Source organism: Raineyella antarctica (assembly GCF_900092135.1).
In the GTDB taxonomy this organism is placed as follows: domain Bacteria; phylum Actinomycetota; class Actinomycetes; order Propionibacteriales; family Propionibacteriaceae; genus Raineyella; species Raineyella antarctica.
Window position 1 is genome coordinate 1 of record NZ_FMYF01000008.1, and the last position, 57,671, is coordinate 57,671.

The following is a 57,671-nucleotide window of genomic DNA, read 5'->3' on the forward strand; positions in this document are numbered from 1 at the left end:
CTGACTGTGAGGATGGCGGTACAGCTCGTCTGGTGATGGGCTGTGGGGAAGCCACCTGGTGACGTGACCCTTGGCCTGACTGGCCTGTGTGCCTTTCAGTGGACTTGTCCGTCACGGGTGGCCGACCCCGGCCCGGTCGGAGCCTTGTTGGCCTGATCAGGAGCTTGACCCTCAGGTGTTCACAGCACCTGAGGTGTCCCGTCACAGTCCTGCCGTGACTCCTCCCGGACCGGAACCACGTCCATTCCGGAGCAAGGGAGAACGCATGACCAGTCTGGCCGAAGTCGTCGACTTCGTCATCGGGGTCGACACCCACGTCGAGACCCACACAGCCGCAGTGATCGATGCCCACACCGGTGCCGCGCTGGCCGACCTGAGCGTCCCGACCACCCCCGAGGGTTACCGCGCACTGATCGACTTCGCTGATGAGCACGGCGCGCTGCGCGCGTGGGCGATCGAGGGCACCGGCGGCCACGGCGCCGGACTGACCCGTTTGCTGGCGGCCGGCGAGGAGTACGTGGTGGAGCTGGACCGGCCCGAACGCACCCAGCGCCGCCACGGGGCGAAGTCCGACAAGATCGACGCGGTCCGCGCCGCCCGTGAAGCCCTGGCCCGGCCCGTGCTGGGCACACCCCGGGCGGCCGGGGACCGACAAGCCCTCTCCGTGCTGCTCGCCGCGCGTGGCTCCGCGGTCGATGCCTACACCGTGACCATGCGCCAACTGTTCAGCCTGACCATCGCCGCCCCTGAGGTCCTGCGCGCCAAGCTGCGCGGCCACCGGCCGGTCGAGCAGGTCCGTATCGCCGCCAAGCTACGCATCCAGCCCAGCTGGGACACCGAGACCAGCACCACGGCGCGCGTGCTGCGCCAGCTCGCGCGCCGCTGCCAGGGCCTGCAGACCGAGGCTGCCGGCCACGAAACAGCGATCCTGGCCATCGTGAAGCGCTGGCGACCCGACCTGCTCGACCAACTCGGCGTCGGCCCGATCGTCGCCGCCGTGGTGTTGTGCGCCTGGTCCCACCCTGGCCGGATCCACTCCGAAGCAGCGTTCGCGATGCTGGCCGGCGTCGCCCCGATCCCCGCCAACAGCGGCCAGACCACCACCCGCTACCGACTCAACCGCCATGGGGACCGACAACTCAACCGGGCACTGCACACCATCGTCCTGTCCCGTCAGCGCTACCACCAGCCGACCAAGGACTACACCGCCCGCCGCACCGCCCAGGGCAAGACCCCACGCGAGATCAAACGCTGCCTCAAGCGCTACATCGCCCGCGACCTCTACCGCCTCCTCGAACACCCACCAGTCCTTGACAGACCATAGGAGCGTCCACAGCTGCGGGACGGCCCCACCGGAGACCGGCGGGTCCGCTCCTGGGCCCTCCTCGGTTCCCGGTCGAGCCGGGACGCGCTGCTACCATGGCCGGCACGACGGAGACGAAGGGGAGCGGGATGGTACCGAGTACCAAGGGATCACGCATCACCGGTGAGGAGCGCGAGCGACTCAAGCTCTCGTACGTACGTCGCTACCAGGCAGGGGAGGCGATCCGGTCCCTGGCGACAGACACCGGACGCAGCTACGGCTTCGTCCAGGGCCTGCTCAAGGAGGCCGGTGTGCCGCTGCGTGCCCGGGGGGGTGCGACACGCGGGAGCCAGGCGGAGTCCGAGCGCGCCGAGCGGATGACCCGGGTCGACGCGGTTCGCGAGGCCGAGCAGGCCCGTGACTTCTTCGGCACCGAGGGGTTCGCGGGCCCCGCCACCCATCGGGACGCAGGACAGCGCGACCTGGACCGTTCGCCCTCGCCGACGCCGACTCTGGCGGAGTGGAGCCTGCCGACCCCGCCGCTGGGCGTGCTGGTCAAGCAGGACCCCGATCGCGCCGGTGCCAAGGGCAAGAAGGCGGGCAAGGGCAAGAAGGCGGGCAAGGACAAGAAGGCGGGCAAGGACAAGTCCAGTGGCAAGGACAAGTCCAGTGGCAAGGACAAGAAGGCGGGCAAGGACAGGTCCGGCCACGGGTCGACGTCCGACGAGGGGACCGGCGCCGAGGGCAAGAAGCACAAGGGCAAGTCCGGCTCGGCCGCCACGAAGAAGGGCGGCAAGGCCCACGGCAAGAAGAAGGCGGCCAAGGCGAAGGCGGCCGAAGAGGCGAAGGACCGGCCGTGACCCGCCGCACCGGGCGGCCAGTCAGGAATCCGGTACGCCGATGAGCATGTCCTCCCCGTTCCACGTGATGCGGATGATGTCCAAGGGGGACGAGGCCGGGAGCCAGCGGCTCGCCCGCGGAACCGTCCGGCGCGTCCTGGCGTACGCCCGTCCGTTCTGGGGCCTGATCACGCTCTTCGTCGCGGTGGTGATCGTCCAGGCCGGCCTCGCGATCGCCCCGCCGCTGCTGTTCCGGGAGATCATCGACCGGGGCGTCCTGGCCGGCGACAGTCGCGTCGTGGTACGGATGGCGCTCGTGGTGGCGGCCGTCGCGTTCGCCAATGCCGGGCTCGGCCTGCTGCAGCGCTGGTGCTCCTCCAGGATCGGGGAGGGCCTGATCTACGACCTGCGCACCGCGGTGTTCGACCACGTCTCGGCGATGCCGCTGGCGTTCTTCACCCGTACGCAGACCGGCAAGCTGGTCTCGCGCCTGAACTCCGACGTGATCGGCGCCCAGCGCGCCTTCACCTCCACGCTGTCCGGCGTCGTCTCCAACGTCTTCGGGTTGCTGCTGACCCTCGGCGCGATGCTGGCCCTGAGCTGGCAGCTCACCGTGGCGGCGCTGGTGCTGCTGCCGCTGTTCGTGTTCCCGGCCCGGCTGGTCGGGCGCAGGCTGGCCGACCTGACCCGGCGCCAGATGAGTGACAACGCCGAGATGTCGGCCACCATGACCGAACGGTTCTCGGTCTCCGGGGCGCTGCTGGTCAAGCTCTTCGGTCGTCCCGAGCAGGAGCACGACAGTTTCGCCGCGCGTGCCGGCGACGTACGGGACGTGTCGGTCCAGATCGCCATGAACGGCCGGTTCTTCATCACCTCGCTTACCCTGGTGGCCGCCCTCGCCACCGCGATGGTCTACGGCGGCGGCGGACTGATGGCGATCGGGGGGACTCTCACCGTCGGTACCCTGACCGCGCTGGCAGGGCTGCTGGGCCAGCTGTACGGTCCGCTGACCGCGCTGACCAACGTGCGGATCGACGTGATGGGGGCACTGGTCTCCTTCGAGCGCGTCTTCGAGATCCTGGACCTGCCTCCGGCGATCCAGGAGAAGCCGGATGCGGTCGAGCCCGGGCCGGACGCATCGGTCGAGTTCGATGACGTCTGGTTCGCCTACCCCCGGGCGGAGGACGTCTCCCTGGCATCGCTGGAGGCGGTCGCCCTGCCCGACCACCTGCCGGGCGAGCCGGTGCTGCGCGGGATCAGCTTCCGGATCGATCCGGGCAGTACCACTGCCGTCGTCGGGCACTCAGGATCGGGCAAGACGACCCTGACGCACCTGGTCGCCCGGCTCTACGACGTGACCGGCGGGGCGGTCCGAGTCGCGGGCGTCGACGTCCGCGACCTGCGGACGACCTCGCTGCAGTCGCTGGTCGGCTACGTGACCCAGGACGCGCACATGTTCCACGACACGGTCGGGGCCAACCTGCGCTACGCCCGTCCGGACGCGAGCGACGAGCAGCTGTGGCAGGCCCTGGCTGCCGCGCACATCGACGACCTGGTCCGCAGCCTGCCCGACGGCCTGGACACCCTGGTGGGGGAGCGCGGCTACCGGCTCTCGGGTGGCGAACGCCAGCGACTGGCGATCGCCCGGCTGCTGCTGAAGGCGCCTCCGATCGTGGTGCTCGACGAGGCCACCGCGCACCTGGACTCAGAATCCGAGGCGGCGGTCCAGCGGGCGTTGGACGGTGCCATGGAGCATCGCACCAGTCTGGTCGTCGCCCATCGGCTCTCGACGGTCCGCAATGCCGACGAGATCCTGGTGGTCGAGCAGGGGCGGATCATCGAGCGCGGCACGCACATCCAGCTGCTGGCCCGGCGGGGGGCGTACGCCGAGCTGTACCGCACCCAGTTCGCCGGCACGCCGGACCTCTGAGCCGCTGCCCCCTGCGGCCGGCGCTTCAGGAGCGGGTGAACGCGCGGATCCGGACGGCCACGGTGACGGTCCTCGGACCCGCCTCGACATCATCCGCTCCGGAGTCACGCTTTCGTCCGTGGAAGGCGTTGGGCCCCATCGCGACCAGGTCCTGGGCGGCAGGGGCGGACAGCGTGAGCTCGAACCGGACGTCGACGTGGCCCGCGGGTTGCAGGTGGCCGGCGAACTGGGCGAGCAGCCGGGACTCCTTGTCTGCCTCGATGTCGAGCAGACCGAGCTCGGCACGCAACTCGGCCAGGTGGTCCGGCAGTGGCAGCGCGACCAGCACGCGACCCTGTGGGGCGAGGACACGGGCGAACTCGGCCGGGTTGCGTGGCGCGAAGACCGCCAGCAGCACGTCGACACTGCCGGAGCGTACGGGCAGGCCGGCCCAGGTGTCCGCGACCACCGCGCCGATCCGCGGGTGGGCGCGAGCCGCGCGACGAGCGGCGGCGGGGGAGATGTCCAGGGCCAGCCCACGGCCACCCGCGGCTGTGGCCGGGCCCAGGCATCCGGCCAGGTAGTACCCGGTCCCCGCACCGACCTCCAGGACGGTACGGACCGTTCCGACCCGGCGCGCCAGCTCGTCCCTGATCGGCGCATAGGCACCCGAGGACAGGAAGCGGTCCCGGGCTGCCACCATGTCGGCGGTGTCGGCATTCGCCGGCGCGGCGTGGGTGAGCAGGTTCACGTAGCCCTGCCGGGCCAGGTCGAAACTGTGGCCCCGGGGGCAGTGCAACGTACGTCCCTCGAGGGTCAGCGGGGAGCCGGCCTCGCTGCCGCACTGCGGACACGTGAGCAGGTCGGCCACATCGGCGAGCATCACCGACCTCAGCCGACGGAGGAGTCCACCGACCGCGACGCCTCCGCGCCGGAGCCGGAATCCTCGGGGGAGTCGGTGCCCGCGGCCCGGCGGCGCCGGCGCCCGGTGATGATCTCGCGGGCGTCCTTGCCGATCAGGATGAAGGTCCCGACGACGCCGATCAGCGCGAAGCTGAACCACTGGATGGCATAGGACATGTGCGGGCCCTCGGTGAGCTCGGGGAGCGCTACCGGTACCAGCCCACTGCCGTCGGCGGGGGTGGTGGAGGTGGTGTTCAGGTAGCCGTCGACCAGGGGAAGCCCGGACCAGGCCGCGATCGCCGGGGGATTGACCAGCCGGACCGAGCCATCGGCCGGAGCGGTGGCGTTCGCCGGCCCGGTCTCGTCAGCCATGACGTAGCCCTCGACGGTGACCACACCGCTCGGCGGGGGCGGGATGCTGCCGGCGTCGGGCAGCGGGCCGCTCGCGGGGCGCGGTGTGAATCCGCGGTCCACCAGCAGCCAGTCGCCCGAGGTGGTCCGGAGCGGGGCCACGACCTCGTACCCGGACCGACCGTCGCTGGTCCGGTAGCGGACCTGGAGCTGGTGGGCCGGGTCGAAGGTGCCCTGTACGGAGACCCGGCGGTACTGCTTGTCCGGTGTGATCGAGCCTTGGAAGGCCTCGGCGAAAGATGCCACCGGAGCCTTCTGCTGGGCGACCACGGTGGCATTGCGCTCGCGCTTGGTCTCCAGCCGGTTCAGCTGCCACTCGCCCAGCCGGACGAAGGCTGTCACCAACACCACGGCGAAGATGACCAGCCCTACCCAGCGCTTCCAGTACGTGCCCACCTGCAAGAGCCTAGCCGGGCCGTCACAGCAGCCGCCGATCGTCCCGACCCACGTGGACCGGGACCAGGTCCCCGCCCAGGGAGGCTCTCCCTGTGCCGGAACACCGGGGCGCTACTGTACGTCGGCGTCGATGTCGGGTTCCGCGTCGATGTCGGCGTCGATGTCGACGTCCTCGGACTCCGGGTCGGCGGTGTGGTCATCGAGGCTGAGCACCAGGGCGGTGGCCTGCGCCGCGACCTTGCCGAGACTGCCGCCACGTCCCACAGCCACGCCGACCAGGAACATGGTCAGCGGCGAGGCCGCCCGCTCCACCTGGTGGGAAGCATCCCTGGCCAGGTCGAGGAGGGTCAGGATGTCATCCTTGCTCAGCTCGAAGTCGTCGGTGTCGATGTGATGGGCAAGGATGCCAATCCAGTCGGTGAGACTCGCCCACTCCTCCGTCATCGTTCTCCTCCCGGGTCGACGTGCCTCGATCATGGCATGGGGCCCGAGGCTCCCGTGCAGTGGGGTCTGGACCGCCTTCAGGGTGCCTGGCCTACACTGCGATGCATGTCACAGGTAGGGACCACGCGAACGATGTCACGACTGGCCGACCGCCATGGCCGTGTCGCGACCGACCTGCGCGTGTCCCTGACCGATCGCTGCAACCTGCGCTGCACGTACTGCATGCCGCCCGAGGGACTGGACTGGACCCCGGACGAGGAGCTGCTGACCAACGAGGAACTGGTCCGCCTGGTCCGGATCGGGGTCGAGCGGCTCGGCATCCGGACCGTCCGGCTGACCGGCGGTGAGCCGCTGCTGCGGGCGGACCTCACCGAGATCATCGCCGCGATCGCCGATCTTGCGCCCCGCCCCGTGATCGCGCTGACCACCAACGGGATCGGGCTGGCCCAGCGGGCGCAGCGCCTCCGCGACGCCGGACTGGACCGGATCAACGTCTCGCTCGACACCCTCGACCCCGAGCGCTTCCGGCAGATCACCCGGCGCAAGCGCCACGCCGACGTCCTCGCCGGGATCCGCGCGGCCACGCAGGCAGGACTGGCGCCGGTCAAGGTCAACAGCGTGCTGATGCGCGGGATCAACGACGACGAGGCACCGGCCCTGGTCGAGTGGGCAGGCAGGGAGGGTGTCGAGCTGAGGTTCATCGAGCAGATGCCCCTCGATGCCCAGCACGGCTGGCGCCGCGACACGATGGTGACCGCCGACGAGGTGATGGCGGCCCTCGCCGGCCACCGGCTGACCCCGGTGAGCCGAGAGGGGATCGCCCGCGGCAGCGCGCCCTCGGAGATGTTCCGGGTCGGCGGGACCGAGCAGGTCATCGGGATCATCGCCTCGGTGTCCCGGCCGTTCTGTGGTGCCTGCGACCGGGTCCGGCTGACCGCTGACGGCCAGCTGCGCAACTGCCTGTTCTCCCGCGGCGAGGACGACCTGCGGGCCGCCCTGCGCAGCGGTGCCGACGACGAGACGGTGGCCGAGCAGTGGATCCGGTCGGTGGCGGTCAAGCGGGCCGGACACGGCATCGACGACCCGAGCTTCCTGCAGCCCGACCGGCCGATGTCAGCGATCGGCGGCTGATCCCGGGTCGGCTCGCCGTCTGTCCCTCGGGTCGTCCGGTCCGGGGCGGAGCTCGTCCGGCTCCGCTTCCCCCGGGATGATGATCGGCGGTTCGGGCGTCGTGGAGCCCTCGATCATGGCCTGGTCCGAAGCAGGCTGGGTCACCTGCGGTACCTCGCCGCCCTTCTTGGCACGCAGGTCGATCGCATTGGCGATCACCACGGCGATCGCCGGGAGGAACGCGGCGCCGCCGACCGCCACCCAGCGCCAGGCGCCGTGCAGGAAGATCGCCGCGACGAAGCAGATCACCCGCAGCGACATCAGGGCCAAGTACTTCGTCTGCCGACGGCTGAGGTCCTCCTCGGCGGACACGGGCGCACTCGTGATCAGGACCGGCCGCGTACGCGACCTGCGCGGGCCCCTGCCTGACGATGCCACGCCGCCACTATAGGTTCAGCGGCCCGCTGTGGCACGGACAACCAGGACCCCCCGGGGCCGGGCGGCCCGTGCCGAGCGCCGGCGGTCGACGGTGCCACCGGGTCGTGGCCTGCTAGCGTGACCCGGTGAGTACTGCACCAGAGACCCCCAGCGGCGGCCGGGTCGCCCTCGTCACCGGCGGCAACCGCGGGATCGGCCGCGCCATCGCGGCCCGACTCCTGGCCGACGGCTACCGCGTCGCGGCCACCTCCCGAAACGGAGACGTACCCGAAGGCGTCCTGGGCGTGCCCTGCGACATCACCGACCAGGAGCAGGTCGAGGCGGCCTTCGCGACCATCGAGAAGGAACTCGGCCCGGTCGAGGTGCTGGTGGCCAACGCCGGCATCACCCGCGACACCCTCCTGATGCGGATGAAGGACGATGACTGGGACGCCGTCATCGACACCAACCTGACGGGTACCTTCCGGGTCGTCCGCCGGGCCAGCCGCGGCATGATGAAGGCCCGCTTCGGGCGGATCGTGCTGATCTCCTCCGTCGTCGGCCTGCTCGGCAGCGCCGGCCAGGTCAACTACGCCGCCTCCAAGTCCGGCCTGGTCGGCATGGCCCGCTCGGTCGCCCGTGAGCTCGGGTCACGCGGCGTGACCGCCAATGTGGTCGCCCCCGGCTTCATCAGCACCGACATGACCGACTCGCTCAGTGATGACCTGGTCGCCAAGTACAACGCGCAGATCCCGGTCGGCCACCTCGGCGCCGTGGACGACATCGCCAACGCCGTCGCGTTCCTCGCCGGTGACGGCGCGGGCTACATCTCCGGCGCCGTGCTGCCCGTCGACGGCGGCCTCGGCATGGGTCACTGAGAGCAGGACAGGAGCAGATATGGGAATCCTCGAGGGCAAGAACATCCTCGTCACCGGCGTGACGATGAACACCTCCATCGCGTTCCGCGTCGCCGAACTGGCGCAGGCCGAGGGGGCGAACGTCGTGGTGTCGAACTTCGGCCGCGCGATGGGCCTGACCCGACGGGTGGTCAAGAAGCTCGACCCGGTGCCGCCGGTACTCGAGCTCAATGCCACCGACGCCGAGCAGCTCGCCGCCCTGGCCGACCAGTTGCGCGAGGCCGGCTTCGACCGCCTCGACGGCATCGTGCACGCCATCGCCTACGCGAATCCCGAGACCGCCCTGGGCGGGAACTTCATGACGACCGAGTGGGAGGACGTGGCGACTGCGCTGCACACCTCGGCGTACTCGCTGGTCTCACTGGTCCGCGCCTGCAAGCCGCTGATGACGGGGCCCGGCAGCGTCGTCGGACTGACCTTCGACGGCTCGGTCGCCTGGCCGACGTACGACTGGATGGGCGTCGCCAAGGCCGCGCTCGAGGGCGCCAGCCGCTACATGGCCCGCTACGTCGGTCCCGACGGCATCCGGACCAACATGGTCTCCGCCGGCCCGATCGATACCCTGGCCAAGAAGGCCATCCCGGGCGGGTCGGAGTTCAACGACGTCTGGGCCACCCGTGCCCCGCTGGGCTGGGACCCCACCGATGCCACCGCCACGGCGAAGGCCGTGGTCGCCCTGCTGTCGGACTGGTTCCCGATGACGACCGGCGAGGTCATCCACGTCGATGGTGGTCTGCACGCCACCGGCGCCTGATCGGACACCCCTTCGAGGCCGTCCCGTCCGTCGGGGCGGCCTCGCTGCACGTCCGGCCGCGTACGGACGAGCCGGCCGTGTCGTCGAAGAGCCGGATCGGCGCGGTCCCGGGTCGTTGAGGTGTTCAGTCGTTGCGGTGTTCAGTCGTCGAGGTCATCGGGGGGCCAGGCGCAGGAGGCCTCGAGGCTGTCGAGCGCGGCGTTCAGCAGCGTACGCAACGTCCGGGCGCGGACATCGACCGCTTGGGCATGCAACAGGCCCGACTCGTCGGCCAGCCCGGCCTCGCACGCCTCGACGAGGCGGAGCGCCCGGTCGGCGGAGTGTCGCTGGCGCGCCGGGTAGGCCGCCGGCAGCAGGAGCCCGGTCGTGCCGGGACGTCTCCCCGATACCATCCCCAGCCGGTCCAGCTCGGAGGTCGCCGCGACGATCGCGAGCGAGAGGGCATGTTCGGCCTCTGCGGCGGAGACCGGCGGGAACGGGCGGTCGGCGCGCACCAGTACCCACTGGACGGCCGGACCGACCCGGGTCGGCACCCAGGCCGGGCCGCCCTCGCGGGGGATCACCGCGGCGCCGGCGTCCAGGGCCGCCCGGGTCAATTCGGCGGGGCCGCGCAGCGGACCCAGCTTGCCGGGCCGGGGCAGGGCCAGCACCCAGTCCGACGAGTCGTACGCCAGGGCCGCCTCCATCGCCTCCTCCAGCGTGCTGGCATGCTCGGGCGGCAACCCGAGCAGTGCGTCGGGGCTGGTCACGTGGTGCGCCGCATCCTGGCCCTGGACCGTACGGGCCGCGACGTCGATGCTGGGGACGCCCGTGCCGGGGCCCGTGGCCGGGGCGCCGTGGCGGAGCACGTTCAGGTGGGTCACCAACCGGATAGTGGCGAGCAGGGTCACGATCTCCACGCTACGTCACCACCGCAGGAGGCGGCCCGGCTTCGGCCGGCACCGGGCCCGCGGAGGGTCACGGCTCGGCCACAGCTGGGGGACCCGCCCGGCCCCGTGTACGCCTGCGAGGTCGCGAGCATGTAGGTTCGGACCATGGTCGCAGTGGTGGATCTGGTCGATGTAAGTGTCCGGCGTGGCAGCACGATGCTGCTGGACGGCATCAACTGGCAGGTGGGTGAATCCGATCGGTGGGTGGTGCTCGGTGCCAACGGTGCCGGCAAGACGACATTGCTACGGCTGCTGACCGGCGACCTCTATCCCACCACCGGTATGGCCGGCGTGCTCGACGAGGTGCTGGGTGCCGTCAACATCTTCGACCTGCGGCCCCGCATCGGCCTGGTCTCCCAGACCTTCCAGGAGCGGGTCCCCCGCGGGGAGACGGTGCACGACCTCGTCGTCTCCGCGGCGTACGCCGTCGTCGGACGCTGGCGCGAGGAGTACGAGGGCTTCGACCATGAGCGGGCCGACGCCCTGCTCGAGCGGTTCGGCATGCTCGAGCTGCGGGACCGTACGTTCGGGACCCTGAGCTCGGGGGAGCGCAAGCGCGTCGAGATCGCCCGGGCACTGATGGTCGATCCGGAACTGTTGCTGCTCGACGAGCCCGCCTCCGGCCTCGACCTCGGCGGACGGGAGAACCTCGTCCGGCTCCTGGGGCACCTCGCCGCGGACGCCGCTGCCCCGGCCAGTGTGATGGTGACCCACCACGTCGAGGAGATCCCGCCGGGCATCACCCATGCGCTGCTGCTGAAGAAGGGCAGGATCGTCGCATCCGGGCCGGCGCGCGAGGTGCTGACCGAACCGCTGATGAGCGAGACGTTCGACATGCCGCTGCGGCTGGTCATGAGCCAGGGCCGCTTCACCGCGAGGGCCCGCTAGATGTCGATGCACCTGCAGGACTGGTTCTACCTCAACCCCTGGGGGTTGTGGCTGACAGCTGTCGTCCTGGCGTTGGTGATCGAGCTGCTGCAGCGGGACCGCCGGGGCTTGGCCTGCGCCGGCGCGTGCGCCGTCGGGGCGGTCGTCGCCGCCCTGGCCCCTGGCGTGTGGTGGCTGCCCGTGGTGGCCGCCCTCGTCGCGCTCGGGACCGCCTGGGCGTTGCTGCGTCCGGTCCACGCCTGAATCGCTGTCCGCGGCTCCGGGTCCGCGGCGGGGGTCCTGCTCGCTCGCTGGGCGGCGGGGGACGGGAGAGCCGGGCTCGGCGGTGCACACTGGGGGACGATGTCCACCGATGACCTGAACCTCGTCCCGATCACCGACCCGCATGACGAGCGGGTCGCCGACTACGTCCGCCTCCGCGACGTGTCGCTGCGTCGTTCCCTGGAGGTCGAGCAGGGACTGTTCATCGCCGAGGGGGAGAAGGTCATCCGGCGCGCGCTGGCGGCCCGGTTCCGGCCCCGATCCTTCCTCCTCGCGCCCCGGTGGATCGACTCCCTGGCCGACCAGCTCGCCGCCCATCCCGAGGTCCCCGTCTACGTCGTCTCGGAGGCGTTGGCGGAGGAGGTGACCGGGTTCCACGTCCACCGCGGTGCGCTGGCCTCGATGGTGCGCCACACCCGCTGGCAGCAGGCCGACCTGATGGGCATGCAACGCCTGGTGGTCTGCGAGGACATCGTCGACCACGCCAACGTGGGCGCGATCCTCCGTTCGGCCGCGGGCATGGGCTGGGACGGCTGCCTGCTGGCGCCGCGGGCCGCTGACCCGTTGTACCGCCGGGCGATCAAGGTCTCGATGGGGGCGGTCTTCTCGTTGCCGTGGGCCCGGGTCGAGTCCTGGGCCCAGGTCGTGCCGCAGTTGCACGAGGCCGGGTTCCTGACGCTGGCCCTGGCGCTGGACGAGCGGTCCCGGCCGCTGCCCGACGTCGCCGCGAGTCTGGCCGATGACCAGCGCGTCGCGATCCTGCTCGGCACCGAGGGGGAGGGGCTGTCCCGGCGCTGGATCGAACAGGCCGACCAGGTCGTCCGGATCCCGATGGGGCACGGAATCGACTCACTGAACGTCGCCGCGGCGTCGGCGGTCGCCTGCTACGCACTCGGCCCCTCGGGCCGGCCGTCTGCCGAGGGCTGACCACCGGCGCGACGTCTGGCCGGCTTCAGGCCGAGGGGTCGGCCGGCGTCCCAGGCCGAGGGCTCATGCCGAGGTGTGCTTCGGGGTGACCGGCCAGTCCTCGGGGTACAGGTGGGCGAGCTGCTCGTGGGAGCCGTAGAGGGTCTTCCGGACCCGGGTGGAGAGCCGGTCGCCGAAGACCGTCCCGTTCAGGTGGTCGGTCTCGTGCTGCAGGCAGCGGGCCAGCAGGCCGGTGCCGCGCACCTCGACGGGGTTCCCGTCGACGTCCTGGCCCCGGCACGTCGCCAGGCTGGTCCTGGCCAGCGGCGCGTAGCCGCCGGGCAGTGAGAGGCAGCCCTCGTCGGCGGACTCCAACTTGCGGTCACGCCCCTCGGGGAGCTCGATCACGGGATTGCAGACCACACCGACCTGCGAGTGGTTGTCCGCATCCGGGCAGTCGTAGACGAACACGGCCAGGTCGACGCCCACCTGGGTGGCGGCCAGGCCGACCCCCTGGGCGGCCTCCATCGTCGCGAACATGTTGCGAACCAGGGTGCGTAGTTCCTCGTCGAACTCGGTCACCGGACGCGTGGGGGCGTGCATCACCGGCGTTCCCCACCGGGTGATGGGGAGGATCGTGCCGCCGGAGGTGAGCTCGCTCAGGCTCGTCATGACTGAGTCCTGTCTGTCGGGGAAATTCGTGCCATCACACTCTAGGACGTCCGGGCGTGGCGCCCTTGCACCGGCCGGGGAAGTGGCCAAGAGTAAGGAGCATGCCCATGTCCTCCGACGAGATAGCGGTGCCGTTCCAGCAGGCCATCACGGCTTACCGGCGGCATCTGGAGGGCGAGCGCCACCTGTCGGAGCACACCGTCCGCGCCTACATCGGGGATCTCACCGAACTGCTGGGGCATGTCAGCCGACACGGCGTCGGGACGCTGTCCGAGATCAGCATCCACGAGCTGCGTGGCTGGCTCGCCGGCCAGCAGGAAGACGGGGCGGCCCGAGCCACCCTCAGCCGGCGGGCGTCGGTCGCCCGGGGGTTCTTCGGCTGGGCGGTCCGGGACGGCCGGATCACCGCCGACCCCAGCCTGCGGCTGGCCTCACCGAAGGCGTCCCGCCCGCTGCCCGACATCCTCGACCAGGGCCAGGCAGCCTCGCTGATGGACGAGGCCCAGGCCCGTGCGGCCGAGCAGGAGGGTCCGCTCGGCTATCGGGACGTCGCCATCCTGGAGATGCTGTACGGCTCGGGGCTGCGGGTCTCCGAGCTGTGCGCACTGGACCTGACCTCCCTCGACCGGGACCGTAGTCTCGTCCGCGTCCACGGCAAGGGCGACAAGGACCGGATGGTCCCGATGGGCCGCCCGGCGCTGCGAGCCGTGGACGCCTGGCTGGGCCGCCGTCCCGAGCTCGCCAGCGCCGGGTCCGGCCCGGCGCTCTTCCTCGGCGCCCGCGGTGCCCGGATCGATCCGCGGGTGGTCCGGCGGCTGGTGCACCGCCACCTCGGCCTCGTCACGGATGCGCCGGACCTGGGGCCGCACGGCTTGCGGCACGCGATGGCCACCCACCTGCTCGAGGGCGGAGCGGACCTGCGCAGCGTGCAGGAGTTGCTCGGACACTCCTCCCTGGCAACGACGCAGATCTACACCCACGTCACCTCCGAGAGGCTCCAGCAGGCCTTCCAGCAGGCGCATCCTCGCGCCTGAGCGCAATCTGCTCAGCCGAGCCTCGAGGGGTCGACCAGGCCACCGTCGCGCCAGGCCATCAGGTGCAGGTGGCAGCCCGTCGACCAGCCCGTCGATCCGACCGTCCCCAGCACCTGCCCGCGAACCACCTGCTGGCCGGAGCGCACGGAGTAGCCCTGGGCATGGTTGAACGACGTCACGAGCCGGCTGCCGCCCACTGTCCCGTGGTCCACGCGGGCCCGCCACCCGTACGCCGGGTGGTAGGTCACCTCGGTGACAGTGCCTGCCAGTGGCGCCCGGATCGGGGTACCGCAGGCCGCACCGTAGTCCACCCCGTCATGCAGCTTGTAGACCCCGGTCACCGGATGCACCCGCATGCCGAACGGCGAGGTGAGCGGCCCGCGTACCGGGGCGAGCCAGGCCCCCCCGATGCCACGGGAACCACTGGAGCCGCCGGGATCCGGGCCATCGGTGCTGGCCGTCCCGGCGGCCAGGGCGGCGGCCTCGAGCACCTCCGCGAGCGCACGGGCGGCAGCCTCGCGCCGAGCGGCATCGACCTCCGCCTCCCCGACCAGCCGAACCACCGCCCCTGTCCCGGTCACCGGCAGCAGCATCGGGTCCAGGTAGTCCTCACCCCGCCGAAGCCCCCAGTGCAGGCAGGAGTCCACGCAACCGGCGTGGCCGGTCTGCAGGACGCCGATCGCTTCGCCCGCCCCGACCTGCTGCCCCACCCGTACGGATGCCTGCACCGGCTCGTACGTCGACCGCAACGCACCGTGGGTCACCACGACGACGCCCCGACCGGCGATCATCCCCGCGTAGGTCACCGTGCCGGTCGCGGCGGCCAGGACGGGAGTGCCCGCGGGGGCGAGCAGGTCCACGCCCCGATGGCCCGGCAGCCATGGTTCCGGTGGCGGTCGGAAGGCGGTCACCAACGTACCGGGAACGGGGAGCACGCCACCGGACAGTCCCTCGGGGCCGGTCGGGGTCGGCAGGGCGAGGGCGGACAGGGCACCGGCGGCCGGCATGATGAGCACCAGGGCCAGGGTTGCGAGCAGGATCAGGAGTCGTCGCACGTGTCGAGGGTGGGCCGCCGCGGAGCTGGCGAGCTCCTGCCGGTGCCCCCTGTGGACGGCGCGCGGCGAGCGTCCTGGCCTGTGGACGGTGCAGGTCTCCGAGGACGCCGTTCGAGGGCACCGTGACCTGCCTGGTGATGGCTGGCGGGGGCCCAACTGGCGCCATCGGCCGGTGGAAACTAGACTGCACCCAGCGCCTCGAACCAATCGAGGCGACTTCGCATGCAGTCAGACCGGTGACATCGCGCCCAGGCGCGGCGTTCCGGGCGTCCCGTACGGTCCCTTCGGGGTTGCGGGCGCGACTGCATCAGGCGGTGCCGAAAGTCGGTACCGGAAGAACCGTAGGCGCCCCGTGGGCGCCCGCAAGGAGGAACGGCCATGGCCGTCGTAACCGCACGCGAGCTGCTCGAGAACGGTGTCCACTTCGGACACCAGACCCGTCGTTGGAACCCGAAGATGAAGCGCTTCATCTTCAACGAGCGCAACGGCATCTACATCATCGACCTGCAGCAGTCGCTGAAGTACATCGACAAGGCGTACGCCTTCGTCAAGGGGACCGTCGGCCGGGGCGGCCACGTGCTGTTCGTCGGCACGAAGAAGCAGGCCCAGGAGACCATCGCCCAGCAGGCGACCCGCGTCGGGATGCCCTACGTCAACCAGCGCTGGCTCGGCGGCATGCTCACCAACTTCCAGACCATCTCCAAGCGGATCACCCGCATGAAGGAGCTGGAGGCGATGGACTTCGACAAGGTGCAGGGCTCCGGCCTCACCAAGAAGGAGCTCCTCGGCCTGTCCCGCGAGAAGGACAAGCTCGTCAAGGACCTCGGCGGTATCCGTGACATGACCCGCACCCCGCAGGCTGTGTGGATCGTCGACACCAAGAAGGAGCACCTCGCCGTCGACGAGGCCCGCAAGCTGCGCATCCCGGTCGTCGCCATCCTGGACACCAACTGTGACCCCGACGAGGTCGACTACGCCATCCCCGGCAACGACGACTCGATTCGTTCTGTCTCGCTGCTGACCCGCGTGATCGCTGACGCCGTGGCCGATGGCCTGATGTCGCGCTCCGCCGGCGAGGTTGCCACCTCCGCTGCCGCCGAGCCGATGGCCGAGTGGGAGAAGGAGCTGCTCAACGCCGGCTCCGAGGCCCCTGCCGCGACCGAGGCGCCCGCCCCGACCGAGGCCCCCGCCGCCGAGGCCCAGGTTCCCGCCGAGGACGAGGCTCCTGCCGCCGAGGCTGAGACTCCCGCCGTCGAGACCCCCGCCGCCGAGGCGGAGGCAGCCGTTGCCGAGACCGCCGCTCCGGCGGAGGACGCCCCGGCCGAGGCTGCTGCGGAGAAGCCCGCAACCGCCACCGAGTGACCCACCCGCACAATCGCAGAAGGATCAACAACTGATGGCAATTACTGCTGCAGACGTCAAGAAGCTTCGCGACGCCACCGGCGCCGGCATGATGGACGCCAAGAAGGCCCTGACCGAGGCCGACGGTGACTTCGAGAAGGCAGTCGAGGTCCTGCGGGTCGCGGGCCAGGCCAAGACCGCCAAGCGTGCCGACCGCGAGGCCTCCAACGGCCTGGTCGCCACCAAGGGCGGCGCCCTCGTGCAGCTGGGCTCCGAGACCGACTTCGTGGCCAAGAACGAGGAGTTCATCGCCCTGGCCGAGCAGGTCGTGGCGGCCGTCGAGGCCGCCAAGGCGAACGACGTGGCCAGCGCGAACAAGGCCAAGCTCGCCTCGGGGCAGACCGTCGAGGAGGCCATCCAGGAGCTCGCCGCCAAGATCGGCGAGAAGCTGGAGCTGAAGGCCGCCGCGTACTTCGACGGCCAGACCAACGTCTACATGCACCGCCGTTCCTCCGACCTGCCCCCGCAGGTCGGTGTCATGGTGGAGTACGAGGGCGACAACGACGAGATCGCGCACAAGACCTCGATGCAGATCGCTGTCATGAGCCCCAAGTACCTCACCCGTGACGAGGTCCCCGCCGACGAGGTCGCCAAGGAGCGCGAGATCGCCGAGGAGATCGCCAAGGAGGAGGGCAAGCCCGAGAAGGCGATCCCGCGGATCGTCGAGGGTCGCGTCAACGGCTTCTTCAAGGAGGTCGTCCTGCTCGACCAGGCCTCCGAGGTCTCCGAGAACAAGGAGACCGTCGGCAAGATGCTCGAGAACGCCGGTCTCAAGGTCACCCGCTTCGTCCGCTTCGAAGCCGGAGCCTGATCCATCCGTACAGCGTGCGTCACGGGGTCCCGCCCCGGGGCGCACGCTGTACGCATAAGCTCTGAGACGGTCACCCAGCACCGACGGACCCACCCACCGACAGGAGACAATCCATGAGCTCGTTCAAGCGCATCTTGCTGAAGCTGTCGGGGGAGGTCTTCGGCGGCGGCCGGGTCGGCGTGGATCCGGGTGTGGTCGACTCGATCGCCCACCAGATCGCCGATGTGGTCCGTACCGGGGTCCAGGTCTGCATCGTCGTCGGGGGAGGCAACTTCTTCCGCGGCGTCGAGCTGCAGCAGTCAGGCATGGAGCGTGAGCGTGCCGACTACATGGGCATGCTGGGTACCGTGATGAACTGCCTGGCCCTGCAGGACTTCTGCGAGCAGGCCGGCGTTCCGACCCGCGTCCAGACCGCGATCGAGATGCGCCAGGTGGCCGAGCCCTACATCCCGCGCCGTGCCGACCGGCACATGGAGAAGGGGCGCGTCGTGATCTTCGGCGCAGGCTCCGGCATGCCGTACTTCTCCACCGACACCGTCGCCGCGCAGCGCGGGCTCGAGATGCACGTCGACGCACTGCTGATGGGCAAGATGGGCGTGGACGGCGTCTACGACTGCGATCCGAAGACGAATCCCGGGGCCAGGAAGTACGACACCCTGACGTACGACGAGTACCTGGCCAAGGACCTCAAGATCGCCGATGCCGCGGCCATCAGCCTGGCCCGGGACAACGACCTGCCGATGATCTTCTTCAACCTGAGCACCGAGGGCAACATCCTGCGCGTCGTCAACGGCGAGCAGATCGGTACCGTTGTCCGCAAGTGAGGCCCCGATGGTCGCCCGCTTCGCGCCGTCGGTCTGACAGACTGGTGGGCGAAGCAGCTTCCCGAGCCCCTGGCTGCCCTGCAGATGCGGTGCGAGCCGCCCCCGTGAGTTGCGGCAGACCGCCGCATGCTGAGAAAGGAATCACTACGTGATCGGCGACATCACCACCGAAGCGAAGTCCAAGATGGAACACGCGGTCGAGTTCGCCAAGGAGGAGTTCGCCGCCATCCGTACCGGCCGGGCCCATCCTGCGATGTTCAACAAGCTGATGGCCGACTACTACGGCAGTGCGACGCCGATCCAGCAGCTGGCCTCGTTCCACGTGCCCGAGGCGCGGATGATCCTCATCACGCCGTACGACCGGAGCGCCCTGAACGCCGTCGAGAAGGCGATCCGCGACTCCGATCTGGGCGTCAACCCGTCCAACGACGGCAACACCATTCGTTGCGTCCTCCCCGAGCTGACCGCCGAGCGACGCAAGGAGTACACCAAGCTCGCCCGGACCAAGGCCGAGGACGCCAAGGTGTCGGTGCGCAACGCTCGCCGCTCCGCCAAGGAGGCCATCGACAAGCTGGTCAAGGACAAGGAGATCGGCGAGGACGAGGGCAAGCGCGCCGAGGCCGAGCTGGAGAAGACCACCAAGAAGTTCACCGACTCCATCGACGAGATCCTGAAGGCCAAAGAGGCCGAGCTTCTCGAGGTCTGACCTTGTCAGACACGGAGTCGACGACAGGCTCGCCCCGGCCGGGGCCGACCGCTCCGAAGTCGGGGCGAGCAGGTCGTAACCTGCCGGCGGCGATCCTCGTCGGCGTCATCCTCGCGACACTGTTCCTCAGCAGCCTGCTCTGGTGGATGCCCGGGTTCGTCATCCTGACGACCACCCTGATCGGCATGGCCGCGGTCGAGGTGCACCAGGCCCTGAAGCGGGTCGAGATGACCTCGGCGATCCTCGTGATCGAGGCCGGGTTGGTGGCGATGATGGGCGGCGGCTACATCATGACCCGCCGGGCACCGGAGTACTCCTCGACCTTCCTGGTGGTCTGCCTGGGACTGATGGTCCTGGCGTCCTTCCTGGTGCGCCTGCCGAAGGGCGCGAAGGGGTTCGTCAAGGACACCGCGGCAAGCATGCTGACCATCGCCTACCTGCCCCTGATGGGTGCATTCGCGAGCCTGCTGGTCGCGGAGACCGACGGCGCCGGACGGGCCATCCTCTGGTTGGGCACGGTCGTCTGCTCCGACACCGGGGGCTACATCGCCGGCGTCCTCTTCGGACGCCACCAGATGGCGCCGACCATCAGCCCGAAGAAGACCTGGGAGGGGTTCGCCGGCTCCCTCCTGCTGGGGGCCGCCTTCGCGGCGGTGGTCGGCGTCCTCGTGCTGGGCACACCGTGGTGGACCGGCGCACTGGTCGGCATCGCCCTGGTGATCGCCGCGATCGCCGGCGACCTGGTCGAGTCCCTGATCAAGCGTGACCTCGGCGTCAAGGACATGGGGTCCTTCCTGCCCGGACACGGGGGCGTAACCGACCGAATCGATGCGATGGTGCTCTCCGCCCCGGTCGCCTGGATCCTGATGCATTTCCTTATTCCCGGAGCGTGAACGTGACCACCGAATCCCCAGCCGAACACAGCACGGAGGAGACCGGCCCCCGGCAACATCCGGAACTGGTCTTCACTGCCCCGCGCCGCGGCAAGCCGCCGGTGCACTGGGCCGACCTCAGCGTTGACGAGCGCAAGGCCGCAGTCACCCGTCTCGGCCTGCCCGCGTTTCGTGCCCAGCAGCTGTCCCGGCACTGGTTCGTGCACTCCACCGACGACCCGGCGCAGTGGACCGACCTGCCTGCGGCCCGGCGCGAGGAGGTCGCCGCCGAGCTGTTCCCGCACCTGCTGGAGGAGGTCAGCGCCCTGCGTGCCGATGCGGGCACCACAGTGAAGTCGCTGTGGCGGTTGCATGACGGGGCGCTGGTCGAGTCGGTGTTGATGCACTATCCGGCAACAGGCACGTCGTCGTCTCGCACGACGGTGTGTGTTTCGTCACAGGCGGGCTGCGGAATGGCCTGCCCGTTCTGCGCCACCGGGCAGGGCGGACTGCAGCGGAACCTGAGCTCGGCCGAGATCGTCGCGCAGATCGTCGACGCCAACGCACGGATCGCCGCCGGTGGCGTCCCCGGCGCCTCCGGACGCGTCAACAACGTCGTTTTCATGGGGATGGGGGAGCCCCTGGCCAACTACGCGACGGTCATCCGGGCCATCCGTACGCTCCTGGCGCCGCAGCCCGACGGGCTCGGGATGAGCGCCCGCGGGATCACGGTCTCGACCGTCGGGCTGGTGCCGGCGATCGACAAGCTGGCAGAGGAGGGGATGCCCGTCACGCTGGCACTGTCCCTGCACGCGCCCGATGACGAATTGCGAAATGACCTCGTTCCGATCAACAATCGGTGGCGGGTCGACGAGGCTGTGGATGCCGCCTGGCGCTATGCGCGGGCGACGAAGCGTCGTGTCTCGATCGAGTACGCGCTCATCCGCGACGTGAACGATCAGGCCGAGCGTGCCGATCGCCTCGCCCGAGTGCTCAAGAAGCGCGGCGACTGGGGTTGGTTCCATGTGAACCTGATTCCGCTCAACCCGACCCCCGGCTCGAAATGGACGGCATCGCGCCGCAAGGACGAGCAGGAGTTTGTACGCCGACTCGAGGCCCATGGCGTGCCCGTGACCGTACGGGACACCCGTGGCCGAGAGATCGACGGTGCCTGCGGCCAACTGGCCGCTACGGTCAAGTGAAGAGGGAGACACAGTGAGTCCTGAAGCTCTGCGCAAGAACCTACAGGTGGTGTTCGACACCGTCCTGCGTCGCAACCCTGGGCAGCCCGAGTTCCACCAGGCCGTCCACGAAGTGTTCGAGAGCCTAGGGCCTGTGTTCGCCCAGCACCCCGAGTACATCGAGGGTGCCATCCTGGACCGGATCATCGAGCCGGAGCGGCAGATCATCTTCCGCGTGCCGTGGATCGATGACGCCGGCAGGGTCCGCGTCAACCGTGGCTACCGGGTGGAGTTCAACTCCGCCCTCGGCCCGTACAAGGGTGGTCTGCGGTTCCACCCGACGGTGTACTCCGGCATCATCAAGTTCCTCGGCTTCGAGCAGGTGTTCAAGAACTCGCTGACCGGCCTCGCCATGGGTGGCGGCAAGGGTGGCGCGGACTTCGACCCGCACGGCAAGTCCGACAACGAGGTGATGCGCTTCTCGCAGTCCTTCATGACCGAGCTGTCCCGCCACATCGGGCAGTACACCGACGTGCCGGCCGGCGACATCGGCGTGGGCGGACGCGAGATCGGCTACATGTTCGGCCAGTACAAGCGGCTGACCAACCGGTTCGAGGCCGGCGTCCTCACCGGCAAGGGCCTGACCTGGGGCGGCTCGCTGGTCCGTACCGAGGCCACCGGCTACGGCCTGGTGCACTTCGTCTGCGAGATGCTGAAGATGAAGGACCAGGAGATCGACGGCAAGACCATCGCCATCTCCGGCTCGGGCAACGTGGCGATCTTCGCCATCGAGAAGGCCCAGCAGCTCGGCGGCAAGCCGATCACCATCTCCGACTCCAGCGGCTACGTCGTCGATCGCGACGGTATCGACCTGGACCTGCTCAAGCGGGTCAAGCTCGAGGAGCGCGGTCGGGTCGCCGACTATGCGGCCCTGCGCCCCGGTGCGCACTTCGTCTCCGGCGGCAGCGTCTGGGACGTGCCGGTGCAGATCGCGCTGCCTTGCGCCACCCAGAACGAGATCAACCGCGAGCAGGCGGCCACGCTGGTCAAGAACGGCGTCCAGCTGGTCGCCGAGGGTGCCAACATGCCGAGCACGCCCGAGGCGATCGTGACCTTCCAGGACGCCGGCGTGCTGTTCGGCCCGGCCAAGGCCGCCAACGCCGGTGGCGTGGCGACCTCCGGCCTGGAGATGCAGCAGAACGCGGCCCGGGACTCGTGGACCTTCGACCACGCGGCGACCCGGTTGGAGCAGATCATGCACGACATCCACAGCAGCTGCCTGGAGGCAGCCGACCGCTACGGCTCCCCCGGCGACTACCAGCTGGGCGCGAACGCGGCCGGCTTCGTCAAGGTCGCCGACGCGATGCTGGACCAGGGCGTCGTCTGACGGATGACGTCGGCCCGCGGAGGGCCCGACAGCCACGAAGAGGGCCGGTCAGGGGTGTGGACCCCCGACCGGCCCTCGGTCGTCCTGCGAGGATCGGACGAGCTGCTGGCCACGTACGGTCCTCACCGCACCGAACGCTAGGCGGTCACCGCATCGATGGCGTCGAGCGTGGCCAGCACGGCGATCGCCGCCTCGTACCCCTTGTCCTCGGTGGAGTCCGGCAGCCCGGCCCGGTCCAGGGCCTGCTGCTCGTTGTCGCAGGTGAGCACGCCGAAGCCGATCGGGACACCGGTGTCGACCGCCACCTGGGTCAGGCCCATGGTCGCTGCCTCGCAGACGTAGTCGAAGTGCGGCGTGCCGCCGCGTACCACGACGCCGAGCGCAATCATGGCGTCGAACCGTTCCGCGAGCCGGCGGCAGGTGACCGGGAGCTCGAACGTGCCGGGGACACGCACGACGGTGATGTCCGCGACGCCGCTGTCGGTGAGCGCGGCCCGGGCGCGGTCGACCATCTGGTCGGTCACCTCGGGGTACCACTGGGCTCCGACGATCGCGATGCGCCGTCCGGTGCCCTGGGCGGTGATGTGGGGGGAGCCGAAACCGGCCATGTCAGACCTCCTGGGGAGCGTTGTTGGTGTGCGGGACCCCGTCCAGGACGATGCGGTGTCCCATCCGGTCGCGCTTGGTGCGCAGGTAGAACTCGTTGTCGGCGGTCGGGGCGGTCCACGACGGGGCAACGGTGACGACCTCGATCCCGGCCGTCCGCAGCGCGCGGACCTTGTCGGGGTTGTTGGTCATCAGCTCCAGCCGTTCCACGCCGAGGTCGTAGAGGATCGCCGCGGCGGCCCCGTACTCCCGGTCGTCGATCGGCAGCCCGAGGTCGGTCTGCGCGTCGACGGTGTCGCGGCCCTCGTCCTGCAGGTGGTAGGCCTGCAACTTCGAGAGCAGGCCGACGCCCCGGCCCTCGTGGCCACGCAGGTAGACCACCGCGCCGCCGCGCCGGGCGACCGTCTCCAGGGACTGGTGGAGCTGCGGCCCGCAGTCACAGCGCAGCGAACCGAACACGTCACCGGTCAGGCACTCGGAGTGCACCCGGACCACCGGGACGCTCCCGTCGGCCCCGACCAGGCCCTGGGGGCTGATCAGCGCCATGTGCTCGGCGCCGGTCTGCACGTCCTTGTAGCCCACGACCTTGAACTCGCCGGACGGCGTGGGCAGCCGGGTCACCGCACCGCGCTGCACCCGGTCGTGGGACTCGCGCCAGCTGGCCAGCTCGGCGATGGTGATGACGGCCAGGCCCTCGGCCTCGCCCAGGGCGAGGACGTCGGGGGTCCGCATCATCGAACCGTCGTCGTGCACCAGCTCACCGATGGCACCCACCGGTTCCAGGCCGGCCAGCCGGCACAGGTCCACGGCGGCCTCGGTGTGGCCGCGCCGCTCCAGGACGCCGCCGTCGCGGGCGCGCAGCGGCAGGATGTGCCCGGGGCGGATCAGCGAGGCCGGACCGGAGTCCGGGTCGGCCAGCACGCGCAGCGTACGGGTCCGGTCGTGGGCCGAGATCCCGGTGCCGACACCCGAGGAGGCGTCGCAGGAGACCGTGTAGGCGGTCCGCAGCGGATCGGTGTTGCGGGCGACCATCAGCGGCAGGTCGAGGGCGTCGGCCCGGGAGGCAGTCATCGGGGCGCAGAGGTAGCCCGAGGAGTGCCGGATCGTCCAGCCCAGCCACTCCTCGGTCAGGGTCTGGGCGGACAGGATGACGTCGCCCTCGTTCTCACGATCCTCGTCGTCGAGCACCAGGACGGGCCGGCCGTGGCGCAGCTCCTCCAGGGCACGTTCGATCGGGCTGAACCCGGCGGGCAACTCACTCATCACTTGTCTCCGTCCTGCGTGGCCCACCCGGTACCGATCCGGTCCAGGTAGGTAGCGACATACTTGCCGATCACATCGACCTCCAGGTTCACCATCGCCCCGACCGGCAGCGCCCCCAGCGTCGTCTCGGCCAGGGTGGTCGGGATCAGGGACACCGTGAAGGCGTCGGGGCGGACCTCGACGACGGTCAGCGACACGCCGTCGATGGTGATCGAACCCTTCTCGACCAGGTAGCGCGACAGCTCGGGGGCCAGCGCGATCTCGACGACCTCCCAGGCCTCACCAGGGGTCCGGGAACGTACGGTCCCGGTGCCGTCGACGTGGCCCTGCACGAGGTGGCCGCCCAGCCGCCCGGTCGCGGCCATGGCTCGCTCCAGGTTGACGGGGGAGCCGACCGCCAGTCCGCCCAGTCCGGAGCGGGCCAGCGTCTCGGCCATCACGTCCACCCCGAAGGTGTCGCCGTTCAGGTCGGTCACGGTCAGGCAGACCCCGTTGACGCTGATCGAGTCCCCGTGGTGGGCGTCACTGGTCACGAGCGGGCCGCGGACGCGGAGCACCGCGGACTCCTCCCCGTGTCTGAGGTCGACGATCTCGCCGACCTCCTCGACGATGCCGGTGAACATGGTCAGGCCTCCTTCGTGGCGGGTGCCATCGTGATGCGTACGTCGGTGCCGACCAGGCCGACATCGGTGATCGTGAACTTCAGGGCGTCGGCCAGGGTGCGGACCCCGAGGTCGCCGACCAGCGGCAGGCCCGAGCCGAGCAGGGCGGGGGCCTGGTAGACCAGGACCTCGTCGACCAGGCCCTCCCGGAGGAAGGCAGCGGCCAGGGTCGCCCCACCCTCCAGCCAGGCGTGCCGGACCCCGACCCGATCCAGCTCCGCCAGGGCCCGACGGGGATCGCCGCCGGGCAGGAACAGTGTCTCGGCCTCGTCGGAGCGCAGCCGGGCGTCGGGCGGCACCTGACGGTCACCGACCACCACGCGCAGCGGCTGGCGCTCGGCGAGGGTGCCGTCGGCGTGCCGTACGGTCAGCCGCGGGTCGTCGGCCAGGGCGGTGCCGGTACCGACCACGATGGCGTCGCACAGGGCGCGTCGGTGGTGCACGTCGGCACGCGCCTCCGGACAGGTGATCCACTGCGAGCTGCCGTCGGCCGCGGCGGTGTGCCCGTCGATGGTGGCGGCGACCTTCCAGGTCACCCACGGACGCCCGAGTCGTACGGCCCGGGTCCAGATCCGGTTGACCTCCTCGGCCTCCTCGGCCAGCAGGCCGCCGAGCACCTCCACCCCCGCGGCGCGCAGCGTGGTGGCGCCACCGGCAGCGGCCGGGTTGGGATCGGGCTGGGCGTAGACGACGCGTGCGACACCGGCCTCGACCAGGGCGGTGGCGCACGGTCCGGTCCGTCCGGTGTGGTTGCACGGCTCCAGCGACACGTACGCGGTGGCCCCGCGCGCGGCGGCCCCGGCGGCGCGCAGCGCCTCGACCTCGGCGTGCGGCGTGCCGGCCCCGTGGTGCCAGCCCTCGCCCACGACCGTGCCGGTGGGGGAGACCAGGACAGCGCCGACGCGCGGGTTCGGGTCCGGGAGGGGGGAGAGGGTGGCGAGCGCGATCGCCCGGCGCAGGTACTCCCGGTCGGTGGCGACGGCGGGATCCTCGACGCCGACGGGTACCGTCGTGCCGGGTCCATCCGGGCGCACGTGGGTGTGCGCGGCGTTCCGCTGGTCCATCGTCCTCCTCCGGTCGGTCAGCGACCCCGGGGCTGGACGTGGGAGGGAGCTCCCGGACGGGACGACGGGCGCCGACCTCGCAGCGGTCGTTGCAGGACCCTGCGATGTCGCCGACGCGCCACCCGCCAGCAGGAGCTGACGAGCGGTCGCCACGTACGCGTGCGCCTCCCATCCGGACTTTCACCGTCGGTCCAGGAATTGCACCTGGTCAACCGACCACCCGAGGGTGGCCGGGTCGCGGACTTTCACCGCCGGTTCGGACTTACACCGACCCCGGAGCACGTGCTGCCGAGGCTACCACGCGACAGGCCTCCTCCCCAGAGTCCACCAGATGGAGGTGCTGTCCAATGGTCCGGTCCTGTCCGAGGGCCTCTCGATCTCCTGCGTACGGGCATCCATGGACCCCGTCCGCCCAGCGCCTGACAGGCCCCGCGCGGACCGACACCGAGGAGAGGGGTTCCGCGGGGCGTATGGAGGAACGCGAGGCGGGTTCCCTGATGCAAGCGACCGGCGGGCCAGCCCCCTGAGTGGGAGCCGACCCGCCGGTCATGAGGTGGTGCGAGGTCGGGGTCCGACCGATCAGGCGTTGGCGACCGCCAGCTCCTCCTCGGCGAGCTGCTGGGCGTCGGAGCGCCCGGCCTTGGGCCGCGGCACCATGGTGGTCATCAGGCCACCGAACAGGGCCACACCGGCGAAGACGTAGAAGGCGGTGTTGCCACCCAGACCGGCGGCGGCCAGCCAGCCACCGATCAGCGGGCCGAGGATGCCACCCAGTCGGCCGAAGCCCGAGCACCACGCCACGCCGGCGGCGCGGACGTTGGTGGCGTAGTAGTTGGAGGTGAAGCCGTAGATCAGCACCTGGGTGCCCAGCACGCCGACGCCGGCGACGGCGATGTAGGCCAGCAGCATCGGGATCGGGAAGCCGAAGGTCATCAGCGTCAGCGACAGGGCCGCCAGGGTGAAGGTGGTGATGATGACGCGCTGCGGGCCGGCCTTGTCGGCGACGCGGGAGGCGATCAGGCCACCGACGACGGCACCACCGTTGAGCAGCAGCAGGAAGATCAGGCCGTAGCGCTTGGCGGCGTCCGCACCCATGCCGGCGTCCTGGAAGTGCCCGCCCATGATGCTGGGCAGCCAGGTGTTCAGGCCGAAGGTCAGCAGCAGGCCGGAGAAGCTCATCAGGCCCAGGAACAGCGTGCCCACCAGGTACTTCTTCGAGAAGATGCCGGCGAAGCCGACCTTCTCCTTGATCTCCAGGTGCAGGTCCTCGGCGACCGGGACACCACCGAACTGCTGGTGCTCACGGAGCGGGATGCCGGTCTTGCGGGAGATGGCGACGGCCCGGTCGACCTGGCCGCGCGAGAGCAGCCAGCGCGGGGACTCGGGGAGCATCACCAGGGCGAGCGGGAAGAGGAACAGGATCGGGGTCGCACCGATCATGAACATGCCGCGCCAGCCGATCTGGCCGAGCAGGGCCAGGCCGAGGAAGGCGGCGAGCACGCCACCGGCGGGGATGCCGGAGTAGACGATCGCGTTGTAGAAGTTGCGCTTGCCGGCCGGGGCGAACTCGGCCATCGTCGCGCCGGCCGTGGCCAGCAGGACGCCCAGACCGAGGCCGGTGATCAGGCGCATCGCGCCGAAGACGGTGACCGACTCGGCGAAGGCGGTGATGAACATGCCGAGGGAGAACCAGGCGATGCCGCCGAGGATCAGCTTCTTGCGGCCGATGCGGTCACCGATGGCACCTGCGGCCAGGGCGCCGATCATGACGCCGATCAGGGCGTAGGAGCCGAGTTCGCCGGCGACGGCCGGGTTCATTGCCTGGCCACCGGTGATACCGCTGGACCACCAACCGAGGGCGTTGGAGCCGCCGGTGCGGAGGCCGGGCAGGACGGTGCCGTAGACGGTCAGGTCGAAGCCGTCGAAGAGCAGGGAGAGTCCGGCGATCGCGGCTACCCAGCCGGCGGTCCGTGCTTCCTTGGCGTGGTCGGCCGGGATGTCGGGGATGGTGCTCGCTGACGAGCGGGTGGTGGTGTTCATCTGGGCTCCAGTGTGAGGGGGTCCGTGTCGGCGCTGGCGCGGCCTTCTGTGACCTGGAGTCCGCTCGCCGTTCGGTCCGCGGGGCCCCTCGGTCGGGGGGGTTGCTCCAACAGTGGCGGAGGGTGACCCCTGTCACACGCTTGTGTTCCGGTGAAACGAACATGTCGAGGGCAACCTAGGTACCTACCGAGGTGCGTGCAGGGAAAATATCCGGGGTGCTTGGCGTGCGACACTTGACCGGTGCGAGACGTGATCATTCTGGGAAGCACCGGCTCCATCGGCACGCAGGCGCTGGAGGTCATCTCCGGCCGCAGGGACCGGTTCCGGGTCGTCGGGCTGGCGGCCGGGGGCGGCAACATCGACGTGCTGGCGGCCCAGGTGCTGGAGTTCGCCCCGCGGACCGTGGCCCTGGCCCGGCCCACCGCCGTCCAGGACCTGCAGCTGGCCCTCTATGCCGAGGCCCAGCGGCGCGGCTGGAACCGGGGTGAGATGGAGCTGCCGCGCATCATCGCCGGCCCCGACGCCGCCACCGAGCTGGCGGGGGAGCGGGCCGACGTCGTCCTCAACGGCATCACCGGGTCGGTCGGCCTGCTGCCGACCCTCGCCGCCCTGCGGGCCGGCACCACCCTTGCGCTGGCGAACAAGGAGTCACTGGTGATCGGCGGCCGGCTGGTCACCGAGGCGGCCGCCCCGGGCCAGCTCGTCGCCGTCGACTCCGAGCACTCGGCCATCGCGCAGTGCCTGCAGGCCGGACGGGCGGACGAGGTGGACAGGCTCGTGCTGACGGCGTCCGGCGGCCCCTTCCGGGGACGCACCCGTGCCGAGCTCCGCGACGTGACGCCCGACCAGGCGATGGCCCACCCGACCTGGCAGATGGGTCGGGTGATCACGATCAACTCGGCCACGCTGGTGAACAAGGGCCTGGAACTGATCGAGGCCGGCCTGCTGTACGACATGCCGCTGGACCGGATCCAGGTCGTCGTCCACCCCCAGTCCGTCGTGCATTCCGCCGTGCAGTACATCGACGGGGCGCTGATCGCCCAGTGCTCCCCGCCCGACATGAAGCTGCCGATCGCCCTGGGCCTGGCCTGGCCGGAGCGCACCCAGGGTGCCGCCGCGCCGGTCGACTGGACCCGTGCGGCGTCGTGGACCTTCGAGCCGCTGGACGGCGAGGCGTTCCCGGCAGTTGAACTGGCGCGTCGGGCGGGCACACTGGGAGGCACGGCACCAGCGGTCCTCAACGCTGCCAACGAGGTCTGTGTCGATGCGTTCTGTGAGGGCCGCATCGGCTTCCTGGACATCGTCGACACGATCGCCGCCGTCCTGGACGAGCACTGCGACCCCGGCACCACCGGGGTGACGGACGGCTCCGCGTTCGTCGGGGACGACGCGATCACGGTGGAGATCGTGATGGCCGCCGACGCCTGGGCCCGTACGGCCGCGCGGCGCCGCACCGGCCACTGAGAGCCGGCGGCGAGCGGCCAAGGGCGTACGGGCCGGCGTCGTACGTGCCCGCGCCCGGGCACGACCGTACTTCCCCGCTGGACGACGAGAGGACCCCCGATGGAAACAGTGTGGTACCTGCTGGGTGCGGTGGTCTTCTTCGCCCTGATCATGGTGTCGATCGCTCTGCACGAGGTCGGGCACCTGATCCCGGCCAAGCTGTTCGGCGTCAAGGTCACCGAGTACTTCGTCGGCTTCGGCCGGACCCTGTGGAAGCGCCGGATCGGCTCCACCGACTACGGAGTGAAGGCCCTGCCGCTGGGCGGCTACGTCCGGCTGGTCGGCATGTACCCGCCCGCACCGGGCGACAACCACGTACGCGCCAGCGGCACCAATGCCCTGCAGCAGATCGCCGAGGACGCCCGCGCCTACGAGTGGGAGGAGATCACCCCCGAGGACGACGGGAAGTTGCTGTTCCAGAAGCCGGTCTGGCAGCGCATCGTCATCATGTCCGGTGGCGTGGCGATGAACCTCCTGCTGGCCTTCCTCCTCTTGCTCGGCGTGACCGCCGGGGCCGGCGTCGCCCGGCCCACGCTGGCCGTCGCCTCGGTCCCGGAGTGCGTGATCCCCGCCAACCGTGCCGACCGGCACTGTGGTCCGGGTGACCCGAAGACGCCCGCGTACGAGATGGGGCTGAAGCCGGGTGACGTGCTGGTCTCCTTCAACGGGCAACGGCTGCAGGACTGGGACCAGGTCTCCGGCCTGATCCGCGCGAACCTCTCCGCACCGGCCACCCTCGTCGTGCAGCGCGACGGGCAGCAGGTCCCCCTCCCGACCGTGCCGACGGTCACCACCGGGGTGCCCAGCCGTCTCGATCCGGGGCGCAACATCGAGGCAGGCTTCCTCGGTGTCACCCCGAAGGTCGAGGTGCAGCGGGGTGGCCCGGTCGCCGTCGGCAAGGACATGTGGACGATGAGCAAGCAGTCGGCCTACGCCCTGCTGCGGTTCCCGGTGAAGGTCTGGCGCACCGGCGTCGACATGGTCACCGGCCGGCCGCGCGACGTGTACGGGCCGGTCAGCGTGGTCGGAGCCTCCCGCGTCGCCGGCGAGATCGTCACCACCAACCTGCTCACCTCGGGCAGCAAGGTCGCTGTCGTCGCCCAGTTGCTGGGCTCGGTGAACCTGTTCCTCGCGCTGTTCAACATCGTCCCGCTCCCACCGCTGGACGGGGGCCACGTGGCCGGAGCCATCTGGGACGGGGTACGCCGGACCATCGCACGGTTGCGGCGCCGGGCCATGCCGCCCCCCTTCGACACCGCCAAGCTGCTGCCGATCTCCTGGGCGGTGACGGCACTCTTCATCGTGTCGGGGGCGGTGCTGATCATCGCGGACCTGATCAACCCGATCCGGCTCTTCTGAGCCCCGTCCCCGAGGGTGACGCCCGCGGGGACGGCGGACGACGAGCAGGGGAAGGTCGGATGAATTCTTGCCCCTGAGGACCTCCTGAGGAGATGTTGACGGCGTTTCCGACCGTACGGTGACAGACGTCCCTTCCCGCCCTCCCCAGGAGTGCCCCATGTCCTCACGTCCCCGCAAGGTGGCGGCCGGGATCGCAACAGCACTTGGTGCGTTGCTCCTCATGCCGCTGGCCGTCGCCCCCGCTTCCGCTGCCCCCCCCGTCCACTTGGTCCTCTCCGAGGTCTACGGCGGCGGGGGCAACTCCGGCGCCACCCTCACCCACGACTTCGTCGAGCTGTACAACCCGACCACCACCGCCGTGTCCCTGTCCGGCCTGTCCCTCCGGTACTACTCCGCCACCGGCGGCGGCGGTAACACGTGCACCCTGCCGGCCACGGCGAGCGTCGCCCCGGGCGGGCACTACCTGGTCCAGCAGGCCAAGGGGAACGGTGGGACCACCGCGCTGCCCACGCCGGACGCGATCTGCACGCTGGCGATGAGCGGCACCGACGGTCGCATCGACCTCGTCTCCGGCGCGACCATCGTCGACAGGGTCGGCTACGGCGGCGCGACCACGTACGAGGGCACCGGTGCGGCGCCGGGACTGTCGAGCACCACCTCGGCCCAGCGCAGGACCGACGGGGCAGGCTACGTCGACACCGACGACAACAAGGCCGACTTCACCGCCGGGACCCCGACGCCCAGGAACAGCACGTCCTCGGGTGGCGGCACCGACCCCGAGCCGGTGCTCACCCGGACCATCGCCGAGATCCAGGGCACCGGGGCCGCATCGCCGTTCGTCGGCCAGAAGGTCACCACCCAGGGCGTCGTCACCGCCGCGTACCCGATCGGTGGCTTCAACGGCGTCTACCTGCAGACCCCCGGCACCGGCGGCACCGCGAAGAAGCCGGGCGATGCCTCCGACGGCATCTTCGTCTACTCCTCCGCGGCCGCCGCCGGCCTGGAGGTCGGCGACTGCGTGGTCGTCGAGGGCTCCACGGTCAAGGAGTACAACGGCCTGACCGAACTGGACGGGGGCGCGGTCACCGCCGCCGCGGACTGCGCGCCGGTCGCCCCGACCCGGCTGGCGGCGCTGCCGGCGACGGACGCCGAGAAGGAGCCCTACGAGGGCATGCTCGTGCTCCCCGAGGGCACGCACACCATCACGAACAACTACCAGCTCAACCAGTTCGGCCAGCTCGGGCTGACCCCGGGCACCGAACCGCTGTACACCGCGACCGACGTCGTCACGCCGGACCGGGCCGCGGCGTACGAGGCCGAGAACAAGAAGCGCTACATCACCCTCGACGACGGCTCGAGCTGGAACTACATGACCAACAGCACCGCCAAGGACTCGCCGCTGCCGTACCTGTCCCAGGACGAGCCGATGCGCACCGGCTCCCAGGTGACCTTCACCCAGCCGGTCATCCTGGACTACCGCTTCCAGTGGAACTACCAGCCGACCGGCCAGGTCGTCGGTGCCGCCGACGAGCAGGACCCGCTGGCCACCGAGAACGACCGCGAGGCCACCGCGCCCGCGGTCGGCGGTGACGTGAAGGTCGCCACGTTCAACGTGCTGAACTACTTCACCGACCTGGGCAAGGACGAGGCCGGCTGCAAGGCCTACACCGACCGCGACGGCAACCCGGTGGCGACCAACTACTGCGAGGTCCGCGGCGCGTACAGCGAGCAGGCCTTCGCCGACCAGCAGGCCAAGATCGTCACCGCGATCAACGGACTGGGCGCCGACGTGGTCTCACTGGAGGAGATCGAGGCCTCCTCGGCCATCTCCTACCTGCCCGGCCAGGACCGCGACAAGGCCCTGGCCGCGCTCGTCCGGGCGCTGAACGCGGCCGGCGGCACCTGGGCGTACGTCCCCTCGCCGACCGTCGTGCCCAGCAACGAGGACGTCATCCGTACGGCCTTCATCTACAACCCCGACCGGGTCCAGCTGCTGGGCGCCTCCCAGATCCTGGTCGACCCGGCCTTCGCGAACGCCCGACAGCCGCTGGCGCAGAAGTTCAAGCTGCGCAACGCGGGCTCGCCGTTCGTCGTGGTCGCCAACCACTTCAAGTCGAAGGGCTCCGGCGAGGACGACGGCACCGGCCAGGGCCGCTCCAACCCGTCGCGCGTCGAGCAGGCCAAGGCGCTGACCGGCTGGGTCTCCGAGCTGTACCCGGACGAGGCCGTGCTGCTGGCCGGCGACTTCAATGCCTACTCCAAGGAGGACCCGGTCCGGGCCATCGAGGCCGCCGGCTACACCAACCTGGCCACGGCGTACGAGCCGGCCTCGGCGACCTACCAGTTCGACGGCCGCCTCGGCTCGCTCGACCACGTCTTCGCCAACAAGAAGGCGCGGTCCCTGGTCAGCGGTGCCGGCGTCTGGGACATCAACGCCGACGAGTCGGTGGCGATGCAGTACTCGCGTCGCAACTACAACGTGACCGACTTCCACACCACCGGCGCGTACGCCTCCTCCGACCACGACCCGATCGTGGTCGGGCTCGCGGCGAAGGGCGCCAAGCGCTGAGGCTCCGCCCACCCCGGATGCTGAGGGGCCGACGAGGGACTGTGTTCTTCGTCGGCCCCGTTGTGGTGTGTGTCCTACTCTGTACCCATGGCAACAAGTCTCGGCATGCCCGCTCCCGCCCCGATCCAGCTCGCCCCGCGCCACGTGACGCGCAAGCTGAAGCTCGGCAACGTGGAGGTCGGCGGTGACGCCCCCATCTCGGTGCAGTCCATGACGACCACGAAGACCACTGACATCAACGGCACGCTGCAGCAGATCGCCGAGCTCACCGCCGCCGGCTGCGACATCGTCCGGGTGGCCGTGCCCAGCCAGGACGATGCCGACGTCCTGCACATCATCGCCAAGAAGTCGAAGATCCCGGTGATCGCCGACATCCACTTCCAGCCGCGCTACGTCTTCCAGGCGATCGAGGCAGGTTGTGCGGGGGTCCGCGTGAACCCGGGCAACATCAAGCAGTTCGACGACAAGATCGCCGACATCGCCAGGGCGGCCTCGGACGCCGGCGTCCCGCTGCGGATCGGGATCAACGCGGGCTCGCTCGACAAGCGGATCATGCAGAAGTACGGCTCGGCCACCCCCGAGGCCCTCGTCGCCTCGGCGATGCAGGAGGCCCGGCTGTTCGAGGACGTGGACTTCCACGACTTCGCCATCTCGGTCAAGCACCACGACCCGGTGGTGATGATCCGGGCCTACCAGCTGCTGGCCGAGGCCTGCGACTACCCGCTGCACCTGGGCGTCACCGAGGCGGGCCCGGCGTTCCAGGGCACGATCAAGTCCTCGGTCGCGTTCGGGGCGCTGCTGGCCCAGGGCATCGGTGACACGATCCGGGTCTCCCTGTCCGCCCCGCCCGTCGAGGAGGTCAAGGTCGGCGTCAAGATCCTCGAGGCGCTCAACCTGCGGCCGCGCCACCTGGAGATCGTCTCCTGCCCCTCGTGCGGGCGGGCCCAGGTGGACGTCTACACCCTGGCCGAGGAGGTCACCAAGGGGCTGGAGGGCATGACCGTGCCGCTGCGCGTAGCCGTCATGGGCTGCGTCGTCAACGGGCCCGGCGAGGCCCGCGAGGCCGACCTCGGCGTCGCCTCGGGCAACGGCAAGGGCCAGATCTTCGTCCACGGCGAGGTCGTCAAGACCGTCCCCGAGGACCAGATCGTCGCCACCCTGATCGAGGAGGCCAACCGCCTCGCCGAGACGCTGGAAGCCGACCAGGCGGACGCCGCACCGATCGTCAGCGTCAGCTGACCCGAAGGGGAACGACCATGTGGGCACCGCCACGACCCTCCACCAGTTTCGGCGTACGAACGCTGGGCCCCGAGGACCTGCCGGCCGCCCTCGCCCTGCTGCACCTGGCCCCGGTCGACAACCTGTACGTCGCCGCCCGGGTACGCTCGGGAGGCCTGGACCGGATCACCCTCGGCTGCCCGGTGTGGGGGTACGAGGTCGGCGGCGAATTGAGGTCGATGCTGCACGCCGGGTCCAACATGGTGCCGGTGAACGCAGACGACCGGGCCTGCGCGGCCTTCGCTGCCTTCGCCGGATTCCAGCGCTTCGCGTCCTCGATCATCGGGCCCTCCGAGGCGGCGATGGGCCTGTACCACGAACTGGTCGACAGGTGGGGCGGGCCGTGGGCCGAGGCCCGCGACATCCGCGCGCACCAGCCGGTGATGCTGATCGACCACGAGCCGGACATCGCCGCCGACCCGCGGGTCCGGCAGGTCACCCTGGCCCAATGGGACGCGTACGCCGACGCAGCGGTGGCGATGTACACCGAGGAGGTCGGCCAGTCCCCGGCCGTGAACGGTTCGGACGTGTCCTACCGCGTCTACATCCGGTCACTGATCCAGCAGGGACGCTCGTACGCGATCGTCGAGGACGGGCGGGTCATCTTCAAGGCCGACATCGGCTCGGCGACGTCGACGCGCTGCCAGGTGCAGGGCGTCTGGGTCGCCCCGTCCCACCGCGGCAGGGGCATCGCCGCACCGGCGATGGCCGCGGTGATCAGCCAGGCCCGCCAGCAGTGGCCGGTGGTGACGCTCTACGTCAACGACTTCAACGCGCCCGCCCTGGCCACCTATCGCCGGGCCGGGATGCGCCAGGTCGGTGAGTTCGCCACCGTCCTCTACTAGCCTGTCGCCGGGGACCGCCGGTCCGGAGGGGCGAGCAGGCATGCACAGGAATCGCAGGGCCAGGAGCACGCTCGTGGCGGCACTGGCGGCCGCCGTCCTCGTGGCGGGCTGTGGCCCGACGGAAGGGGCCCAGCCGCCCGCAACCGCCCCCACGACGTCCGCCCCCACGACGACCGACCCCACCCCGAGTGCGGCACCCGCCCGTACGGTCAGCGTCGCCCTGGCCGGTGACCTGCTGTGGCACAACACCACCTGGTTCTCCGCGCAGGAGGACGCCCACGCCAAGGGGCAGGCCGGCACGGACCAGTACGACTTCGGGCCGATGTTCGGTTCGATGGGCCCGGTGATCAAGGCGGCCGACCTGGCGGTCTGCCACGAGGAGGTCCCGGTCGGCCCCCAGGGCGGGCCCTACAGCAACTACCCGTCCTTCGCCGCGCCCCCGCAGGTCGCCGCAGGAGCAGCCGCCGCGGGCTATGACCTGTGCACCCTCGGCAGCAACCACTCCCTGGACGCCGGCACTGCCGGGATCACCAGGACGGTCGCCGACTTCCGCAGCGCCGGCATCGTCACCACCGGCGCGTACGCCACCGAGGCCGACTCCAGGACCCCGGCCATCTACACCACCGAGTCCGGGGTGAAGGTCGCCGTCGTCGAGGCGGCGTACGGCCTGAACGGCTACCAACTGCCGGCAGAACGCCAGTGGGCCGTGGACCGGATCGACACCGGCACGATGATCGCCAAGGCCAGGGCCGCCCGCGCCGCCGGTGCCGACATCGTGCTCGCCGCCCTGCACGACGGCACGGAGTACACCACGGCGCCCACCGCCGACCAGGTCGCGAACGCCAAGGCGTTGGCCGAGTCCGGGGTGATCGACCTCGTCTATGGCCACCACGCGCACACCGTGCAGCCCTGGACCAAGGTCGGGAACACCTGGGTGGTCTACGGCCTCGGCAACCAGATCGCCCAGCAGAAGACCGAGCAGAGCGCCACCTACGAGGGCATCACCGCCCGGTTCACCTTCCACGAGGCCGCTCCGGGACGGTTCGAGGTCACCGAGGCGACGGCCATCCCGACGTACGTGACCCACTACGCCGCCGGTCGCCCGATCCGCCTGGTGCACGTCACCGCGGCCCTCGACGGCAGCGCGCCGGTACCGGCCGGCGTCGAGCGGGCCACGCTGGAGCGTGCCCGGGACCGCACCCTGGCAGCGGTCCGCTCGCTGGGCGTCGAGGGCGTCACCGTCGGCTGAGGGTGGTGACTGGCGTACGGCCCGGCGCGGCGGGCGCGGTAGAGTCGGCCTGTCCATCGACCCCTGGGAGCCCCTTGTGATCACGAAGATGTCGGAGTTGTTCGTCCGGACCCTGCGCGAGGACCCGGCAGACGCCGAGGTCCCGAGCCACCGCTGGCTGGTCCGCGGCGGCTACATCCGCCGTGCCGCCCCCGGCATCTACACCTGGCTGCCGCTGGGCCTGCGGGTGCTGCACAAGGTGGAGGACATCGTCCGCGAGGAGATGGACGCCATCGGCGGCCAGGAGGTCCACTTCCCGGCGCTGCTTCCGCGCGAGCCCTACGAGCTGACCAACCGGTGGATCGAGTACGGCCCCAACCTGTTCCGGCTGAAGGACCGCAAGGGCAACGACATGCTCCTCGGCCCCACGCACGAGGAGATGTTCACCCTGCTGGTGAAGGACCTGTACTCCTCGTACAAGGACCTGCCCCTGGTGCTCTACCAGATCCAGACCAAGTACCGCGACGAGGCCCGCCCGCGGGCCGGCGTGCTGCGGGGCCGCGAGTTCGTGATGAAGGACTCCTACTCCTTCGACATCGACGACGCCGGCCTGCAGGCGGCGTACGACAAGCACCGCGACGCGTACATCCGGATCTTCGACCGGCTCGGCCTGGAGTACGTGATCGTGCAGGCGATGTCCGGCGCGATGGGCGGCTCGGCCTCCGAGGAGTTCCTCGCCGTGGCCGAGAACGGCGAGGACACCTTCGTTCGCTCCCCGGGCGGCTACGCCGCGAACGTCGAGGCCGTCGCGATCGGCGCGCCCGAGCCGCTGCCGTACGACGCTGCGCCCGCCGCCCACGTGGAGGACACCCCCGACTCCACCACGATCGAGGCGCTGGTCCGGGTGGCCAACGACCTGCAGCCGCGCACCGACCGTCCGTGGGACGGCTCGGACACCCTCAAGAACGTCGTGTTCATGCTGGAGTACCCCGACGGGACCAAGGAGCCGCTGGCGATCGGCCTGCCGGGCGACCGCGAGGTGGACGAGAAGCGCCTGGAGGCCCAGTTGGAGCCTGCCGTCGCCGTCCCCTTCGCCGAGGAGGACTTCGCCAGGTACCCCTCCCTGGTCAAGGGCTACATCGGACCGGGGGTGCTGGGGGAGGAGAACAGCTCCGGCATCCGCTACCTGACCGACCCCCGCGTGGTCGAGGGTACCCGTTGGATCACCGGCGCAGATGCTCCCCAGAAGCACGTCTTCGACCTGGTCTGCGGCCGGGACTTCACCTCCGACGGGGTGATCGACGTCGCCGAGATCCGCGCGGGTGACCCGTCGCCGGACGGCTCCGGACCGCTGCAGCTGGCCCGCGGGATCGAGATGGGCCACATCTTCCAGCTCGGCCGCAAGTACGCCGACGCGCTCGGCCTGAAGGTGCTGGACCAGAACGGCAAGCAGGTGACCGTCACCATGGGCTCGTACGGCGTGGGCGTCTCCCGCGCGGTCGCGGCCGTGGCCGAGACCACCTGTGACGAGAAGGGCCTGCGCTGGCCGCGCGCCCTGGCGCCGTTCGACGTGCAGCTGGTCGCCACCGGCAAGGGCACCGAGGTGGCCGACTACGCCGCCGGCCTGGCCCAGGAGCTCGACGCCGCCGGCATCACCGTGCTGTACGACGACCGCAAGGCCTCCCCGGGGGTGAAGTTCGCCGACGCCGAGCTGCTCGGCATGCCGACCACCGTGGTGGTCGGTCGCGGCCTGGCCGAGGGCGTGGTCGAGCTTCGCGACCGGATCGAGGGCACGGCCGAGCAGGTCCCCGTCGCCGAGGCCGTCGAGCGGATCGTCGCCCAGGTCCGCGGCTGACCCGGTCGGCGGAGATGTGACCCAGGCCCTGGCGGACCTCCCGATCTGGGTGGTGGCCGGGCTGGTGGCCGTCGCCTTCGTGGCCGGGTGGGTGGATGCCGTCGTCGGTGGCGGAGGCCTGATCCAGCTGCCCGCCCTGCTGCTCGGGCTCCCGGCGGACACCCCGGTCGCGACGATCTCCGGCACGAACAAGATCTCCTCCTTCGCCGGCACCACCAGCGCGACCCTCACCTACCTGCGCCGCATCCGCGTCGACTGGCGTGACGTGCTGCCCCTGATGGCCGGCGCCGCGGTCGGGTCGGCGATCGGGGCCCGGATGGTCACCTACCTGCCCAAGGAATGGTTCACCCCCTTCGTCCTGCTCGCACTCCTGGTCGTCGGCGGCTACCTGTGGCGTCGACCGACGTTCGGGCTGGAGTCGCACCGGCGGTACGAGGGCCGCGGGCTCGCCGTGCGGTCGGCCACGATCGGCCTGGGCGTCGGCGTGTACGACGGCTTCCTCGGCCCGGGCACGGGCACCTTCTTCGTCATCCTGATCGTCGGGGTGCTCGGCTACGGCTTCCTGGAGGCCACGGCCCGGGCGAAGCTGGCGAACATGACCACCAACATCGCCGCCATCGCGACGCTGGCCGGCCACATCAACTGGCCGTTGGGCCTGATGATGGCGGTGGCGAACGTCACCGGCGGACTGACCGGGGCGCGGATGGCGTTGCGGCACGGCAACGGCTTCATCCGCAAGGTGCTGCTCGTGGTGGTGGCCGCCCTGGTGGTCCGGCTCTCCTTCGACCTCGTCCGTCAGCTGGCCGGCTGACCCGTACGCACGGCCCGGTCCGACCCCGATCCGTTCCGGTCAGGCCCAGCCCGGCCAGGTCGGCAGCGCGCCACCCGCAAGCGCTGTCGCGACGGTGGCGTCGTGCAGCACGGTGGCGCCCAGGGCGCGGAGCCGCTCCTCGACCGTCGCCCTGACCAGGCGGCAGGCGGCGGGCAGGACCGACGCCTCGACGCGGGCGACCAGTCGGATCGCATCCTCCGGGCCCGCCGGCTCGCCCACGTCGTACGCCACCTCGGCGACCGGGGCCCGCAGCGAGCGACGTGCCAGCTCGGCCAGGAGCTCCTGCCGGGCGGTCACGTGCGCGTCCAGGGTCGTACGGATCCAGCCGGCATCGTCGGCGGTGGCCAGTGCCAGCGCGGTCTCCAGGGCGTAGACGGCGGGGTACAGCTGGAGCAGCAGTCCGGTCATCGCCTCGGCGTCCCCGCCGGCCGGGACCGTGTCGGCGGAGGCTGCCTCGGTGGGCGTCCGCGGGGCATCGGTGGAGGCCAGCGCCCCGACCGCTCCGGCGTACGCGCCGGCCGAGGCCAGCCGGGCGGCCGTCGTTCCGCGGGCAGGGGCGGCCAGGAGGTCGGCCGCGGCAGCGCGGGCAGCCGTGGCGAAGTCGCCGGGCGCACCCGGGGAGGCGGTCCCCGGGGCGAGGAGCTCGGCCTGGGCGGCGAGGTCGTGCGCGGCCCGTAGCCGGAAGGCGCCGAGACGATTGCTCCCCGCCGTGCCGGCCGCTGCGGCGGAGGCCAGCGCGGCCTGGGCGGCGGCGTGTCGGGCCAGGTCCGGTGCCGGTGGGGGAGGCGTGGCCGTTCCCGTCGCCACCTCTCCGGCGGCGACCGTGGGGTCGCGCCGTACGCAGCCGGAGGCCCCGGCCATGACACCGAGGGCCGCTGCGCCCAGGAACCCCCGCCGAGTCAACACGGAGCAAACGCTAGCGCACGGGTATGCTGGCCTGCACGGGTCGCGCTCCCGCTCCACGGGGGACGGCGATGACGTCGGGGCCACGCCCTCGGTGCGACCCGACAACCGCATCACACAATCGGATCGAGGAGCCCCCATGAACGAACAGCGACTCGTCGAGATCATCGAACCTGTGCTGGCGCGCCATGAGCTGGAGCTCGACGTGCTGGACATCATCCCGGTCGGCAAGCGCACCGTCCTGCGGATCACCGTGGACGGCGACGGCCCCCAGGGTCGGGGCCCACTGATCGACGACATCGCCACGGCCTCCCGCGAGCTGTCGGAGGCGCTGGACGCCTCCGACGTGACCGGCGCCGGCGCCTACACCCTCGAGGTCTCGTCACGCGGGGTGAACCGCCCGCTCTCCCTGCCGCGCCACTGGCGCCGCAACCAGGGCCGCCTGGTCAAGGTCACCCTCGCCGGCGGCGAGACCTTCGTCGCCCGGATCGTCTCCAGTGACGACTCCGGGGTCGACCTGGTGATCGAGCCCGAGGACCCCAGGCCGGGCAAGGGTGTCACGGTCGAGCGCCGCTGCGAGTACACCGACATCACCAAGGCACGCGTCCAGGTCGAGATGAAGCGCCAGGACGAGGAAGAGGACTGATCATGGACGTCGACATGGCTGCGCTGCGTGCGATCGAGCGCGACAAGGAGATCCCCCTCGGGGTGCTGGTCTCGGCGCTGGAGGAGGCGCTGCTGACCGCGTACCACAAGACGGAGTCGCCGGTCCCCGGCGCCCGGGTGGTGCTGGACCGCAAGTCCGGCAAGGTCGCGGTGCTCGCCCCGGAGAAGAACGAGGAGGGCGTCGTCGTCGGCGAGTACGACGACACCCCGGCCGGCTTCGGCCGGATCGCCGCCTCGACCGCCCGCCAGGTGATCATCCAGCGGATCCGCGACGCCGAGGACGAGAAGAAGTACGGCACCTTCGCGGCGATCGAGGGCGACGTCGTGATGGGCACCGTCCAGCAGGACCGGGACAACCGGGTCGTCCGCGTCGACCTGGGAGACATCGAGGCGATCATGCCTCCTGCCGAGCAGGTCCCGGGCGAGGAGTACAAGCACGGCACGCGCCTGCGCGTCTACGTCGTCGCGGTCCGCAAGGACCTGCGCGGGCCCCAGGTCGTCGTCTCGCGCACCCACCCGCAGCTGGTGCAGAAGCTCTTCGAGCGCGAGGTGCCCGAGATCGAGCAGGGCGTGGTGGAGATCAAGGCCCTGGCCCGCGAGGCCGGGCACCGGACCAAGCTCGCCGTCGTCTCCAAGCGCCCGGACGTCTCGGCCAAGGGCGCCTGCATCGGCCCGATGGGACAGCGCGTCCGCGCCGTCATGCACGAGCTGAACGAGGAGAAGATCGACATCATCGACTGGTCGGAGGACCCGGCCGCCTTCGTCGGCAATGCCCTCTCCCCGGCCAAGGTCGCCTCGGTCACCGTCGTCGACCCGGCCGCCCGTGCCGCCCGCGTCGTGGTGCCGGACTACCAGTTGTCCCTGGCGATCGGTCGCGAGGGACAGAACGCGCGCCTCGCGGCCCGGCTCACCGGCTGGCGGATCGACATCCACTCCGACACCGAGGCCCCGCGGGACTGAGGTCCGGCATCCGCCAGGCACTGCCGGGGACGGCCACCCGGGACAGTCGCCCGGACGGCCGAGGGGGCGGGGGAGCAGCAGTTGCTCCCCCGCCCCCTCGGACGTCCGGCGGCGGATCAGCCCTTCAGGATCTGGTCCTCCGCGATCGGGTCGCTGCCGGGGACCTGGTCCACCTGGCCCTGGCTGTGGGCCTCCTCGATCGCCGCCCCGACCTGGTCATCGATGTTGCGCCAGTACTCGAAGACGCGCGACAGCACCGGCTCGTCGACGTCGACCAGGCTGCCGGCGACCGTCTCGACCAGGCGCTCGCGCTGGGCGTCGGTGAAGACGTCCCGGACCAGGGTGTGGGCCTGGCCGAAGTCGTCGTCCTCGGCGTGCAGCGTCGCAGCACTGCGGACCAGCTCACCGTCGACCTCCCAGCCGTTGTCGACCGGACCTTGCTGCTCGGCCCAGGGCCGGCCCTTGGAGTTCGGCGCGTAGACCGGCGCCGCGCCGTACTGCTGGTACTGCATGTGGCCCTGGTCCAGGAAGGTGTTCCCGGTGCCGTTGAGCGGCTGGTTGACGGGCAACTGGTGGAAGTTGGTGCCGATCCGGGCCCGATGGGCGTCGGCGTACGCGAAGACGCGGGCCAGCAGCATCCGGTCCGGCGAGATACCCGTGCCCGGGACCAGGTTCGACGGCGCGAACGCGGCCTGGTCGATCTGGGCGAAGAAGTTGGACGGGTTCTCGTTCAGGGTCATCGTGCCGACCTTGATCAGGGGGTAGTCCCGGTGCGACCACACCTTGGTGAGGTCGAAGGGGTTGAACCGGTAGTCGGCGGCCTCTGCGTACGGCATCACCTGCATCGACAGGGTCCAGGACGGGAACTCGCCGCGGTCGATCGCGTCGTACAGGTCACGACGATGGAAGTCCGCGTCCTTGCCGGCGAGCTCGCCGGCCTGCTCGTTGGTCAGGTTCTGCACCCCCTGGTCGGTGTGGAAGTGGTACTTGACCCAGAACTTCTCGCCCTGCGCATTCACCCACATGTAGGTGTGCGAGGAGTAGCCGTTCATGTGGCGCCACGAGCGGGGCAGCCCGCGGTCGCCCATCAGGTAGGCGACCTGGTGCGCCGACTCGGGGGACAGCGTCCAGAAGTCCCACTGCATCTCGGCCGAGCGCAGGCCCGAGTCGGGCAGCCGCTTCTGCGAGCGGATGAAGTGCGGGAACTTCATGGCGTCACGGACGAAGAACACCGGGGTGTTGTTGCCGACCATGTCGAAGTTGCCCTCGGTGGTGTAGAAGCGCAGCGAGAAACCACGGACGTCACGCCAGGTGTCCGGACTGCCCTGCTCGCCCGCGACGGTGGAGAAACGTGCCAGCATCCGGGTCTTCGCGCCCGGCTGGAAGAGTGCGGCCTTCGTGTACCGGGTCACGTCCTCGGTGGTGACGAACTCGCCGAAGGCGCCGCTGCCCTTGGCATGGGGGGACCGCTCCGGCACCCGCTCGCGGTTGAAGTGCGCGAGGGTCTCGACCAGGTGGACGTCGTGCAGGACGATCGGGCCGTCGGGGCCGACGGTCAGGGAGTGGGCGTCGCTGAAGGTGGGTGCCCCGCTGGTCTCGGTGGAAGGGCCGGTGGGGGAGAGGGGGGTGAGTGGACTGTCGGTCATGGGTTCTCCTCGTTCATCGTGGCGTGGGGGCTCGGCGGGCAGCCGGTTCCTGGCATCGCGGGCAGAGCCCGACGTACTGGATCTCCGTCTGCAGGACGAGGTACCCCTGGGTGTCCTCGGGCATCGGTACGGCGGCCGGGCCGGTGGCGCAACGGACATCGGAGATCGCGTTGCACCCGCGGCAGACCAGGTGTTCGTGGTGGTCGCCGGTCTCGAGTTCGTACCTGGCCCGACCCGAGACGGTGTCGAGACGACGTACGAGGGACGAGTCCTCCAGGATGTGCAGGACGTCGTAGATGGTCTGGGTGGAGACACTGCCCAACCGGCCGAGCACACCGCGGCGGACCCCGTCGACGTCCGCGTGCGGCGAATCGGCCAGCTCCAGGAGCACCCCCACCCGGGGAGCCGTCACGCGCAGGCCCGCTCGTCTGAGCAGGCCCGTCGCTTCGGCTCGTTGCATGCCAAGGAGCCTATCGGCCGGACCGGGAGCATTGTCGGATATTGGCCGGTCCCCGCGATTCCCCGGCGTGGCCGGCAGGGACGGACGTGACCCGCGAGGGTTCCTCGGGCCGGGCGTGGAAGTGCGCGGATCCACCAAGCGAGGCAAGGAATCGGCAGGACGATTCGTCCCTGCGGCCACAGTCCGCTAAACTTCGACGGTGGCCCGTCCTTTGTCCGCTCATGTACCTGAACGTACGTGTATCGGATGCCGAGGTCGGTCCACCAAGTCCGGACTGGTGCGCCTTGTCTGGGATCGTACGGAGCTGAGCGTGGCCGTGGACCCCAGCGGGACAGCCCAGGGACGGGGTGCATGGGTGCACCCCGACCCCCACTGTTGTGACCTGGCGATGCGGCGCCGAGCCGTGGGACGAGCTCTGCGAGTCCCCGATGTCGACGGTGAGCAGGTGGCCTCCCTTTTGGCCTCTGTTCAGTCGAAGGCTGCCGTCTCCGAGGGCCATCACGCCTCACCCGGACAACTGTGAGTTACGACACCCGGTCGACCGACCGGGCGGAACCAGAAAGTGGGCAAGCGCTCATGACCACTCGATGAGTACTCATCAATGAGCATGCACGGCAACTAGCTGGTCCGGCTCGACTGACCCGGACCGCAGAGGAGAGTAGTGGCAAAGGTCCGAGTCTACGAGCTCGCTAAAGAGCTTGGCGTCGAGAGCAAGGAAGTCCTGAAGACCCTCAACGACATGGGTGAGTTCGTACGGTCGGCGTCGTCGACCATCGAGGCTCCCGTCGTGCGACGACTGAAGGAGAAGATGGGCGGTTCGGTTGCCCCGAAGCCGGCACCCCGGCCGGGACCGCGTCCCGCGGCTCCTCGCCCTGCGGCACCCGCCGCACCGGTGGAGACCGTTGAGCAGACCCCGCAGGCGCCGACCCCGGCGCCCCAGATGCCTGCGCCCGCGCAGGCCCCCGCAGCCCCGGCACCGACCCCGCGTCCTGAGCGCGGCGTCCGCCCCGGCCCGCGTCCCCAGGTGAGCGACGAGTCGCCCGCACGTCTCGCGGTGACCGAGGAGGCTCCTGCGCGTCCGCAGGTGGCCGATGAGGCCCCCGCGCGTCCGCAGCCGGCCGATGAGGCCCCCGTGCGTCCGCAGGCCGAGCAGCCGACCCGCCCCGCCGCCCCGCGTCCCGCCGGTCCCCGACCGACCGGGTCCGCGCCGGCACCGCAGCCCGGACCGCGTCCGGCTGCTGCCCCGCGTCCGGGTGCGGCACCCCGCCCCGGTGCACCCCGTCCGGCCGCCGGTCGCCCCGGCGCGCCCGGTACCCCCGGTGCCACTGGCACGGGCACGGGTGCGCCCCGTCCCGGTGTCCCCGGAGCACGTCCGGGCCCGCGTCCGGGCGCTCCCAAGCCCGGCCCCGCCGGTTCTGCGCCGGCCCCCGGCGCACGCCGTAGTGGCCCGCGTCCGGGCAACAACCCGTTCGCCTCCTCCCAGGGCATGGGCACGCAGCAGCGTCGTCCGCGTCCCGAGGGTGGTCGTCCCGAGACCGGCGGTCGTCCGGCACCGGGTCAGCACCCGGGTGGTCCGCGTCCGGCCAGTGCCCGTCCCGGCGGTCCTTCGCCGGCAGGCATGCCGCGTCCGAACCCGGCCATGATGCCCAAGCACCACTCCACCCAGCTCGCCCCGGCAGGTCCGGGCGGACGGCGTGGGGGCCCCGGTGGTGGCGGTCGTGGTCGTACCGGTGGTCCGGGTGGCCCCGGGCGTGCCGGTGGCTTCGGCGGTCCCTCGGCCGGCCCGAGCACGGGTCCGGCGGGTCGCGGCGGTGGCCGCGGTCGCGGTGGCACCCAGGGCGCCTTCGGTCGCCCCGGTGGCCCGTCGCGTCGCGGACGGAAGTCCAAGAAGCAGCGTCGCCAGGAATTCGACGAGATGGAGGCACCGTCGATCGGCGGTGTGCGCATCCGCAAGGGTGACGGCGCCAGCGTCCGACTTCGTCGTGGCGCGTCGCTGTCCGACCTCGCCGAGAAGATCGGTGTGGATCCGGCAGCCCTGGTGCAGGTGCTCTTCTCGCTCGGCGAGATGGTGACCGCCACCCAGTCGGTCTCTGACGAGACCCTGCAGCTGCTCGGTGCCGAACTGGACTACAACATCCAGGTCGTTTCGCCCGAGGACGAGGACCGTGAGCTGCTGGAGTCCTTCGACATCGAGTACGGCGAGAACGAGGGCGGCGAGGAGGACCTCGAGGCCCGCCCGCCGGTCGTCACCGTCATGGGTCACGTCGACCATGGCAAGACGAAGCTGCTGGACGCCTACCGCCACTCCAACGTGGTGGCCAAGGAGGCCGGTGGCATCACGCAGAGCATCGGTGCCTACCAGGTCGCGACCGAGGTCGACGATCGCGAGCGGAAGATCACCTTCATCGACACCCCCGGTCACGAGGCGTTCACCGCCATGCGTGCCCGTGGTGCCAAGTCGACCGACATCGCGGTTCTCGTGGTGGCTGCCGACGACGGTGTGATGCCGCAGACGATCGAGGCGTTGAACCACGCCCTGGCGGCCGATGTCCCGGTCGTGGTCGCGGTCAACAAGATCGACAAGCCGGCGGCCGACCCGACCAAGGTCCGCGGCCAGCTGACCGAGTACGGCCTGGTCCCCGAGGAGTACGGCGGCGACACCATGTTCGTCAACGTGTCCGCGGTGACCGGTGAGGGTCTGGACGAGCTGCTGGAGGCCATCGTGCTGACGGCGGATGCATCGCTCGACCTGCGCGCCAACCCGGACATGCCCGCCCAGGGTGTCTCCATCGAGGCGCACCTCGACAAGGGCCGCGGCCCGGTCATCTCGGTGCTGGTCCAGCGCGGAACCCTGCGCGTCGGGGACTCCGTCGTGTGTGGTGCGGCCCACGGCCGCGTCCGGGCGATGATTGCCAGCAACGGCGAGCTCGTGGACGAGGCCCCGCCGTCGATGCCGGTCCAGGTGCTCGGTCTGACCGCCGTGCCCGGTGCGGGTGACACCTTCCTGGCCGTCGAGGACGATCGCAAGGCCCGACAGATCGCCGAGCAGCGTGAGGCGCGCCAGCGTGCCGCACAGCAGGCCCGGGGCGCGCGTCGCAAGACGCTCGACCAGATCTTCGAGCAGATGGAGAAGGGCGAGGTCCAGGAACTGGCCCTCATCCTCAAGGGCGATTCGGCCGGTTCGGTCGAGGCCCTGGAGGACGCCCTGCTCAAGATCGACGTCGGCGAGGACATCTCGGTGCGCATCATCGACCGCGGTGTCGGTGCCATCACCGAGACCAACGTCACGCTGGCGTCGGCCTCCGGCGCTGTCATCATCGGCTACAACGTGCGTGCCCAGGGGAAGGCGACCCAGCTCGCCGACCAGGAGAACGTCGACATCCGCTACTACTCGATCATCTACCAGGCGATCGACGAGGTGGAGGCTGCGCTCAAGGGCATGCTCAAGCCGATCTTCGAGGAGGTCGTGCTCGGTCAGGCGGAGATCCGCCAGATCTTCAAGTCCTCCAAGGCCGGCACCATCTCCGGTGTCATGGTCCAGAGCGGCATCATGCGGCGCCATGCGAAGGCACGCGTGCTGCGTGACGGCGTCGTGGTGGCCGACACGGAGATCAACACCCTGCGGCGCGAGAAGGATGACGCCACCGAGGTCCGCGAGGGCTTCGAGTGCGGCATCACGCTCTCCAACTTCTCCGACGTACGGGTCGATGACATCATCGAGACCTACGAGATGCGGGAGAAGCCGCGCGCCTGATCCGCGTCCCCAGGGACGTGGTCCGGTGGCCCTGCGGGGCCACCGGGTAGCGCGTACGACATGTGTGTGAGGGGCGGGGCCCCGAGGGCCTCGGCCCGATGGGACCCCCGCCCCTCATGCGTCCCCAGTAATTGAAAGGATGTGGCATGCCCAACCCGCGCGTGCTCAAGCTGGCCGACCAGATCAAGTCGATCGTCGCCCAGATGCTGGAGAAGCGGATCAAGGATCCGCGCCTCGGCTTCGTGACCATCACCGACGTGCGCCTCACCGGCGACACCCGCGAGGCCACCGTCTTCTACACCGTCTACGGCGACGACGGGGCCCGCGCCGGTTCCGCTGCGGCGCTCGCGTCCGCCACCGGCCTGATCCGGTCCACCGTCGGCAAGCAGCTCGGCCTGCGCCACGCGCCCTCGATCACCTTCATCCTCGATGCGCTGCCCGAGTCGGCCGCCGGTATCGAGGACCTGCTCGCCCGCGCCCAGGCCGGCGACGCCGCCCTCGCCGAACAGCGGGCCGCCGCAGCATACGCGGGGGAGGCCGATCCCTACCGGCGCAAGGAGGAGGACGAGGAGGACGAGGGCGAGGACGAGGACGACCCCGCCCACACCGACGACCAGGCCGACCCGGCCGGTCCCGCGGACCCCTCCGACCTCTTCGAGCGCGACTGACCGTGGGCGCCCCGCGCAACCAGGGCCCCTCGGGGCTGGTCGTGGTCGACAAGCCCGCCGGGATGACCTCCCACGACGTGGTCTCCCGGGTCCGCCGCCTGGTCGGCACCCGCAAGGTCGGCCATGCCGGGACCCTCGACCCGATGGCCACCGGGGTGCTCATCCTCGGTGTCAACCGGGCCACCCGGCTGCTCGGTCACCTCGCGCTGCACGACAAGACGTACGAGGCGACGATCCGGCTCGGGCAGTCGACGGTCACCGATGATGCGGAGGGGGACGTGGTCGCCGCCGCGGGGGCCGGCGGACTGGACGACGAGGCGGTCGCCGCCAAGGTCGCCACGCTGACCGGCGACATCGAGCAGCGACCCTCGGCGGTCTCGGCGATCAAGGTCGACGGCCAGCGCTCGTACGCCCGGGTCCGGGCCGGTGAACAGGTCGAACTGCCCGCCCGCCCGGTCACCGTCAGCAGGTTCGACGTGCTGGAACGCCGCGACGGCCTTGTCGACGGGGTGGCCGTCGTCGACCTGGACGTCCGGGTCGACTGCACCACCGGCACCTACATCCGGGCGCTGGCCCGCGACCTCGGCCAGGCCCTGGGTACCGGAGGCCACCTCACGGCACTGCGCCGTACCCGGGTGGGGGGCTTCGACCTGTCGGTGGCCCAGCGCCTACCCGGATGGGACGAGCAGGACGCCACCATCGACGTCCTGGACATCGACACCGCCGTCCGGTCCTCCTTCCCCTGGCTCGAGCTCGACGAGGCTGCCGCCCGCGAGGTGGGCTACGGCCGGCGCCTGCCCGGGCTGGCGCTGCCCGCGCCGCTGGCGGCACTCTACGGCCCGGACGGCACCTTCCTGGCCCTCTACCGCCAGGACGGGCCCGATGCCCGTCCCGAGGCCGTGTTCACCACCGGTTGAGGCGTCCCGGGACGGATGTCGGGCCGCCCGCGGGGCCGGGAACGACTACCATCAACGAGGATCCTTCCGCTGGTCGACGAGGAGAAGTGTGAGCGAGAGCGTTGTCGTCATCGGCAATTTCGACGGGGTACACCTGGGGCACCGGGCGGTGCTGGAGCACGCCCGTGAGCTGGAACCGGGTCTGCCCGTCGTGGCGATGACCTTCTGGCCACATCCGCTCAGCGTGGTCCGACCCGGCCACGAGCCCAAGCTGCTCTGCGACCTGGACGAACGGGTCGCCCTGCTGCAGGCAGCGGGCGCCGACCGGGTCGAGGTGGTCCCGTTCACCAAGGAGTTCTCCGAGCAGAGCCCCGAGAGCTTCGTCTCCTCGATCCTGCTGCCGCTGTCCCCGGCCCGGGTCGTGGTCGGGCAGAACTTCCGCTTCGGCCACTCCGCCGCCGGCACCGTCGACACCCTGCGCGAGCTCGGCCGCGAGCACTTCAAAGTAACGGCCATCGACCTGGTCCGCAGCCCCCTGCACACCCATGGCGGGTCGGGGCGCACCTCCTCCACCAGGATCCGGGAGGCGCTGGCCGAGGGCGACATCGATACCGCCGCCCAGATGCTCGGGCGTCCCTACAGCTTCGCCGGCACCGTCGTCCACGGGGACCGGCGCGGCCGCGAACTGGGCTTCCCGACAGCCAACCTCACCGTCTCCGACAAGCGCGCCGCTCCGGCCGACGGCGTCTACGCCGGCTGGCTGGAGCAGATCGACCGCCCGGACCTGGCACCGATGCCCGCCGCCATCTCCGTCGGCCGCAACCCCACCTTCGACGGCACCGACCTGCGCGTCGAGTCGTACGTGCTGGACCGCACCGACCTCGAGTTGTACGACGTACGGGTCCGGGTGCTGTTCGTCAGCCGGATCCGCGGCCAGATCAAGTTCGACGGGATCGAGGCGCTCATCACGCAGATGAACGACGACGTCGACCTGATCAGGCAGCAGCTGACCGGGCGCTGAGGCACCCCCGGCCGCCCCCTCGGGCGGCGGCCCGCAGCGAACGACAAGGGCCGGTCACCCCACGGGGATGACCGGCCCTGGTGCTGCCGAGGGGTGGTTCAGGCCTCGATGATCACCGGGACGATCATCGGGCGGCTGCGGTACCGCTTGTTGACCCAGCGGCCGACGACGCGGCGTACGGTCTGCTGCAGCCGGTGCGGGTCGTCCACGTCCTGTTCCAGCGCCTGCCGCAGAGCCTCGGCGACCTCGGCCCGGATGTCGTCGAAGACCGAGTCGTCCCCGGCGAACCCACGGGCGTGGATGTCCGGCCCGGTGACGACGGTGTTCGAACGGGTGTTGACGACGGCGATGATCGAGATGAAGCCCTCCTCGCCGAGGATCTTCCGGTCGGTCAGCTGGCTCTCGGAGATGTCCCCGACCGTGGTGCCGTCCACGAAGATGTAGGGCGCATCGACCTGGCCGACGATCGAGGCCCGGTGGTCGCGCACGTCGACGACCGAGCCGTCCTGGCAGACCAGCGCACGGTCCCGCGGGACGCCGGTCGCGACGGCCAGGTCGGCGTTGGCGATCAGGTGGCGCGGCTCCCCGTGCACGGGCATCGCATTGGCGGGGCGGACGATGTTGTAGCAGTAGAGCAGTTCGCCGGCGCTGGCGTGGCCGGAGACGTGCACCATGGCGTTGCCCTTGTGCACCACGTGCGCCCCGAGCTTGGCCAGCCCGTTGATGACGCGGAAGACGGCGTTCTCGTTGCCCGGGATGAGCGAGGAGGCGAGCAGGACGGTGTCCCCGCGCCGCAGTTGGATCACCGGGTGCTCCTGGTTGGCCATCCGGGCCAGCGCCGAGAGCGGCTCGCCCTGGGAACCGGTGGAGACGATGATCAGGTCTTCCCGGGGCACCGAGGCGATGTCCTTGAGGTCGACCAGGACCCCCTTGGGCACGTTCAGGTAGCCCAGGTCGGCGGCGACCGTCATGTTGCGGACCATCGAGCGCCCGACGAAGACGACCTTGCGCTCGTACAGGTGGGCCACGTCGAGGACCTGCTGGACCCGGTGGACGTGCGAGGCGAAGCAGGTGACGATGATCATCTGCTCCGAGGTCGCCACCACCCGCTCCATCGCCGGGGCGATGTCCTTCTCCAGCGGGGTGAAGCCGGGGGTCTCCGCGTTGGTGGAGTCCACCATGAACAGGTCGACGCCCTCCTCGCCGAGCCGGGCGAAGCGGCGCAGGTCGGTGATCCGGCCGTCCAGGGGCAGCTGGTCCATCTTGAAGTCGCCGGTGTGCAGCACGGTGCCGCCGGCCGTACGGATCGCCACGGCCAGGCCGTCGGGGATGGAGTGGTTGACCGCCATGAACTCCAGGTCGAAATTGCCGACGGTGAGGCGGGTCTCGTCGCCGACGACCTTCAGCACGGCGCCGCGCGCGAGGCGGTGCTCCTTCAGCTTCGCCTCGACCAGGGCGAGGGTGAGCTTGCTGCCGTACAGCGGCAGGTCGGGGCGCTGGCGCAACAGGTAGGGGACGGCGCCGATGTGGTCCTCGTGGCCGTGGGTCAGGACCAGGCCGGCGACGTCATTGATGCGGTCCTGGATGATCTCGAAGGCCGGCAGCAGCAGGTCGACGCCGGGATGGTCGTCCTCGGGGAACAGGACTCCGCAGTCGACGAGGAGCAGTTGGCCGTCGATCTCGAAACTGGTCATGTTGCGACCGATGTCGCCCAGACCTCCCATCGGGATCACACGCAGGGTGCCTGCTTCGAGGGTGGGGGGAGTCTTCAAGCCGGATGGTGACACCGGGACAGCCTAGCCGACCGGCTAGCCTGACGGTGTGAACTCCCAATCCGCGCCGCTCCAGACCGTCCGCACCGCATGGCCCGCCGAGGCCGCGGACATCGCACCGATCCAGCGCCGGGTCTGGGTGGAGGAATGGTCGGCGGCCGAGGCCGAGGCGCTGCTGGCCGCCACGGACCTGGCCGCGATGGCCGAGGCCTGGAACGAGGCGATCACCCGGCCGCCGGTGGCCGGCTGCCGGGTGCTGGTGGCCCTGGAGGGGGAGCGGGTCGTCGGGTTCGCCGCAACCGCGCCGAGCGATGACGAGGACGCCTCACCGCGCGACGGGATGGTTGCGGAGTTCGCCATCGATCCCGTGGCCCGGCGCCAGGGCCACGGCTCGCGGCTGATGAACGCCGCCGTCGACACCCTGCGCAACGACGGCTTCACCACCGCGACCTGGTGGGTCCGGACAACCAACGACGCCCTGCGCGCCTTCCTGCAGTCCGCCGGGTGGGAACCCGACGGGGCGACCCGGTCGTTCACCTCCGACGACGGCGGCTTCACCGTCAAGCAGGTGCGGCTGCGGGTCCGTACGACCGACTGACCGGGCCGGTCGGGACGGCCGACCGGGTCACGTGAGCTGGTCGCGGATGCCCTCGATCAGCTTGCTGAAGTTGCGCCGGGTGATCGGGTCGGCGATCAACGCCGTGTAGACCATCACGGCCCAGCCGGCGGAGCGCTCCCGGATCGCCGGGTCGTACGCCCCCTCGGCGTCGATGATCGACCAGAACTCCTCGCGCTGCCCGCGGTCGAAGGTCAGCCAGGCGGCGGCCAGGTCCACGGCCGGGTCACCGGCGGCGACGTCGCCGAAGTCGATGATCCCGACCAGCCGACCCTCCACCTGCAGCAGGTTGCCGGGGTGGACGTCACCGTGCACCCACATCGGCGGGCCCGGCCAGACCGGGGCGCGCAGACTGCGCTCCCACGCGGCCCGCAGGAACGCGGTCCGCTCCTCACCGAGCCAGTCCACCACCGAGGGCCACCGGTCGCTGACGGCCCGGGCGCGCGCCCGGAGCGGCACCCCGCGGTACGGGTTGCGCGGGGCCTCCCGCGGCGCAGGGCGATGGATCGCCATCAGGGCCCGTGCCAACGGGGCGACCAGTCCGCCCCGCTCGGTGATCGGGAGCTGGCTCACGTCCTTGCCGGGGATCCACTGCACGATCGTCCAGGGCCAGGGCAGGACCATGCCCGGGGTCCCGGTGAAGATCGGGATCGGCGCCTCGATTCCGTGGGCACGCAGCGGAGCAGAGGCGGCCTCCACCCAGGCGATCTCGTGGCCGGCGAGCTCGGCGCCCTCGCGGCGCTGGGGGACGCGGACGACGTGCGCGTCGCCGAGCTTGTACAGCACGCTGTCCCAGCCCTGGCCGAGCAGCTCCAGCGGAGCCTCGGCCAGGTACGCCAACTCCGGGGGCAGCTGCGAACGCAGCAGACGGCGGACCAGTTGCGGGGTGACGGAGACCAGGCGTTCGGACACGGGCGTCAGATGCCCAGCAGGTCCTCGATGCCCTCTGTCAGGCCTGGTCGGTCCCCGACGGCGCGCACCGCGGCGAGGACACCGGTCATGTACGAGGTCCGCGAGAGCGAGTCCTCGCGGATCGTCAGCGTCTCACCGGGGTTGCCCAGCAGGACCTCCTGGTGGGCGAACAGGCCGCGCTGGCGCACGCTGTGCACGTGCACCCCGTCGACGACCGCCCCACGGGCGCCGTCGAGCTGGGTGGCGGTGGCATCGGGGGAGGGCCCAACGCCGGCTGCCGCGCGGGCGGCGGCGATCTTCCTGGCGGTGGTGACGGCGGTCCCGGAGGGGGCGTCGACCTTGTCCGGGTGGTGCAGCTCGACCACCTCCACGCTCTCGTAGAAGCGCGAGGCCTCGGCGGCGAACTTCATCATCAGCAGCGCGCCGACGGAGAAGTTGGAGGCGATGATGGCGTTCGTCCCCGGCGCCTCGGCCAGCCAGCCGCGGACGGTGTCGAGCCGCTCCGGGGTGAAGCCGGTGGTGCCGACGACGCAGTGCACGCCCTGCCCGATCGCCCAGCGCAGGTTGTCCATCACCTGGTCGGGCACGGTGAAGTCGACCACCACGTCCGCGTCAGCCACCGGCCCGCGGTCGTCCCCGGCGTCGATCGCGGCTCCGAGCTCGAGGTCCGGTGCGGCCTCCACCGCAGCCACGACCTCGCGGCCCATCCGCCCGCGTGCCCCGAAAACGGCCACCGTTGTCATACTTGCTCCTTGTGTGGGATCCGGCTGTCATTGTTCCATGCCGGGCAGGGGTTGGGCAGGTCAGCCGAGGGAGACCGGCGTGTGCTCCTGCCAGGGTCCGACCACTGCCAGGGTCGGCCGGCCGGTGAAGAGCTCCGCGGCAAGGGCGTGCACGTCCTCGCGGGTCACCGCCGCCACCTCGGCCATGATGTCGGCGACGCTGCGCGGGTCGTCCTGCAGCCACGTACGCCCGTTGCGGGACATGTGGGAGGCCGGCGACTCCAGTCCGAGCAGCGTCTGGCCACGGATCTGGCCCTTGGCCCGGGCCAGTTCCTCCTCGGTGATGCCGTGCGCGACGACGTCGTCCAGCACGCTGCGGACCACGTCGATGATCGGCTGCAGCCGGCTGGGCGCACACGCCCACTCGATGCTGACCTGGCCGGCATCGGTGTAGGCGATCTCGCTGGCGTCGATGGTGTACGCCAGGCCCCGCGACTCGCGGACCTCGACGAACAGCCGGGCGGACATGCCGCCGCCCAGGACGGTGACCAGGACGTCGAGCGCCGACCGGCGCGGATCGAGCAGGGCCGGTCCGGGCCACGACATCACGACCTCGAGCTGCTCGAAGTCGCGGGTCGCGACGAACACACCGGGCTCGGCGACCGCGGGTGCCCCGCCGACCGCGGCCTCCAGGGGTGGCCGGCGCGCGGACAGGGCCTGGTCGAGGGGGGCCAGGGCCTCCAGCAACTGGTCGTGGTCGACGGCGCCGGAGGCGCTGACCACGATGTCGTCGGCGCGGTAGCGGGAGCGCCAGTAGTCCACGACCGTGTCGCGCTCCATGGCGCGGATGCTGTCGACCGAACCGATGACGGGCCGGGCGAGCCCGCTCGGGCCGTACAGGCGGCGGGCGGTGATGTCGTGTGCCACGTCGCCCGGATCGTCGTTTCCCATCGCGATCTCCTCCAGGACGACCGTCCGCTCCGAACGGAAGTGCTGGGGCCGGATCAGCGAGTGGGCGAGCATGTCCGACATCACCTCGATGGCTCGCGGGGAGTCCTCCGCGAGCAGGCGGGCGTAGAAGCAGGTGTGCTCCTTGGCCGTGTACGCGTTCAGGTCGCCGCCGACGGCTTCGATCGAGGCGGAGATCTGTTCGGCGCTCAGCCGTTCGGTTCCCTTGAAGAGCACGTGCTCGAGCATGTGCGAGGCACCGTGCAGGGCATCGGTCTCACCGCGTGACCCGACGCCGACGAAGAAACCCAGGTTGAAGGCGGCGGTGTGGGCCAGTCGTTCGCTGACCACGCGCAGGCCACCGGGCAGGGTCGTACGGTGCAGGTCGCCGGCCAGTGCTTCGGCCGACAGGACGGGACGAGTGATGGGATGACCTCCATTGGGGGGAGCGTCGCAGGGAGGACCCCGGACGACGCGTGCTGCTGGGAACGACGTCGCCCCTCACGTACGGGACGGAGGGGCGACGTCGAAGGGGCCCGTGAGGGCCGGCGATCACTCCTCGGAGGAAGAGCCCTCACCGGCGTTCTCGGAACCGGCCTCGTCGGCCGGCTTGTGGTGCGTACGGCGACGACGACGCGGGGAGCGCTCGGTCTTCTCGCCCTCCTCGGCACTGTTGTCCTCGTCGGCCTCGGCACCGTTGTCGGTGTCCTCGGCAACAGCCTTCTCGGCAACAGCCTTCTCGGCCACGGCCTCGGGCTTGCCCTCCACCACGGGGGCGAGCGACAGCTTGCCGCGGTCGTCGACCTCGGTCACCTCGACCTGGATCTTCTGGCCGACCTTGACGACGTCCTCGACGTTCTCGACGCGCTTGCCGCCGTTGAGGTCACGCAGCTTGGTGACGTGCAGCAGGCCGTCCTTGCCCGGGAGCAGGGAGACGAAGGCGCCGAAGTTGACGACCTTCACCACGGTGCCGAGGTAGCGCTCGCCGATCTCCGGCATCGTCGGGTTGGCGATCGCGTTGATCATCGCGCGGGCGGCGTCGGCAGCCTCGCCGGTGGTCGCACCGATGTAGATGGTGCCGTCGTCCTCGATCGAGATGTTGGCGCCGGAATCCTCCTGCATCTGGTTGATCACCTTGCCCTTCGGGCCGATGACCTCGCCGATCTTGTCGACCGGCACGTGCATCGTGATGATGCGCGGCGCGTACTGGCTCATCTCGTCGGGCTCGGAGATGGCCTCGCCCATGACGTCCAGCAGGGTCATCCGGGCGTCGCGGGCCTGCAGCAGCGCCTTGGCCAGCTCCTCGGACGGGATGCCGTTCAGCTTGGTGTCCAGCTGGAGGGCGGTGACGTAGTCACGCGTACCGGCGACCTTGAAGTCCATGTCGCCGAGGGCGTCCTCGGCGCCGAGGATGTCGGTCAGGGCGATGTACTTGGTCGTACCGTCGACCTCCTCGCTCATCAGGCCCATCGCGATGCCGGCGACCGAGGCGCGCAGCGGCACGCCGGCGTTCAGCAGGGACAGGGTCGAGGCGCAGACCGAACCCATCGAGGTCGAGCCGTTCGAGCTGAGGGCCTCGGAGACCTGGCGGATGGCGTAGGGGAACTCCTCGCGGCTCGGCAGGACCGGGAGCAGGGCGCGCTCGGCGAGCGCACCGTGGCCGATCTCGCGACGCTTGGGGGAGCCGACCCGGCCGGTCTCGCCGGTGGAGTACGGCGGGAAGTTGTAGTGGTGCATGTAGCGACGGGTGCTCTCCGGGGAGAGCGTGTCGATCTTCTGCTCCATTTCCAGCATGTTCAGCGTGGTCACGCCGAGGATCTGGGTCTCGCCACGCTGGAACAGCGCCGAGCCGTGCACCCGGGGGATGATCTCCACGTCGGCGGACAGGGCGCGGATGTCGCTGACGCCACGGCCGTCGATCCGGACACCCTCGGTGAGGGTGCGGTGCCGCACGACCTTCTTCTGTACGGCCTTGAACGCGGCCTTCAGCTCGGCCTCGTCGGAGTAGCTGTCCAGCAGGGTGCCGACGACCTTGGCCTTCAGCTCGTCCTCACGGGACTGGCGCTCCTGCTTGGCGGCGATCGCCATCACCTCGCGCATCTCGTCCAGCGCGAGCTTCTCGACGGCGTCGTACGCCTCGGGGCCGTAGTCGGCGAACAGCGGGAACTGGCGCGGCTCCTTGGGCAGCTCGGCGGCCAGGCTGGCCTGGGCGTCGCACAGCACCTTGATGAAGGGCTTGGCGGCCTCGAGGCCCTCGGCCACGACCTCCTCGGTCGGGGCCTTCTTGCCGGCC

At 70.7% G+C, this 57,671-nt stretch carries 52 protein-coding genes, 1 pseudogene and 1 riboswitch (1 of these 54 running past the window's edge); of the genes and pseudogenes, 33 read left to right on the plus strand and 20 right to left on the minus strand.

Translation table 11 applies throughout. The features are described 5' to 3' along the window. Positions 1-265 precede the first annotated feature (265 nt). The 3 genes from GA0111570_RS11990 (at position 266) to GA0111570_RS12000 (ending at position 4,072) form a co-directional block, all read left to right on the plus strand. Positions 266-1,324: an IS110 family RNA-guided transposase gene (locus GA0111570_RS11990; RefSeq protein ID WP_092605118.1), complete on the plus strand. Its 1,059-nt coding sequence runs from the start codon at positions 266-268 to the stop codon at positions 1,322-1,324. A gap of 128 nt (positions 1,325-1,452) precedes the next feature. Beyond that, on the plus strand, positions 1,453-2,163 hold the full coding sequence (locus tag GA0111570_RS18110) for a helix-turn-helix domain-containing protein (protein ID WP_245703181.1): 711 nt from the start codon (positions 1,453-1,455) through the stop codon (positions 2,161-2,163). 46 nt (positions 2,164-2,209) lie between these two features. Beyond that, a complete protein-coding gene (locus GA0111570_RS12000; protein ID WP_245703182.1) occupies positions 2,210-4,072 on the plus strand; it encodes an ABC transporter ATP-binding protein in 1,863 nt (620 codons plus the stop codon). 25 nt (positions 4,073-4,097) lie between these two features. Here the strand turns inward: GA0111570_RS12000 and GA0111570_RS12005 are convergent, their stop codons facing one another. The 3 genes from GA0111570_RS12005 to GA0111570_RS17855 form a co-directional block, all read right to left on the minus strand. Next, positions 4,098-4,934 (minus strand): putative RNA methyltransferase, encoded by an 837-nt coding sequence (locus GA0111570_RS12005; protein WP_092611422.1) that lies wholly within the window; start codon positions 4,932-4,934, stop codon positions 4,098-4,100. A gap of 8 nt (positions 4,935-4,942) precedes the next feature. Continuing rightward, positions 4,943-5,761, minus strand: coding sequence for an SURF1 family cytochrome oxidase biogenesis protein (locus GA0111570_RS12010; protein WP_175557472.1), 819 nt, complete (start codon positions 5,759-5,761; stop codon positions 4,943-4,945). 111 nt (positions 5,762-5,872) lie between these two features. Then, positions 5,873-6,205, minus strand: coding sequence for a DUF6457 domain-containing protein (locus GA0111570_RS17855; protein WP_217634145.1), 333 nt, complete (start codon positions 6,203-6,205; stop codon positions 5,873-5,875). A 105-nt stretch (positions 6,206-6,310) separates the two neighbouring features. Between GA0111570_RS17855 and moaA the strand changes: the two genes are divergently transcribed. Continuing rightward, positions 6,311-7,336 (plus strand): GTP 3',8-cyclase MoaA, encoded by a 1,026-nt coding sequence (gene moaA / locus GA0111570_RS12020; RefSeq protein WP_217634146.1) that lies wholly within the window; start codon positions 6,311-6,313, stop codon positions 7,334-7,336. Here the strand turns inward: moaA and GA0111570_RS12025 are convergent. Further along, on the minus strand, positions 7,319-7,753 hold the full coding sequence (locus GA0111570_RS12025; RefSeq protein WP_092611431.1) for a DUF3099 domain-containing protein: 435 nt from the start codon (positions 7,751-7,753) through the stop codon (positions 7,319-7,321). The two genes, moaA and GA0111570_RS12025, sit on opposite strands and share 18 nt — an antisense overlap. Before the next feature lie 125 nt (positions 7,754-7,878). Between GA0111570_RS12025 and fabG the strand changes: the two genes are divergently transcribed. After that, complete coding sequence (fabG, locus tag GA0111570_RS12030) at positions 7,879-8,610, plus strand: 3-oxoacyl-[acyl-carrier-protein] reductase (protein WP_092611434.1); 732 nt, start codon at positions 7,879-7,881, stop codon at positions 8,608-8,610. 19 nt (positions 8,611-8,629) lie between these two features. Beyond that, entirely contained in the window at positions 8,630-9,403 is a 774-nt protein-coding gene (gene fabI / locus GA0111570_RS12035) for an enoyl-ACP reductase FabI (RefSeq protein WP_092611437.1), read from the plus strand. Between the two features lie 140 nt (positions 9,404-9,543). Here the strand turns inward: fabI and GA0111570_RS12040 are convergent, their stop codons facing one another. Continuing rightward, entirely contained in the window at positions 9,544-10,302 is a 759-nt protein-coding gene (locus GA0111570_RS12040) for a hypothetical protein (RefSeq protein WP_092611440.1), read from the minus strand. Positions 10,303-10,437: 135 nt separating this feature from the next. Between GA0111570_RS12040 and GA0111570_RS12045 the strand changes: the two genes are divergently transcribed. From GA0111570_RS12045 to GA0111570_RS12055, 3 genes are all read left to right on the plus strand, one after another. Continuing rightward, entirely contained in the window at positions 10,438-11,220 is a 783-nt protein-coding gene (locus tag GA0111570_RS12045; RefSeq protein ID WP_092611443.1) for an ABC transporter ATP-binding protein, read from the plus strand. Next, complete coding sequence (locus GA0111570_RS12050; RefSeq protein WP_092611446.1) at positions 11,221-11,463, plus strand: hypothetical protein; 243 nt, start codon at positions 11,221-11,223, stop codon at positions 11,461-11,463. It abuts the gene before it with no gap. A 99-nt stretch (positions 11,464-11,562) separates the two neighbouring features. Beyond that, entirely contained in the window at positions 11,563-12,408 is an 846-nt protein-coding gene (locus tag GA0111570_RS12055; protein WP_092611449.1) for a TrmH family RNA methyltransferase, read from the plus strand. A gap of 63 nt (positions 12,409-12,471) precedes the next feature. Here the strand turns inward: GA0111570_RS12055 and def are convergent, their stop codons facing one another. Further along, entirely contained in the window at positions 12,472-13,059 is a 588-nt protein-coding gene (gene def, locus GA0111570_RS12060) for a peptide deformylase (protein ID WP_092611452.1), read from the minus strand. Between the two features lie 107 nt (positions 13,060-13,166). On the opposite strand from def, the gene GA0111570_RS12065 reads away from it, so the two are divergent. Then, positions 13,167-14,093, plus strand: a complete 927-nt coding sequence (locus GA0111570_RS12065; RefSeq protein ID WP_092611455.1) for a tyrosine recombinase XerC — start codon at positions 13,167-13,169, stop codon at positions 14,091-14,093. A gap of 11 nt (positions 14,094-14,104) precedes the next feature. Here the strand turns inward: GA0111570_RS12065 and GA0111570_RS12070 are convergent, their stop codons facing one another. Next, complete coding sequence (locus tag GA0111570_RS12070; RefSeq protein WP_092611458.1) at positions 14,105-15,148, minus strand: peptidoglycan DD-metalloendopeptidase family protein; 1,044 nt, start codon at positions 15,146-15,148, stop codon at positions 14,105-14,107. A 378-nt stretch (positions 15,149-15,526) separates the two neighbouring features. Between GA0111570_RS12070 and rpsB the strand changes: the two genes are divergently transcribed. From rpsB to gdhA, 7 genes are all read left to right on the plus strand, one after another. Further along, entirely contained in the window at positions 15,527-16,510 is a 984-nt protein-coding gene (gene rpsB / locus GA0111570_RS12075; protein WP_092611461.1) for a 30S ribosomal protein S2, read from the plus strand. Positions 16,511-16,544: 34 nt separating this feature from the next. Beyond that, a complete protein-coding gene (gene tsf / locus GA0111570_RS12080; protein ID WP_092611464.1) occupies positions 16,545-17,360 on the plus strand; it encodes a translation elongation factor Ts in 816 nt (271 codons plus the stop codon). A 113-nt stretch (positions 17,361-17,473) separates the two neighbouring features. Next, positions 17,474-18,184, plus strand: a complete 711-nt coding sequence (gene pyrH, locus GA0111570_RS12085) for a UMP kinase (RefSeq protein ID WP_092611467.1) — start codon at positions 17,474-17,476, stop codon at positions 18,182-18,184. Positions 18,185-18,335: 151 nt separating this feature from the next. Further along, entirely contained in the window at positions 18,336-18,890 is a 555-nt protein-coding gene (gene frr / locus GA0111570_RS12090) for a ribosome recycling factor (protein WP_217634156.1), read from the plus strand. Positions 18,891-18,892: 2 nt separating this feature from the next. Further along, positions 18,893-19,783: a phosphatidate cytidylyltransferase gene (locus GA0111570_RS12095; RefSeq protein WP_092611474.1), complete on the plus strand. Its 891-nt coding sequence runs from the start codon at positions 18,893-18,895 to the stop codon at positions 19,781-19,783. 2 nt (positions 19,784-19,785) lie between these two features. After that, positions 19,786-20,964 (plus strand): 23S rRNA (adenine(2503)-C(2))-methyltransferase RlmN, encoded by a 1,179-nt coding sequence (gene rlmN, locus GA0111570_RS12100; protein ID WP_483880031.1) that lies wholly within the window; start codon positions 19,786-19,788, stop codon positions 20,962-20,964. A gap of 28 nt (positions 20,965-20,992) precedes the next feature. Continuing rightward, complete coding sequence (gdhA, locus tag GA0111570_RS12105) at positions 20,993-22,330, plus strand: NADP-specific glutamate dehydrogenase (RefSeq protein WP_092611835.1); 1,338 nt, start codon at positions 20,993-20,995, stop codon at positions 22,328-22,330. Positions 22,331-22,467: 137 nt separating this feature from the next. On the opposite strand, the gene ribH is transcribed toward gdhA, so the two are convergent. The 5 genes from ribH to GA0111570_RS12130 all read right to left on the minus strand — a co-directional run bounded on the left by ribH (position 22,468) and on the right by GA0111570_RS12130 (position 27,965). Beyond that, positions 22,468-22,938 carry a 6,7-dimethyl-8-ribityllumazine synthase gene (gene ribH / locus GA0111570_RS12110; RefSeq protein WP_092611479.1) on the minus strand — a complete coding sequence of 157 codons (471 nt, stop codon included), beginning with the start codon at positions 22,936-22,938 and terminating at the stop codon, positions 22,468-22,470. Between the two features lies 1 nt (position 22,939). After that, entirely contained in the window at positions 22,940-24,199 is a 1,260-nt protein-coding gene (gene ribB / locus GA0111570_RS12115; RefSeq protein WP_092611506.1) for a 3,4-dihydroxy-2-butanone-4-phosphate synthase, read from the minus strand. Further along, a complete protein-coding gene (locus GA0111570_RS12120) occupies positions 24,199-24,822 on the minus strand; it encodes a riboflavin synthase (protein ID WP_092611509.1) in 624 nt (207 codons plus the stop codon). The genes ribB and GA0111570_RS12120 overlap by 1 nt, the downstream gene beginning before the upstream one ends. Before the next feature lie 2 nt (positions 24,823-24,824). Beyond that, complete coding sequence (gene ribD / locus GA0111570_RS12125) at positions 24,825-25,925, minus strand: bifunctional diaminohydroxyphosphoribosylaminopyrimidine deaminase/5-amino-6-(5-phosphoribosylamino)uracil reductase RibD (protein ID WP_092611512.1); 1,101 nt, start codon at positions 25,923-25,925, stop codon at positions 24,825-24,827. 156 nt (positions 25,926-26,081) lie between these two features. Further along, positions 26,082-26,210, minus strand: a riboswitch (FMN riboswitch). A gap of 294 nt (positions 26,211-26,504) precedes the next feature. Further along, positions 26,505-27,965 carry an MFS transporter gene (locus GA0111570_RS12130; RefSeq protein WP_092611515.1) on the minus strand — a complete coding sequence of 487 codons (1,461 nt, stop codon included), beginning with the start codon at positions 27,963-27,965 and terminating at the stop codon, positions 26,505-26,507. 240 nt (positions 27,966-28,205) lie between these two features. Between GA0111570_RS12130 and dxr the strand changes: the two genes are divergently transcribed. The 8 genes from dxr to GA0111570_RS12170 all read left to right on the plus strand — a co-directional run bounded on the left by dxr (position 28,206) and on the right by GA0111570_RS12170 (position 39,413). Further along, positions 28,206-29,429, plus strand: coding sequence for a 1-deoxy-D-xylulose-5-phosphate reductoisomerase (gene dxr, locus GA0111570_RS12135; protein WP_092611518.1), 1,224 nt, complete (start codon positions 28,206-28,208; stop codon positions 29,427-29,429). A 99-nt stretch (positions 29,430-29,528) separates the two neighbouring features. After that, positions 29,529-30,827 (plus strand): M50 family metallopeptidase, encoded by a 1,299-nt coding sequence (locus GA0111570_RS12140; protein ID WP_092611521.1) that lies wholly within the window; start codon positions 29,529-29,531, stop codon positions 30,825-30,827. 157 nt (positions 30,828-30,984) lie between these two features. Continuing rightward, positions 30,985-33,396, plus strand: a complete 2,412-nt coding sequence (locus GA0111570_RS12145; protein WP_092611524.1) for an ExeM/NucH family extracellular endonuclease — start codon at positions 30,985-30,987, stop codon at positions 33,394-33,396. 87 nt (positions 33,397-33,483) lie between these two features. Next, the gene (ispG, locus tag GA0111570_RS12150; RefSeq protein ID WP_092611528.1) at positions 33,484-34,635 is read left to right on the plus strand and encodes a flavodoxin-dependent (E)-4-hydroxy-3-methylbut-2-enyl-diphosphate synthase; all 1,152 of its coding nucleotides are present in this window, start codon (positions 33,484-33,486) and stop codon (positions 34,633-34,635) included. 17 nt (positions 34,636-34,652) lie between these two features. Beyond that, positions 34,653-35,519 carry a GNAT family N-acetyltransferase gene (locus tag GA0111570_RS12155; protein WP_092611531.1) on the plus strand — a complete coding sequence of 289 codons (867 nt, stop codon included), beginning with the start codon at positions 34,653-34,655 and terminating at the stop codon, positions 35,517-35,519. A gap of 73 nt (positions 35,520-35,592) precedes the next feature. Next, positions 35,593-36,768, plus strand: coding sequence for a CapA family protein (locus GA0111570_RS12160; protein ID WP_092611534.1), 1,176 nt, complete (start codon positions 35,593-35,595; stop codon positions 36,766-36,768). A gap of 88 nt (positions 36,769-36,856) precedes the next feature. Next, positions 36,857-38,602, plus strand: a complete 1,746-nt coding sequence (locus tag GA0111570_RS12165) for a proline--tRNA ligase (protein ID WP_092611838.1) — start codon at positions 36,857-36,859, stop codon at positions 38,600-38,602. A gap of 16 nt (positions 38,603-38,618) precedes the next feature. After that, the gene (locus GA0111570_RS12170) at positions 38,619-39,413 is read left to right on the plus strand and encodes a sulfite exporter TauE/SafE family protein (protein ID WP_175557474.1); all 795 of its coding nucleotides are present in this window, start codon (positions 38,619-38,621) and stop codon (positions 39,411-39,413) included. Between the two features lie 39 nt (positions 39,414-39,452). Here the strand turns inward: GA0111570_RS12170 and GA0111570_RS12175 are convergent, their stop codons facing one another. Then, on the minus strand, positions 39,453-40,340 hold the full coding sequence (locus tag GA0111570_RS12175; RefSeq protein WP_139283234.1) for a DUF4439 domain-containing protein: 888 nt from the start codon (positions 40,338-40,340) through the stop codon (positions 39,453-39,455). A 136-nt stretch (positions 40,341-40,476) separates the two neighbouring features. Between GA0111570_RS12175 and rimP the strand changes: the two genes are divergently transcribed. Together rimP and nusA are read left to right on the plus strand one after the other, a co-directional pair. After that, entirely contained in the window at positions 40,477-40,983 is a 507-nt protein-coding gene (rimP, locus tag GA0111570_RS12180) for a ribosome maturation factor RimP (RefSeq protein ID WP_092611539.1), read from the plus strand. A gap of 2 nt (positions 40,984-40,985) precedes the next feature. Continuing rightward, positions 40,986-41,963 carry a transcription termination factor NusA gene (gene nusA / locus GA0111570_RS12185; protein ID WP_092611542.1) on the plus strand — a complete coding sequence of 326 codons (978 nt, stop codon included), beginning with the start codon at positions 40,986-40,988 and terminating at the stop codon, positions 41,961-41,963. A gap of 116 nt (positions 41,964-42,079) precedes the next feature. Here nusA and GA0111570_RS12190 read toward each other — a convergent pair whose 3' ends face one another. Further along, entirely contained in the window at positions 42,080-43,609 is a 1,530-nt protein-coding gene (locus GA0111570_RS12190; protein WP_092611545.1) for a catalase, read from the minus strand. Between the two features lie 13 nt (positions 43,610-43,622). Continuing rightward, positions 43,623-44,069, minus strand: coding sequence for a Fur family transcriptional regulator (locus tag GA0111570_RS12195; RefSeq protein ID WP_092611548.1), 447 nt, complete (start codon positions 44,067-44,069; stop codon positions 43,623-43,625). Positions 44,070-44,268: 199 nt separating this feature from the next. On the opposite strand from GA0111570_RS12195, the gene GA0111570_RS18435 reads away from it, so the two are divergent. The 5 genes from GA0111570_RS18435 (at position 44,269) to GA0111570_RS12220 (ending at position 50,408) form a co-directional block, all read left to right on the plus strand. Next, on the plus strand, positions 44,269-44,592 hold the full coding sequence (locus GA0111570_RS18435; protein ID WP_217634147.1) for a YlxR family protein: 324 nt from the start codon (positions 44,269-44,271) through the stop codon (positions 44,590-44,592). A 138-nt stretch (positions 44,593-44,730) separates the two neighbouring features. Further along, positions 44,731-47,823 carry a translation initiation factor IF-2 gene (gene infB / locus GA0111570_RS12205; RefSeq protein ID WP_092611554.1) on the plus strand — a complete coding sequence of 1,031 codons (3,093 nt, stop codon included), beginning with the start codon at positions 44,731-44,733 and terminating at the stop codon, positions 47,821-47,823. A 146-nt stretch (positions 47,824-47,969) separates the two neighbouring features. After that, positions 47,970-48,491: a 30S ribosome-binding factor RbfA gene (gene rbfA / locus GA0111570_RS12210; protein WP_092611557.1), complete on the plus strand. Its 522-nt coding sequence runs from the start codon at positions 47,970-47,972 to the stop codon at positions 48,489-48,491. 2 nt (positions 48,492-48,493) lie between these two features. Further along, positions 48,494-49,408 (plus strand): tRNA pseudouridine(55) synthase TruB, encoded by a 915-nt coding sequence (gene truB, locus GA0111570_RS12215; RefSeq protein ID WP_281245208.1) that lies wholly within the window; start codon positions 48,494-48,496, stop codon positions 49,406-49,408. A gap of 88 nt (positions 49,409-49,496) precedes the next feature. Continuing rightward, positions 49,497-50,408, plus strand: a complete 912-nt coding sequence (locus GA0111570_RS12220; RefSeq protein ID WP_245703185.1) for a bifunctional riboflavin kinase/FAD synthetase — start codon at positions 49,497-49,499, stop codon at positions 50,406-50,408. Positions 50,409-50,506: 98 nt separating this feature from the next. On the opposite strand, the gene GA0111570_RS12225 is transcribed toward GA0111570_RS12220, so the two are convergent. Then, on the minus strand, positions 50,507-52,132 hold the full coding sequence (locus tag GA0111570_RS12225) for a ribonuclease J (RefSeq protein WP_092611847.1): 1,626 nt from the start codon (positions 52,130-52,132) through the stop codon (positions 50,507-50,509). A gap of 97 nt (positions 52,133-52,229) precedes the next feature. Between GA0111570_RS12225 and GA0111570_RS12230 the strand changes: the two genes are divergently transcribed. Continuing rightward, entirely contained in the window at positions 52,230-52,778 is a 549-nt protein-coding gene (locus GA0111570_RS12230) for a GNAT family N-acetyltransferase (RefSeq protein ID WP_175557475.1), read from the plus strand. Between the two features lie 27 nt (positions 52,779-52,805). On the opposite strand, the gene GA0111570_RS12235 is transcribed toward GA0111570_RS12230, so the two are convergent. The 4 genes and pseudogenes from GA0111570_RS12235 to GA0111570_RS12250 all read right to left on the minus strand — a co-directional run. Then, positions 52,806-53,708 (minus strand): aminoglycoside phosphotransferase family protein, encoded by a 903-nt coding sequence (locus GA0111570_RS12235; protein ID WP_175557476.1) that lies wholly within the window; start codon positions 53,706-53,708, stop codon positions 52,806-52,808. A 5-nt stretch (positions 53,709-53,713) separates the two neighbouring features. Beyond that, positions 53,714-54,451 carry a 4-hydroxy-tetrahydrodipicolinate reductase gene (gene dapB / locus GA0111570_RS12240; protein WP_092611566.1) on the minus strand — a complete coding sequence of 246 codons (738 nt, stop codon included), beginning with the start codon at positions 54,449-54,451 and terminating at the stop codon, positions 53,714-53,716. A 60-nt stretch (positions 54,452-54,511) separates the two neighbouring features. Beyond that, positions 54,512-55,729, minus strand: a complete 1,218-nt coding sequence (locus tag GA0111570_RS12245) for a M16 family metallopeptidase (RefSeq protein WP_092611569.1) — start codon at positions 55,727-55,729, stop codon at positions 54,512-54,514. Between the two features lie 426 nt (positions 55,730-56,155). Continuing rightward, positions 56,156-57,671, minus strand: a pseudogene (locus GA0111570_RS12250) (polyribonucleotide nucleotidyltransferase); its annotated part runs 644 nt beyond the window's last position; the annotation flags it as partial.

Coding starts and splice junctions, on each gene's coding strand:
- GA0111570_RS12000 (WP_245703182.1), top strand. CDS start 2,210: ATGTCCTCCCCGTTCCACGTGATGCGGATGATGTCCAAGGGGGACGAG.
- GA0111570_RS12050 (WP_092611446.1), top strand. CDS start 11,221: ATGTCGATGCACCTGCAGGACTGGTTCTACCTCAACCCCTGGGGGTTG.
- GA0111570_RS18110 (WP_245703181.1), top strand. CDS start 1,453: ATGGTACCGAGTACCAAGGGATCACGCATCACCGGTGAGGAGCGCGAG.
- GA0111570_RS12165 (WP_092611838.1), top strand. CDS start 36,857: ATGTCGGAGTTGTTCGTCCGGACCCTGCGCGAGGACCCGGCAGACGCC.
- ribD (WP_092611512.1), bottom strand. CDS start 25,925: ATGGACCAGCGGAACGCCGCGCACACCCACGTGCGCCCGGATGGACCC.
- GA0111570_RS12155 (WP_092611531.1), top strand. CDS start 34,653: ATGTGGGCACCGCCACGACCCTCCACCAGTTTCGGCGTACGAACGCTG.
- GA0111570_RS12190 (WP_092611545.1), bottom strand. CDS start 43,609: ATGACCGACAGTCCACTCACCCCCCTCTCCCCCACCGGCCCTTCCACC.
- GA0111570_RS12140 (WP_092611521.1), top strand. CDS start 29,529: ATGGAAACAGTGTGGTACCTGCTGGGTGCGGTGGTCTTCTTCGCCCTG.
- GA0111570_RS12045 (WP_092611443.1), top strand. CDS start 10,438: ATGGTCGCAGTGGTGGATCTGGTCGATGTAAGTGTCCGGCGTGGCAGC.
- rbfA (WP_092611557.1), top strand. CDS start 47,970: ATGCCCAACCCGCGCGTGCTCAAGCTGGCCGACCAGATCAAGTCGATC.
- moaA (WP_217634146.1), top strand. CDS start 6,311: ATGTCACAGGTAGGGACCACGCGAACGATGTCACGACTGGCCGACCGC.
- fabI (WP_092611437.1), top strand. CDS start 8,630: ATGGGAATCCTCGAGGGCAAGAACATCCTCGTCACCGGCGTGACGATG.
- ribB (WP_092611506.1), bottom strand. CDS start 24,199: ATGAGTGAGTTGCCCGCCGGGTTCAGCCCGATCGAACGTGCCCTGGAG.
- tsf (WP_092611464.1), top strand. CDS start 16,545: ATGGCAATTACTGCTGCAGACGTCAAGAAGCTTCGCGACGCCACCGGC.
- GA0111570_RS12195 (WP_092611548.1), bottom strand. CDS start 44,069: ATGCAACGAGCCGAAGCGACGGGCCTGCTCAGACGAGCGGGCCTGCGC.
- dapB (WP_092611566.1), bottom strand. CDS start 54,451: ATGACAACGGTGGCCGTTTTCGGGGCACGCGGGCGGATGGGCCGCGAG.
- GA0111570_RS12130 (WP_092611515.1), bottom strand. CDS start 27,965: ATGAACACCACCACCCGCTCGTCAGCGAGCACCATCCCCGACATCCCG.
- def (WP_092611452.1), bottom strand. CDS start 13,059: ATGACGAGCCTGAGCGAGCTCACCTCCGGCGGCACGATCCTCCCCATC.
- GA0111570_RS17855 (WP_217634145.1), bottom strand. CDS start 6,205: ATGACGGAGGAGTGGGCGAGTCTCACCGACTGGATTGGCATCCTTGCC.
- rpsB (WP_092611461.1), top strand. CDS start 15,527: ATGGCCGTCGTAACCGCACGCGAGCTGCTCGAGAACGGTGTCCACTTC.
- nusA (WP_092611542.1), top strand. CDS start 40,986: ATGGACGTCGACATGGCTGCGCTGCGTGCGATCGAGCGCGACAAGGAG.
- GA0111570_RS12055 (WP_092611449.1), top strand. CDS start 11,563: ATGTCCACCGATGACCTGAACCTCGTCCCGATCACCGACCCGCATGAC.
- ribH (WP_092611479.1), bottom strand. CDS start 22,938: ATGGCCGGTTTCGGCTCCCCCCACATCACCGCCCAGGGCACCGGACGG.
- rimP (WP_092611539.1), top strand. CDS start 40,477: ATGAACGAACAGCGACTCGTCGAGATCATCGAACCTGTGCTGGCGCGC.
- GA0111570_RS12120 (WP_092611509.1), bottom strand. CDS start 24,822: ATGTTCACCGGCATCGTCGAGGAGGTCGGCGAGATCGTCGACCTCAGA.
- pyrH (WP_092611467.1), top strand. CDS start 17,474: ATGAGCTCGTTCAAGCGCATCTTGCTGAAGCTGTCGGGGGAGGTCTTC.
- ispG (WP_092611528.1), top strand. CDS start 33,484: ATGGCAACAAGTCTCGGCATGCCCGCTCCCGCCCCGATCCAGCTCGCC.
- GA0111570_RS12145 (WP_092611524.1), top strand. CDS start 30,985: ATGTCCTCACGTCCCCGCAAGGTGGCGGCCGGGATCGCAACAGCACTT.
- GA0111570_RS12225 (WP_092611847.1), bottom strand. CDS start 52,132: ATGGGAGGTCTGGGCGACATCGGTCGCAACATGACCAGTTTCGAGATC.
- GA0111570_RS12065 (WP_092611455.1), top strand. CDS start 13,167: ATGTCCTCCGACGAGATAGCGGTGCCGTTCCAGCAGGCCATCACGGCT.
- GA0111570_RS12005 (WP_092611422.1), bottom strand. CDS start 4,934: ATGCTCGCCGATGTGGCCGACCTGCTCACGTGTCCGCAGTGCGGCAGC.
- GA0111570_RS11990 (WP_092605118.1), top strand. CDS start 266: ATGACCAGTCTGGCCGAAGTCGTCGACTTCGTCATCGGGGTCGACACC.